This window comes from Flavobacterium frigoris PS1 (assembly GCF_000252125.1).
GTDB lineage: Bacteria > Bacteroidota > Bacteroidia > Flavobacteriales > Flavobacteriaceae > Flavobacterium > Flavobacterium frigoris_A.
The window spans coordinates 1-57,671 of the sequence record NZ_AHKF01000011.1 but is presented as its reverse complement, the minus strand read 5'-3'; the positions used below and the strand labels follow the sequence as shown (position 1 = coordinate 57,671).

Below are 57,671 nucleotides of genomic sequence, written 5' to 3'. Positions count from 1 at the left end.
TGCTGTAGCAGTGAGTGAGGAATTGATAAAAACTATAAAACAATTAGAAAAAGACTATAAAATAAATCAATTAGAATTAGAAATTGCAAAAGACAGTACCGTTTTTACTCTTGAAGCAGCGGACTCTGTGGTCCACGATTTATTGATTGCCGTTTTCTTAGTAGCTTTTGTAATGTTGTTTTTCTTACATAGTATTCGTAATTCATTGATTGTAATGGTTTCTATACCTGCTTCATTAATTGCAACTTTTATCGGAATTTATCTTTTAGGGTATACCTTAAACTTAATGAGTTTATTGGGACTATCCCTTGTGGTTGGTATTTTGGTCGATGATGCAATTGTGGTGCTAGAAAACATCTACCGTCACATGGAAATGGGAAAAAGTAGAATCCGTGCTTCCTATGATGGAACTGCCGAAATTGGGGGAACAGTTACTTCGATCACCCTAGTAATTGTGGTGGTATTTTTACCAATTGCAATGAGTTCTGGTTTAGTTTCTAATATTATTACACAGTTTTGTGTAACGGTAATCATTTCTACCTTATTCTCTTTATTAGCATCCTTCACAATAATTCCTTGGTTGTCTTCTCGTTTTGGAAAACTAGAACATATTGAAGGTAAAAATCTTTTTGGAAGAATCATTCTTGGTTTCGAAAGTTACTTAACACGATTCATTAACTGGATCTCTGGTTTATTAACATGGTGTTTAGATCACTACAAAACCACTTTAGCAATTGTCTTAGTTCTGTTTTTTAGTTCTATCTCTCTTATTCCTGCAGGATTTATAGGTGGTGAGTTTTTTGCTGCCTCAGATAGTGGTGAGTTTCTAGTTCAAATAGAAATGCCCAAAGATGCTTCATTAGAGCAAACTAACTTTATGACTCAAAGAGCAGAAGCCTTTTTAGCAACACAGGAATATGTTCACAGCCAAATTACAACGGTAGGACAAACCAGTGAAGGTATGGGTGGTTCACAAGCGACTGCTTACAAAGCGGAAATTGATGTAAAAATGATAGAACAAAAAGACCGTACCGATGGTGCTTCTGTTTATGCTGCAAAAATCAAACGTAAATTAGAGAATGTTTTAATAGGTGCCAAAGTAAAAACTGTTCCCGTAGGTATTTTGGGAACGGCAGATAATGCAACTCTAGGATTAATTGTTACCGGACCTTCGGTGGAAAGTGCTATGAAATTTGCCAAATTAGCGGAAGCCGAATTGCGCACCATACCAGGTACTACTGAAATTAAATTGACCGTTGAGGATGGAAATCCTGAAATCAATGTTCAAGTAGATCGAGATAAAATGAGCTCATTAGGATTAACCCTTCAAACTGTAGGTATGACTATGCAAACTGCATACAGCGGTAATACAGATGGTAAATTTAGAGCTGGTGAATATGAATATGACATTAACATTAAATATAATGCTTTTGACAGAAAAAACATCACCGATGTAAATAATCTGATTTTCCTTAATAATACAGGTCAACAAATTAAATTGTCACAATTCGCGACTATTACTGAAGGTTCTGGTCCTAGTCAATTAGAGCGTAGAGACAAAACAGCGTCGGTAACCGTTCAAGGACAAAATGTAGGTGTTCCTTCAGGAACAATTGTTACACAATGGCAGGAAAAAATAGATAAATTGGAAAAACCTATAGGTGTAAATTACATTTGGGGTGGAGATCAAGAGAACCAAAGTGAAGGATTCGGGACATTAGGGATTGCCTTATTGGCCGCTATTATATTAGTTTACCTAATAATGGTTGGATTGTATGATAGTTTTGCACACCCATTTGTAGTATTGTTTGCCATTCCATTGTCATTTATTGGAGCTTTATTAGCTTTAGCTCTTACAAACAACACTTTGAACATATTTACTATACTTGGTATCATTATGTTAATTGGATTAGTTTGTAAAAATGCGATTATGCTAGTCGATTATACCAACCAACGAAGAGCTGCAGGTGAAACAATACGAACAGCATTAATTCAGGCAAATCACGCGCGACTTCGTCCAATTTTAATGACTACTATTGCGATGGTTTTTGGAATGTTTCCAATTGCATTAGCATCTGGAGCTGGAGCTGAATGGAAAAACGGTTTGGCTTGGGTAATTATTGGTGGATTGATAAGTTCACTTTTCCTTACTCTAATTGTTGTTCCTGTGATTTATGAAATCATGGAGAAAATTATTGCTAAGTTCAGCAAAGGAGAAAAAGTAGATTATGAAGCAGAAATGGTTGCCGATTATGTCCATAAAGAGCTAAGTGAGGACGGATTTAATCCTGAACACACACTTTAACTATAACTATATAAATACAAAAAGCTGCCTATCCTTTATTTAGATAGGCAGCTTTTTATTTAAAAAATATTATCTGATAAGTATAAGTTTATTCCCAATAAAAAAGGCTTCCGTAAATTACGGAAGCCTTTTTTATTATAAAGTATCACTAATTAATCTGCAGTAACGATTGCGTTTTCTTTCCAGTTTTTTACTGAGGCAACTCTATTATCTGAATAATCAACCTCGCTTAGAACGGAATCATTCCAGAAAAACCACTTGCCTACTTTTTCTCCTTTATTATATTCTGCAACAGCAGTTTTATTTCCATTTACATCATAAGAAACCCATTGTCCTTGCAGCTTCCCGTTTTTATAAAAACCTTCTTGTTTCACTTGGCCATTATCATGTACATAAGTGGCCTTAACTAAATCCCCAACTGCTTCCAATTTAGGTTTTACAGCAGTATTTTGTGCAAAAATCATTCCCGAGATTAACATTGCTCCGATAACTATATATTTTTTCATCTTGTAAAGTTTTAATGGTTTGTTCTCCAAATATATAAATAATTTTACATTTAAAAAACAATTTGGTAACAATTTAATAACATTAGATAAAAGCTTAACATTGGGAATTCAAAACATATTCAATTATCACTACTAAAAAACCATTTTTCTCAATTCATTGTTCATAATAAATTCTAAATTTGCAGCCAAGCCCAAAGGAGGCAACAGACGGAATAATTTAAATTTTTTGTAATGTATAGAAGTCATAATTGTGGCGAATTAAACGCCTCACATATAAATACTGAAGTAACCTTGGCCGGTTGGGTTCAGAAGTCTCGCGATAAAGGATTTATGAATTGGGTCGATTTAAGAGACCGTTACGGAATTACACAATTGATTTTCGACGAAGGCCGTACCGAAAAAACAGTATTTGAACAAGCAAAGACACTAGGACGTGAATTTGTAATTCAAGTTAAAGGAACGGTTATTGAGCGTGAAGCAAAAAACAAAAATATTGCTACAGGAGAAATTGAAATTTTAGTTACACAACTAACCATATTAAATGCTGCTTTAACTCCCCCTTTTACTATTGAAGATGAAACGGATGGTGGTGAAGACATCAGAATGAAATACCGTTACCTAGATATAAGAAGAAATCCTGTAAAAAACAGCTTGCTTTTTCGTCATAAGGTAGCTATGGAAGTACGTAAATACCTATCTGACTTGGATTTTTGCGAGGTAGAAACACCTTATTTAATCAAATCAACTCCAGAAGGAGCGAGAGATTTTGTTGTGCCTTCTAGAATGAATGAAGGACAATTCTATGCATTGCCACAATCACCACAAACTTTCAAACAATTATTGATGGTAGGTGGAATGGATAAATATTTCCAAATTGTAAAATGTTTCCGTGATGAAGATTTACGTGCAGACAGACAACCTGAATTCACGCAAATCGATTGCGAAATGGCTTTCGTGGAACAAGAGGATATTTTAAATGTTTTTGAAGGATTGACTAGACATCTTTTGAAAGAGATCAAAGGTATCGAAGTGGATAAATTTCCGCGTATGACTTACGATCATGCAATGAAAACCTATGGAAACGACAAACCGGACATCCGCTGTGGAATGGAGTTTGGTGAATTAAACGAATTTGCAAAACACGCAGCATTTCCAGTATTCAACGCAGCCGAATTAGTAGTTGGAATCGCTGTTCCTGGCGGAGGAAACTATACAAGAAAAGAAATTGATGCATTAATCGAATGGGTAAAGCGTCCGCAAGTAGGTGCTTCCGGAATGGTGTACGTAAAATGCAACGAAGACGGAACCTATAAATCATCAGTAGATAAATTTTATAACCAAGATGATTTAACAAATTGGGCAAAAGTAACTGCTGCAAAACCAGGAGACATGATTTTTGTACTTTCAGGTCCTGCAGATAAAACAAGAGCGCAATTAAGCGCTTTAAGAATGGAATTAGCGACTCGTTTGGGATTGAGAAATCCAGCAGAATTTGCTCCATTATGGGTAGTTGATTTCCCATTATTAGAATTCGATGAGGAATCTGGTCGTTACCATGCGATGCACCACCCTTTTACTTCTCCTAAACCAGAAGATATGCATTTATTAGAAACTGACCCAGGTAAAGTTCGCGCTAATGCATATGACATGGTATTGAATGGAAATGAAATTGGTGGAGGCTCTATTCGTATACATGATAAGGCGACACAACAATTAATGTTTAAATATTTAGGATTCACTGAAGAGGAAGCTAAAGCACAATTTGGATTCTTAATGGATGCATTCCAGTTTGGTGCACCGCCACATGGCGGCCTAGCCTTTGGATTAGATAGATTAGTCGCTATTTTAGGAGGACAAGAAACCATCCGTGACTTTATCGCTTTCCCAAAAAACAATTCTGGAAGAGACGTAATGATAGATGCACCATCAGCAATTGACGAAACTCAATTAAAAGAGTTGCATATACAATTACGCTAAGTAGTTAGTCGGATATATTAACCGGAAAACGTTGAATATCAATTATTTTAATAAAAAAATTGACATTGATAGGATTCGTATTAGATTATATATTATATTTGCCCATTATAAATTATTATTACTATTACAATGCGTACAGGTACAGTTAAATTTTTCAATGAGTCAAAAGGTTACGGATTCATTACAGACGAAGAAACAGGAAAAGACATTTTTGTTCACGCTTCAGGAATCAACGCGGAAGAATTACGCGAAGGTGACAGAGTTAGCTATGAAGAAGAAGAAGGAAGAAAAGGAAAAGTTGCTGCGAAAGTAGCAGTTATCTAAGCAAAAATTTATTTTTTTGCCTACGAATGTTTAAAACGTTTCGATTTATTTCGAAACGTTTTTTTTTGGTTATACCCAAAATTACTGATAAAAAAAGTCAATTCAGATTCGTTATCTATAATCAATAAAAATTAGAAGCAAATTTAATTTTCGCTCTAACTATATTTCGATTTACACTTGTGTTTTAATTCCTTGAAACCTATCTTTGTGGCTTATTTTAGCACGAAAAACACTTTAATTATGCAATCTGATCAATTAAGTTACATTCCTATTTTATTACAGTTTTTATTGGCTGTAGGATTTGTTGTTGGAACTATTATCGTTTCAGGGAAATTAGGCCCAAAAAGAACCTCAGAAAGTAAAGGTAAAAACTTTGAGTGTGGTATCGAATCTGTAGGAAATGCACGTATTCCATTCTCTGTGAAATACTTCCTTGTGGCCATCTTATTTGTGTTGTTTGATGTTGAAGTGATCTTTCTTTATCCTTGGGCAGTTAATTTCAAGGAATTGGGAATAGAAGGAATGGTTAAAATGATCATTTTCATGCTTTTACTATTGGTGGGTTTTTTCTACATAATAAAAAAGAAAGCTTTAGTGTGGGAATAAAAAATAGTTTTAAATGCTGAATTTCAATGATTTTCATTCTAATTCAAAATTTATAATTTATAATTCAAAATAAAAAAAATGAGCAATTCAAGTATAAAAATGGTTGAGCCACCAGAAGGTGTTGTAGGAGAAGGTTTCTTCGCCACAAAACTGAATGACGTTGTAGGTATGGCTCGTGCAAACTCACTTTGGCCATTGCCTTTTGCGACATCATGTTGCGGAATTGAATTTATGGCAACTATGGCATCGCATTATGATTTGGCACGTTTTGGTTCTGAGAGAGTAAGTTTTTCTCCACGCCAGGCAGACATGTTAATGGTAATGGGAACCATTTCTAAAAAAATGGCACCTATTTTACGTCAGGTATACGAACAAATGGCTGAACCAAGATGGGTTATAGCTGTTGGAGCTTGTGCTTCTTCAGGAGGAATTTTTGACACCTATTCAGTTTTACAAGGAATAGACAAAGTTATCCCTGTTGATGTTTATGTTCCTGGATGTCCTCCAAGACCAGAACAGATAGTAGATGGTGTAATGAAATTACAAGAATTAGTTAGAACGGAATCTGTAAGAAGAAGAAGTTCTCCAGAATACCAAGAATTATTGGCTTCTTATAATATAAAATAACGAAATGGCTTTAGAAACAATAGAAATTCAGGACAAATTGACGGAAACGTTTGGCGAAAATGTTTTTCATTTTAACCAAGAAAAAGACGTGTTTTCATTTGAAGTGGCTGCTGACAAAATAACGGCGGTAATTCTTTTCCTAAAAAATGACCCTATATTGCGTTTTCACTTTTTAACTGACTTGTGCGGTGTTCACTATCCAGACAATGAAGTCGACAGACAATTTGCAATCGTTTATCATTTGCACAATTGGTACGAAAACAAACGTATAAAAATCAAGGCCTTTATTAGTGGTGAAAAACCAGAAATCAAGACGATATCAAATATTTTCTTAAGCTCCAATTGGATGGAAAGAGAAACTTACGATTTCTATGGTGTTGATTTTATTGGTCATCCACAATTGAAACGTATCTTGAATATGGATGAAATGATTTCTTTTCCAATGCGTAAAGAATTCCCATTAGAAGATGGTGGAAGAACCGATAAAGACGACCGTTTTTTCGGTAGAACAATAGACAATTGCTAAAAACAGAATATATAATTTTTCACATTCTATAAATGTCAGAACTATTATTACCACCAGAGCATCGATATGCTAAAATAATAAAAGAGAAGCTAAACGAAGATGGAAGCGAGCTTTCAATTCTAAATTTAGGTCCTACTCACCCAGCTACACACGGAATCTTTCAAAATATTTTGTTGATGGATGGGGAACGAATTTTAGAAGCGGAACCAACCATTGGTTATATTCACCGCGCTTTTGAAAAAATCGCTGAAAATCGCCCTTTTTACCAAATTACACCACTTACAGATCGAATGAATTATTGCTCCTCCCCTATCAATAATATGGGATGGTGGATGACGTTAGAAAAACTGTTGGATATTGAAGTGCCTAAGCGCGCGCAATACTTAAGAGTTATTGTAATGGAGTTAGCAAGAATTACGGATCATATTATTTGTAACTCTATTTTAGGGGTTGATACTGGTGCTTATACTGGTTTCCTTTATGTTTTCCAATTTAGAGAAAAAGTATACGAAATCTACGAAGAAATTTGTGGTGCTCGTTTGACAACTAATATGGGAAGAATTGGTGGTTTCGAAAGAGACTGGTCACCAGAAGCTTTCAGAAAACTAGACGTATTTTTAGAAGAATTTCCAGCAGCTTGGAAAGAATTTGAAAACCTATTTGAAAGAAACAGAATTTTCATTGACAGAACAGTTAATGTAGGAGCAATTTCTGCGGAACAAGCCATGGCTTATGGTTTCACAGGACCTAACCTACGTGCTGCAGGTGTTGATTATGACGTACGTGTATCACAACCATATAGTTCATACGAAGATTTTGACTTTATAGTTCCCGTTGGAAAATCAGGAGATACTTACGATCGTTTTTGCGTTCGTAACGCCGAAGTTTGGGAAAGTTTAAGCATAATTCGTCAAGCATTAGCAAAGATGCCAGAAGGAAATGATTTCCATGCAGATGTTCCAGACTACTATCTTCCACCAAAAGAAGATGTGTACACCAACATGGAGTCATTAATTTATCATTTCAAGATTGTAATGGGAGAAGTTCCTATTCCAGTAGCAGAAATATACCATCCTGTTGAAGGTGGAAACGGAGAATTAGGATTTTATTTAGTAACAGACGGAAGTCGTACTCCATATAGATTGCATTTCAGAAGACCTTGTTTTATTTATTACCAAGCCTATCCAGAAATGATAAAAGGAGCATTACTATCTGATGCGATTGTTATTTTATCAAGTTTAAATGTAATTGCAGGAGAATTAGACGCTTAAATAAAATTATAAATGATGGATTTTAAATCACGAATGCTTACAAACATTCAAAATTTATCATTCAAAATTTGAAATAATAAAAAATGGAACGTACAAATTACAAACAAGAAATAAACATGACTCAACCATTGATGAACCGTATCAATGAGTTAATGAGTCATTATCCTGCTGATAAGAAAAAATCAGCATTGTTACCCATTTTACATGAAGTACAGGATGCCCACGAAAACTGGCTGAGTGCGGAATTAATGGATAAAGTAGCTGAAATACTCGAAATCTTACCGATTGAAGTTTACGAAGTGGTTTCTTTTTACTCCATGTACAATCAAAGACCTATTGGAAAATTCATGTTTGAATTCTGTCATACTTCTCCTTGTTGTTTAAAAGGAACTGAAGATTTGATGGATTATACTTGTGGAAAACTAGGAGTCAAAGTAGGGGAGATAACGTCAGACGGACTTTTTGAGGTCAAAGGAGTAGAATGTTTAGGAGCATGCGGTTACGCACCGATGATGCAATTAGGCGATTTTTACAAAGAGAACCTTACCGAAGACAAAATTGATCAGTTAATTGCTGATTGTAGAGATGATAAAATAATATTACACGATAAATAAGATGTCAAAAAAAATATTATTAGATAAAATAAACGTTCCAGGTATCAAAACCTACGAGGTATATCGCCAAAATGGTGGTTATGCATCTGTAGAGAAAGCGATGAAAGCAATGACTCCTGACGAAGTTGTCGAAGAAGTAAAAAAATCAGGACTTCGCGGTCGTGGTGGAGCTGGTTTCCCTGCTGGATTGAAATGGAGTTTTATTGATAAAAAATCAGGAAAACCCAGACATTTAGTTTGCAACGCTGATGAATCAGAACCGGGAACATTCAAAGACCGTTATTTGATGGAATTTATTCCTCATTTATTAATCGAAGGAATGATTACTGCCAGTTTTGCATTGGGTGCAAATCTATCCTATATCTACATTCGTGGAGAATATATGTGGGTTTACAAAATCCTTGAAAGAGCCATTGCCGAAGCGAAAGCAGCTGGTTGGTTAGGAAAGAACATATTAGGAACTGGTTACGACTTAGAACTTTATGTTCACTGTGGTGCCGGTGCTTACATCTGTGGTGAAGAAACCGCTTTGATTGAATCATTGGAAGGAAAAAGAGGTAATCCTCGTATCAAGCCACCATTTCCAGCAGTTTCTGGATTGTGGGCTAACCCAACAGTGGTAAATAATGTAGAAACAATTGCTTCAGTACCATGGATTGTAAACAATTCAGGTGATGAATACGCCAAAATAGGAATTGGAAGATCAACAGGAACCAAATTAATTTCGGCTTCAGGACATGTGAAAAATCCTGGCGTTTATGAAATTGAATTGGGATTAAGTGTTTATGAATTCATGAATTCTGACGAGTATCTTGGCGGAATGAGTTCTGAAAGACCTTTGAAAGCTTTAGTACCTGGTGGTTCATCAGTGCCAATTTTACCAGCAGATTTGATTTATAAAACCGCAAATGGTGAAGATCGTTTGATGACTTATGAGTCTTTGAGTGATGGTGGATTTGCAACTGGATCGATGTTAGGTTCAGGAGGATTTATTGTTTATAATGACACTTCATGTATTGTACGTAACACTTGGAACTTTGCTCGTTTTTACCACCATGAAAGTTGTGGACAATGTTCACCTTGTCGTGAAGGAACAGGCTGGTTAGAAAAAGTATTGTGGCGTATCGAAAACGGTCAAGGACGTGAAGAAGATATCGATTTGCTTTGGAGTATTCAAAGTAAAATTGAAGGAAACACAATTTGCCCATTAGGAGATGCAGCTTCATGGCCAGTAGCAGCAGCTATTCGTCATTTTAGAGATGAATTTGAATATCATGTTCGTTTTCCAGAAAAAATTAAAAATAGAAACCATTTTGTCACTGAACCTTTTGCTCAAGTGAAGCATTTAGTAGGTAATCAAACGGTATAATTTTTAGTAATAAAAAATTTCATTTACATCTTTTTAAAAGAGGAATGAAGCCAAAAGAATAAAAAAAGTATTATCTAAATTTTCCGATTTATTAGTCAAAGTCCAACAACTTTAAACTTTAAACCTGAAACTTTAAACAAAAAGATAAATGAAAGTAACAATAGACGGTCAAGAAATTGAAGTTGAAGCAGGGACAACCATCTTGCAAGCGGCACGTATGATTGGTGGAGAATCAGTTCCCCCAGCAATGTGCTATTATTCTAAACTAAAAGGAAGCGGTGGAAAATGTCGTTGTTGTTTAGTTGAAGTAGCTAAAGGAAGTGAAGCAGATCCAAGACCAATGCCAAAACTGATGGCTTCTTGTGTAACAGGATGCATGGACGGGATGGAAGTGAACAGCAAATCTTCTGACAGAGTAAAAGAAGCAAGAGAATCTGTAACTGAGTTCTTATTGATCAATCACCCTTTAGATTGTCCAGTTTGTGACCAAGCGGGAGAATGTGATTTGCAAGATTTAAGTTTTGAACACGGAAAAGCTAAAAGCCGTTTTATTGAAGAAAAAAGAACATTTGAACCAGAAAACATAGGTCCGAATATTCAATTACACATGAACCGTTGTATTCTTTGCTACCGTTGTGTAATGGTTGCTGATCAATTGACAGACAATCGTGTACATGGTGTAATGGATAGAGGAGATCACTCTAACATTTCAACTTGCATCTCAAAAGCGATCGACAATGAATTCTCTGGAAATATGATTGATGTATGTCCAGTAGGAGCATTAACTGATAAAACTTTCCGTTTCAAATCAAGAGTTTGGTTCAACAAGCCATACGATGCTCATAGAGAGTGCACTACTCCAGGATGTTGTGGTAAAACAACTGTTTGGATGTTTGGAGACGAAATTCAAAGAGTTACAGGTCGTAAAGACATCTACCATGAAGTAGAAGAATTCATTTGTAATGAATGTCGTTTTGACCATAAAGACCCAGCTGACTGGGTTATTGAAGGACCAAGAGAATTTGATAAAGATTCGGTAATCAATCAAAACAATTATACACAAAAACTAGACACGGTGCAGATCGCTACTGAAGAAGGAATTCTTAAAGGTAGAGAACAAGACCGTAAAAAAATAAGCATGCCCGCTATCCCATTGGATAAAGAAGAAGAGGATAATTTCAAACATGGTAATCTTTAGCAGATGGATAGTAGTATAATTATAGAAAAGAGTGTCATTATTCTAGTTGTGTTTGCAATCACAATGGTTATGGCGATGTACTCAACACTTGCAGAACGTAAGGTTGCGGCATGGCTTCAAGACAGAATAGGACCTAACAGAGCGGGAAAAGGTGGGCTATTACAACCTCTTGCCGATGGTTTGAAATTATTTTCGAAAGAAGAATTTGAGCCTAACACTCCAAATAGATTTTTATTTTTCGTAGGACCAGCCATTGCCATGAGTACGGCATTGATGACTAGCGCCGTAATTCCTTGGGGAGATAGATTTCACCTTTTTGGAAGAGATATTATTTTACAAGCGACTGATATTGATGTTGCCTTACTATATGTTATTGGTGTTATGTCAGTAGGTGTTTACGGAATCATGATTGGTGGATGGGCGTCAAACAACAAATTCTCTCTTATGGGAGCTGTTCGTGCTGCATCACAAATGATTTCTTACGAAGTAGCAATGGGATTGTCAATAATTGCTTTATTGATGATGACGGGAACTTTGAGTTTGAGAGAAATCTCAGCACAACAACCCGGAATGCACTGGAATGTATTTTACCAACCTCTTTCTTTTTTCATCTTCTTAATTTGTGCTTTTGCTGAAACCAATAGAACACCTTTTGATTTAGCGGAATGTGAAACAGAACTTATTGGTGGATACCACACTGAATATTCATCGATGAAAATGGGATTCTATTTATTTGCTGAATATGCAAATATGTTTATTTCATCTACCATCTTAGCTGTTTTGTTCTTTGGAGGCTATAACTATCCGGGAATGAGTTCGGCAGTAGAAAACTGGGGAGTTAATATTGCTAACGTAATAGGAATAGCTGTTTTATTTGCCAAAATATGTGGATTCATTTTCCTTTATATGTGGGTACGATGGACTATTCCAAGATTTAGATATGATCAATTGATGCATTTAGGTTGGAGAATATTAATTCCATTATCTATCATCAATATCATTATCACTGGAATTGTGATTTTGAGAGCAGAAATAGCAATTTATTTAGGATTTTAAATAGCATAAAAATGCCTAGCCCTGATAGCAGTGAAAATCCTTTACTTTTTTTCTTTAAAAAAGTAAAGATTGAAACGAATAGCAGGAATAAGCTTTAAATAAAAATTAAAAAATGTCAATAGAAGCCATCTCCTTATCGGGAAGAAAAAAACTAGTCTCTAACAAAGAGATGACCTTTTGGGAAAGAATGTACATTGTTGCGATTGTCAAAGGTTTGATGATTACAATTCAGCATTTATTCACTAGAAAAGTTACAATTCAATATCCAGAGCAAGTTCGTGAAATGAGCCCAGTTTACCGTGGACAACATATGTTGAAACGCGATGAGCAAGGTAGAGAGAACTGTACTGCTTGTGGATTATGTGCTTTATCGTGTCCTGCGGAAGCAATTACGATGAAAGCCGAAGAACGCAAACCAGATGAAAAGCATTTGTACCGTGAGGAAAAATACGCTTCGATATATGAAATCAATATGTTGCGTTGTATTTTTTGCGGATTGTGCGAGGAAGCTTGTCCAAAAGACGCTATTTATTTGACGACTTCAAAAGTATTAGTTGCCTCAAGTTACGACAGAGAAGATTTTATTTATGGAAAAGATAAATTAGTCATGCCTTTAGATATCGCAATGCAAAATGCACAACTTAAAAACACCAACTAATGTCAACTATACTTATCATCTTTTGTGTTTTAGCTGCCGTTACTGTGTTAACCGCTTTTTTGACCATCTTTAGCAGAAACCCAATTCATAGCGCACTTTATCTTGTCATTTGTTTTTTCTCAATTGCAGGACATTATTTACTATTGAACTCACAGTTTTTAGCCGTAGTTCATATTATTGTATACTCGGGAGCGATTATGATTTTGTTTTTGTTCACCATCATGTTGATGAATTTGAATAAAGAGAATGAAGTTCACAAACCTAGAATCACCCGCTTAGGAGCAATTGTTTCCTTTTGTTTGATTTGCTTGGTATTGCTTACCGTTTTCATTAACTCTAAACCAATCGTTGGAGAATACATCAGTACAGGTGACGACTATCAATCCATAAAAGTTTTAGGAAAAGTACTATTGAATGAGTACATGGTTCCTTTCGAATTTGCATCAATATTGCTTTTAGTAGCAATGATTGGAACTGTTCTATTGTCTAAAAAAGAAAAAACAGAGAAATAACATGAACAATATTTTAAATGAAATAGGCATCGAAAACTATATCTTCCTTTCTGTGATACTTTTTAGTATCGGGGTTTTTGGAGTTTTATACAGACGAAATGCTATCATCGTATTTATGTCGATCGAAATCATGCTTAATGCAGTCAATCTTTTGTTTGTTGCTTTTTCAACGTATCACCAAGATGCACAGGGACAAATTTTCGTGTTTTTCTCAATGGCCGTAGCAGCTGCAGAGGTAGCAGTAGGATTAGCTATACTAGTTTCGATATTTAGAAATTTAGGTTCAATTGACATCAATAATTTAAAAAACTTAAAAGGATAAATTTCAATGGATACAAGTTTAACTTTACTCTTATTACTAGCTCCTTTTATAGGATTTTTATTTAATGTTTTCTTCGGGAAAAGTATCGGAAAGTCAGCTTCTGGAATTCTAGGCACACTTACTGTCGTAGTTTCGTTTGCAGCTTCTGTTTATTTTTTCATGCAGATCAATCAAACACAGCAACCAATCCGTATTTCTTTATTTGATTGGATTGAAATCAGCAATTTCAAGGTAGACTTTGGTTTTTTATTAGACCAATTATCAATCCTATGGTTACTATTTGTAACCGGAATCGGATCATTAATTCACATGTACTCGATCAGCTATATGCATGATGACGAGAATATGCATAAGTATTTTGCTTATTTGAATCTGTTTATATTCTTCATGATTACTTTGGTAATTGGAAGTAATCTATTGGTTTTATTCATCGGTTGGGAAGGCGTTGGGCTTTGTTCTTATCTTCTTATTGGATTCTGGCACAAAAACCAAGAGTTTAATGATGCTGCTAAAAAAGCATTCATCATGAATAGAATTGGAGATCTTGGATTGTTAATCGGGATATTCATAATTGGTTCTTTGTTTTCTACTTTAGATTATGACACGCTGAAAACAGCTATCGCTGGCGCAACAAATCTTAATATGTATTGGATTTCTGCTGCCGCTTTTGCTTTGTTCATTGGAGCTTGTGGAAAATCAGCACAAATACCTTTGTACACTTGGTTACCAGATGCAATGGCGGGACCTACACCAGTCTCGGCATTAATACATGCTGCAACGATGGTAACTGCAGGTATCTTTATGATTACAAGATTAAATTATTTATTTGATTTAGCTCCAGAAGTTCAAAATATCATTGCCATTGTAGGAGCTGTTACCTCTCTAGTAGCTGCAACTATTGCATTAGTTCAAACCGACATCAAAAAGGTACTAGCCTACTCTACTGTATCTCAATTGGGATTAATGTTCTTGGCATTAGGATTAGGTGCTTATGAAGTAGCGGTTTTCCACGTTATAACACATGCTTTCTTTAAAGCTTGTTTGTTCTTAGGTTCAGGTTCAGTAATTCATGCTTTACATGGTGAGCAAGACATGAGAAAAATGGGTGGACTAAAAAAAGTAATGACTATCACTTTTGTAACTTTCTTAATCTCTTCATTAGCGATTTCAGGAATCCCTCCTTTTTCAGGTTTCTTCTCTAAAGATGAAATCTTGATGGTTGCTTTTGAGCACAATAAAATACTTTGGTTCATTGCTTCATTAGCATCACTAATGACGGCATTCTATATGTTCCGTTTATTATACCTTACTTTCTTCAAAGAATTCAGAGGAACAGCAGAACAAAAAAGTCATTTACATGAAAGTCCTGCTCTAATCACTTTCCCATTAATTGTTTTGGCAATATTGGCAACATTAGGTGGATTGATCAGTTTACCAACAAATAGTTGGCTGAATGAATACTTGGCGCCTTTATTTACAAAAGTAGCTACAGAGGAACACCACTTTGGAACTTCAGAATACCTGTTGATGTTAGTTGCCGTAATTGGTGGACTGGTAGGAATTGGAATTGCTTACGCTAAATACATCAAGCAAAACCTAGTTCCTGAAGCGGATGAAAAAATCACTGGTTTTGCCAAAGTGCTTTACAATAAATACTATGTTGATGAAATTTATGATTCGATATTTGTAAAATCAATAAACGGTTTATCAACTTTCTTTAGAGATAATGTAGAAACTACTTTATCCTCTTTAGTTTTCGGATTAGGAAAAGTAACCAATGAAATAGGTTTTCAAGGAAAAAAATTACAAAGTGGAAGTGTTGGTTTTTATCTTTTTGCTTTTGTACTAGGCATTTGTGCCATCATAACCTATTTATTTTTAGCTCAATAATTTTATACTATGAATGTATCTCTAATATTAATTATACTTTTAGTTGGCGCATTTGCAACTTATATCGCTGGTGATAAACTGGCTTCAAAAGTGGCATTGTTCTTTGGAATATCAGCATTAGGATGTTCGATTGTATTGTTAAACCATTTTAACATGGGTGAAAACATTAGCTTTTTATGCCAATGGATTAACCAACCTAATGTTTCTTTTGCATTAAAGGCAGATGGATTAGCAATTGCGATGCTTCTATTGACAACGGCATTGACACCGATTATCATTTACACATCATTTGGGACTGAATACAAAAACTCAAAAGCTTTCTATTCGTTAATCCTATTTATGTCTTTTGCAATGGTTGGAACTTTCCTTGCAGCAGATGGAATTCTTTATTATATCTTCTGGGAATTATCTTTAATTCCTATTTACTTTATTGCTTTAATTTGGGGTAACGGTGATGCTGAAGAACGTAAAAAAGCAGTAGTAAAATTCTTTATCTACACTTTAGCAGGTTCGTTATTTATGCTTATTGCATTCATCTATTTATATCAACAAGCAGGAAGTTTCTTAATTGAAGACTTATACAAATTGAACTTATCAGCAACAGAACAGTTATGGATATTCCTAGCATTCTTCTTAGCTTATGCTATTAAAATTCCAATTATTCCTTTCCATACTTGGCAAGCAAATGTTTACCAAAAAGCACCAGCTGTAGGTACGATGTTGCTTTCTGGGATTATGTTGAAAATGGGTCTTTATAGTATCATTCGTTGGCAATTGCCAATTGCTCCACTTGCAGCAAAGGAATATATGTATATCTTCATCAGCCTTGGAGTCGCCGGAGTAATTTATGGCTCTATTGTAGCTTTGAGACAAAAAGATTTAAAGAAATTATTAGCCTACTCTTCATTAGCCCACGTTGGATTAATTGCAGCAGGTACTTACACCCTGACAATTGACGGATTACGCGGTGCAGTTTTACAAATGATTGCTCACGGTTTCGTAGTAGTTGGATTGTTCTTTATCTCTGAAATCATTTTTAGAAGATATGAAACACGCACTATTGCTGAAATGGGAGGTATTCGTACACAATCACCAAAATTTGCTTCGATGTTCTTGCTTTTAGTTTTAGCATCAGTAGCATTACCTACCACATTTAATTTTGTTGGAGAGTTTACCGTATTATATAGCCTTTCTCAAATTAATGTTTGGTTTGCCTTTTTAGGTGGAACAACAATTATCTTGGGTGCTTACTATATGTTAAAAATGTACCAACAAGTAATGTTAGGAGAGACAAATACGAAAGTGTTTGCTGATGTAAACTTCAAAGAAGGATTTGCTTTGGTTCTTATCATCGGAGTATTATTCTTTTTCGGGATGTATCCAAAACCAATTACAGACTTAATCACACCAAGTCTTGAAGAGATTTTAACTCAAATTAATAGAATTAACTAGTCAAATAAAAAAAATGAATACATTAATAGCTATAATAGGATTAGGTGTTTTATGCCTTTTATTTGAAATTTTCGAATTAAGGAAAGCCATTGTTCCTATAACAATTATTGGATTATTGGCCGTTCTTGGTCTGAACATATCTGAATTTAACTCTCCACAATCGTATTACAATAACATGATTATTGTAAGTAAGTTTTCAACTGCATTCTCTGGTTTGTTTATCATATTAACCGTTTTCTTGGTGGCATTGAGTCATAAAGTATATGAAAACCACCAAACAAAAATATCGGATTACATTGCCATTAAAGTATTTTTATTGGCTGGAACAGTAGCCATGGTTTCTTTTGGAAACTTAGCAATGTTCTTCTTGGGAATCGAAGTGTTGTCTATCGCCTTATATATTTTGGCAGCAAGCAACCGATTAAGTATAAAAAGTAACGAAGCCGGATTGAAATACTTTTTAATGGGGTCTTTTGCCTCAGGAATTATATTGTTTGGTATTTGTTTGATATACGGAGCTATGGGAACATTTGATGTTACCGAAATTAGCGAACTATCTAGATCAGCTGAGTTACCGGTTTGGTTCCCGATTGGGATTGTTTTAGTAACAATTGGTATGTTTTTCAAAATTGCAGCCGTGCCATTTCATTTCTGGGCACCTGATGTTTATGAAGGTTCTCCAGCTTTGACAACTGCTTTAATGAGTACTTTAGCAAAAGTAGTAGCTATTGCCACCTTATTTAAGCTATTGGCCGTGATGAATGCAGAAGTATCTTCTTCTTTCCAAATAGTTGTTGTGATCATCTCGATGGCCTCGATGACCGTAGGAAATATAATGGCGTTACGACAAGTTAATGTTAAGCGTATGTTGGCTTACTCTGGTATTTCACACGCTGGATTTATGTTAATGACTTTACTAAGTGTAACTAATGCTGCAGGAAGTTTGTTGTACTATACTTCGGCTTACGCATTAGCAGGAATCGCTGCTTTTAGTGTTATTCTATATGTTTGTAAAAACACAGAAAATGAAGACATCACGAATTTTCACGGATTAGGAAAAACGAACCCACTATTGGCTGCCATTTTAACCGCATCTTTACTATCTATGGCTGGTATCCCTATTTTTGCAGGATTTTTTGCCAAAATGGTTTTGTTCAATCAAACGATCCAAGCAGGTTATATTGCTTTAGTCATAGTTGCAGTTGTGAATTCAATTATCAGCGTTGGATACTACTTTAAATTGATTCTAGCGATGTATACAAAAGAACCTAATGAAGCTAGAACAGGAACTCCCTTTGTTATTTATGCTGTTGCTATAATTGCAATAGTTTTGAATATTGCCTTAGGTTTGTTTCCATCATTAGTTTTGGACTTGCTAGCTTAATAATTCAACACACAAATATACAGAAACCCATCAAAGTGATTTGATGGGTTTCTTGGGTTTATAGAAACTCCTAAACAAAAGAAATTTTATACCGAAAACAGCTGTGTAATCATATAAAAAAACTCATTTACATTTTTTCCAAAGCACAATCTCTTTACTTCCCCTATTGCACACGCAAATAAATTCATTTAATCGTAAGATATATGGTACTTAACGATATAAATAAGACAGTAGGCTATTATTATATAGTAAAGAAATTAATAAATGCAACTTTGTATTAGAAGCACTCAACACTGACATAACTTAAAGTTAAGAATTCAATATAATGTGAACTATAAATTTTAAGGTATCTCTTGCTCCTATTATAAAAGTTTTACTTTCTCAAACAAAAAACACCATGGAACGTAAATTAAAAATACAAATCTGGTCTGACATCATGTGTCCTTTTTGTTATATAGGTAAACGAAGAATAGAAACTGCACTAAAACAATTTGACCACGCTGATGACTTCGAAATCGAATGGAACAGCTTCCAACTATACGCTAACCCCATCTTATTAAAAAATGAACAAATGTCTGAACATCTAGCCAAAAAATATCAACAAACGATGCAATGGGCTCATGAAAAAATCGACAGTATTACACAGAACGCCAAGAAAACAGGATTGAATCTCGAACTACAAAAAGTAACCATGGAGAACTCATTCAATGCACATCGGTTATTGTTCCTCGCAAAGAAAAACCAATTATCAAATGAGCTCCAAGAACTGCTATTCAAAGCCAATTTAAGTGATGGAAAAAATATAAATGACCAATCAATTTTAACAAGCATAGGACTGCAATCAGGCCTTACTATATATGATATCGAATATGTTTTGCATACAAATGTTTATACAGAACAAGTAAATCAAGAAATTCAAATGGCGAGCAATATTGGAATAAAAACAGTACCATTCTTTGTCTTTGACAATAAATACGCCATTGCAGGAGCTCAACATGTAGCTACATTTATTAGCACATTAGAAAAGGTGTGGATGGAAGGCAAAATAAAAGCCTAACGAATTACTTGCACCATTTCGATTTTTTTAATGTAACTAACTTCTTTTAGAAACTGAATCCGCAAACCAAATACTAAATATAGCAATAGTTCAGTCCCCACATTAATCCAAAATCATCTTAAAAACCATATTAAAATAACTAAACTAAAGCGAAAAATGGGAACATCGACAAAGTTAGCCATTTGGCTAGATCACTCAGCAGCATATATTGTAGAAATTAAACCTAACCATCTTCCAATAATGACAATCGAATCAAAGTTTGTCAACTCATCTGAGCTAATAGCTTCCCAAAATCGCACCTTAAATGCTTATTATAATAAAATAATAAACAAAATAAAAGACTACGAAAAACTATTCCTTTTTGGCCCTACTACTGCCAAGCTAGAGCTATTTGATGTCTTGAGTGAAGACCACCGCTTAATGAAAATGAAAGTTCTAATTATAGAAACCCCTAATCTCCGTCCGGACCAGCAAGAGCAATATATAAACAACTACTTTGCTTAAACAAATAGAAACCTAGTTTATATGCAATTCACCATACAATTCCTTCTTTGCCAATAAAAACATAAACCACATTTCATTCCAAAAAAGAATCAGTACATTTGTATATACAAATAAATTCTAATTCAATAAATACGATAATAAGAATGGAAAATACTTTAAAAATACAAATCTGGTCAGATATAATGTGTCCTTACTGTTATATAGGAAAAAGAAGGATTGAAGGTGCTCTGGCTCAATTTGAGCATAAAGATGCGGTCGAAATCGAATGGAAAAGTTTTCAATTAGACGCTAACTTCATTGCTTCAGAAGATGATGATATGGTAGAACACTTGGCAACAAAATACCAAAAAGACAGACAATGGGCCCAAGAAATGATGGACAGCATGACTGAGAACGCTAAAAATTCAGGATTGGATTTCCATTTTGAAAAAGCAATTATGGCTAACTCATTTAATGCACATCGCCTGTTACATTTGGCTAAGAAATACAACTTATCAAATGAGCTAGAAGAACTCTTGTTTAAAGCCTACCTAACTGATGGTAGAAACGTAAATGATTTAGCTACTTTAAGTGAACTAGGACTACAAGTAGGACTGGAAATTAAAGAAATCGAAGCCGTATTGCAGTCTAATGCGTATGCAAAAGAAGTGAAAGAGGATATAACTGAAGCACAAGAAATAGGAGTGCAAGGAGTTCCATTTTTTGTTTTAGACAATAAATACGCTGTTTCAGGAGCTCAACATGTGGAAACTTTCATAAAAACTTTAGAAAAGGTATGGGAAGAAGGGAAATTTAAATCCAAAGTTACCATATTAGAAACAAAAGATGGCGACAGCTGTGGAATCGATGGATGTAATTAACCAAATATTGGTTTAAATTAAAATACATTTAAAATATGGTTAAAAACAATACAACAATCCGATGGGGAATATTAGGATGCGGTGATGTAGCGGAAATAAAAAGTGGTCCTGCTTATCAAAAAACAGAAGGGTTTGAAATAGTAGCCGTAATGAGAAGAGATGCGACTAAAGCTGCTGATTATGCCAAAAGACATGGAATAAGCCACTTTTATACTAACGCAGACGACTTAATCAATGATCCTGAAATAGATGCCATTTACATTGCTACACCTCCAGACACCCATAAATACTACGGACTAAAAGTAGCACTTGCGGGCAAAATTTGCTGTATTGAAAAACCATTATCACCAAATTATCAAGACAGTTTAGCCATTCACGAAGCTTTTAAAGAAAAAAAAACTCCTTTATTTGTGGCTTACTACAGACGCAGTTTACCACGCTTCTTACAGATAAAAACTTGGATTGATTCAAATAGTATTGGTGAACTAAGACACATAAGATGGCACCTAAGCAAACCCACTTCAAATCAGGATTTGTCTGGAAAATACAATTGCAGAACAGATGCAGCAATCGCAAACGCAGGATATTTTGATGATTTAGCCAGTCATGGACTAGATTTATTTGTATTCTTACTAGGAGATATAAAAGAAGCTTCAGGAATCAGTTTAAACCAGCAAGGATTGTATTCTGCCAAGGACGCTGTTTCGGCAAGTTGGCTTCATGAATCTGGGGTCACCGGTTCTGGAAGTTGGAATTTCGGTTCCTATCTTAGAGAAGATACTGTTGAAATTTATGGAAGTAAAGGTAAAATAACTTTTTCTGTATTCGAAAATGAACCGTTACTCCTTAAAAATGGACAAGGAGAGACTAAACTATATATCGAACACCCAGAAAACATTCAATTATACCATGTTCAACAGATGAAAGAAAGCTTACTCCATAACGCTGCGCATCCCTCTACAGGATTGACCGCAGCTCATACAAGTTGGGTAATGGATAAGATCACTGGGAATATATTAGAGTAAAAACTAGAAAAAAGGTGCAATTAAATTCGTTTAATTGCACCTTTTTTTAACTATAAATACATCTTTTACTTCCAGAAGATAGCATAAATCACCACAATTAATATCATTATCGCAAAGGAACAAATATTAAAAAGAGGACTAGTTTTGAACAACTCTTTATCTAATGAAATCCCTTTAGAATCATTATTTCCTTTATTTTGAAACAAACTAATTGTAATAATTAACAGCATGGTTAAAATAGCGGTATACCCCATTTGATCCATCCATGGCAATGTTGGAAAAACAGACTCTAAACCACTGCCTTCAGCCCAAGATTTTGGTCCTACTTTAAAGAACATTGCAATAGGAATAGAAACTAATGCTCCCCAAATAGCTGCTTTATTCGTAGTTTTTTTCCAAAACAACCCTAATATGAAGACGGCCAAGATTCCAGGACTTACCACACCCGTATATTCTTGTATAAACTGAAATGCTTGATCAATCCCGCCTAAAAGTGGCGCCATAATTACGGCAATTAATAAAGCAACTCCACCAGAAAGACGCCCTACATTTACAGTAGTCTTGTCATTGGCATTTTTATTGATGTATTGCTTATAAATATCCATTGTAAAAATAGTTGAAGTCGAATTTAACATCGAAGCCAAAGAAGATACAATAGCAGCAGCCAAGGCAGCAAATGCTAACCCTTTTAAACCTGCAGGCAAGAAATGCAACAACCAAGGATAGGCTCTATCAGCAGTACCAAGACCTGGTAAATTGTCTGCAGCTGCAGCACCTAATCGAGCCATAATAGCTGGATCATTTACCATCACATAAGCTGCAATACCCGGTATTACGACAATGAAAGGAATAAGCATCTTTAAAAATGCAGCTAATAATATTCCTTTTTGTGCTTCGCGCAAGGATTTTGCAGCCAAAGTTCTTTGAATAATATATTGATTGAAACCCCAGTAGTAAATATTTGCAACCCAAAGTCCACCAACTAATACTCCTATTCCAGGCAGATTCATATATTCTGGATTAGATTCATCCAGAATCATAACAAAACGGTCTGGTGCCGCGTCATATATAGTTTTTAGACCCTGCCAAACACCTGCTCCGTCAGAAACGGTATTTAATGCCAAGTATGTAGTAACTAATCCCCCGAGTACTAAGAATATTACTTGAATAACATCTGTCCAAGCTACAGCAGAAAGTCCTCCGTACAAAGAATAAGCAGCTGCAAAAAGTGCTAATCCGATTACGGCATAAATCATATCAACTCCTAATATTGTCTGAATCGCTAAACCTCCCAGATACAACACAGTAGTAAGGTTAACAAAAACATATAAAGCAATCCAAAAAACAGCCAAAATTGTTTTAAGGTTAGTTGAAAATCGTTTTTCTACAAATTCAGGAATAGTATAAATGCCCTTTTCGATAAAGATGGGTAAAAAATATTTCCCTACAATAATAAGTGTAAAAGCAGCCATCCACTCATAAGAGGCAATAGCTAACCCTAACGCAAAACCAGAACCAGACATTCCGATGAACTGCTCAGCAGAAATGTTGGCGGCAATTAATGAAGAACCAATTGCCCACCAAGGCAATGATTTACTAGCAAGAAAATAGTCCTCAGCATTTTTTTGATGACCGTCTTTATCGCGCGAAACCCATAATCCAACACCTAAAATAAGCACTGCATAGGCAGTGAAAACTAAATAATCTACAAACCCAAATTCTGTTGTCATACTATTGTATTAATGTTAATGAAGTATTTCAAATAAATAATTATGTTAACCCCTACTCTTTTGTTCCCATTCCCATGCACTTGCTATCCCTTCTTCAAGTGTAGATTTTGTTTTCCACCCAAGAATGGTATTCGCTTTATCCGTATTGGCATAAGCCGAAACAACATCACCTTCTCTTCTACCAACAATGGTATAAGGCAATTTTTGTCCGCTTACTTTTTCAAAAGCTTCAATAACCTCCAACACGGAGCTTCCTGTACCAGTACCCAGATTAAACGTTTCTATTTTATCCAAATTATTATTGTTTACCAATCGTTGTAAAGCAATAACATGCGCTTTCGCCAAATCAACAACATGTATATAATCCCGAACGCAAGTTCCGTCAATTGTTGGGTAATCAGCCCCGTAAACCGAAAGTTCTTTTCTCAAACCCATTCCAGTTTGGGTGATAAAAGGAACTAAATTTTGAGGTACTCCAATAGGTAATTCACCAATTTCAATCGATGGATGTGCACCAATAGGATTAAAATAACGCAGTAAAACAGCAGTAATGCCACTTACTTTTGTAACATCAGTAATGATTTCTTCCCCAATTTGTTTGGTATTCCCATAAGGAGACATGGCTGGTTTAATAGATGCACTTTCATTAATGGGCATTTCATCAGCTTGTCCATAAACAGTACAAGAAGAACTAAAGATAAAATGTGACTCTTCCTTTTGTTGCAATTCCTGAAGCAAATATATTAAAGTACTGATATTATTTTCATAATACAATAAGGGATTCGCTACGCTTTCTCCAACTGCTTTTGATGCAGCAAAATGAATTACATCGCTAATATCAGTATATTTCTTAAAGAAATCCTGAACAGCAGCCTTGTCTCTTAAATCCAACTTTTCAAAAATAGGCGTTTTACCCGTTATAGCAACAATACCTTTTAAAACATCCTCGGTCGAGTTAGAAAGATTATCAATAATGACAACTTCAAAACCTTCATTTTGTAATTCAACCACAGTATGGGAACCAATAAACCCTAATCCGCCAGTAACTAGTATTTTCATTTTTATAATTTTATTTCACTTCCGTTATTTCGAGAACTACACTTGTTCTTTTCAAATTAACATTCGGATTAACTCCTACCTTCATAAGAAAATCACCCGAAAAAACAGCATTAGAATCAATTGACGAGCTCGTACCTGGATACAAATTCAGTTCCTTAACTGCATATTTTTTATTTGGGTCCAATCCTTTCAAAACTACTGGAAGTGCGGTTGCAGTTAACATATAACGATTATTAACTAAATAATTAAAAACAACTGCTTTACTTTTGTCTTTATCAACATACATTACAGCTGATATATCATTTTCATGCGGATTTACTAAACGATACATATCACCATGCCACACTGTATCTTTGAATCCATTATAATTTTTTATCGCTTCTTTACAAAACAACTTATCAGTATCACTTAAATGACTCACCACAATATCAAATCCTAATTTACCCATACTGGCAACGTCAACTCTAAATTTTAAAGGTTGTTTTCCCCAATCAGTCACATGATTGTCAGTCGTAATAGAAGGAAAGAAATAAGAATAATCATATTGCATAAATATTCTTTCAATTGGTTCGGTATCATCACTAGGCCAGAATTCTGTGAAATATTTCAATAATTCATAATCGCCTCGGCCTCCTCCACCTGAACATAACATCATAGGAACTTTCGGGTATTTGGCTCGGATTCTTTCTAGCACTTTATACAAACCTCTAGTATAATCCACATATAAATTTGACTGTGGAATGCCTTTTTTATTTAGATAAGCTGAATACGCATTGTAAATAACTGCGTTACAATCCCATTTTATAAATGCCAATTCCGGGTTTTTTACAAAAAGATCATCAACAACCCCAAAGACGAAATCCTGTACTTCTGGATTCGCTAAATCAAGCACTAATTGGTTTCTATAATACACTTCGGGCCTTTCTGGCTGACGAATTACCCAATCTAAGTGTTTTTCATATAACTCACTTTTAGGATTTACCATTTCGGGTTCAATCCAAATTCCAAATTTAATCCCTTCTTTTTTAGCTTCTTTCACTAAATAACCTAAACCATGAGGTAATTTCTTTGCGTTTTCTTTCCAATCTCCAAGACCTGCTTTATCGTCATTTCTTGGATATTTATTTCCAAACCAACCGTCATCCAACAAAAACATATCTACTCCAATATCTTTGGCCCCTTTAAACAAATCAGCAATTTTATTTTCATCAAAATCAAAATAAGTGGCTTCCCAATTGTTTAACAAGGTCAGACGTTCTCCTTCACCGTCTAAAACTCTATACTTTCTTGCCCAATCATGGAGATTTCTGCTAGCTTCACCAGTGCCATTATTAGACAATGCATAAATCAAAGAAGGCGTTTTAAAAACTTGATTGGCAGGCAAAAGATACTCAGATGCATACGGATTAACTCCTGCGATAAGACGAAGATTTTTATACGAATCAATCTCAAAATCTAATTTAAAACTACTGCTCCAAGCTAACTGCCCTAGCATAACTGTACCTTCTGTTTCTGAAGCGGGTTTTCCAAAAGACAAAATAAAATTAGGATTTTGAAGCAACATTGCTCTTGTTCCTAATTTAGAATCTACGGTTCTAATTCCTTGCTCCAACTTTGACTCGATAGGTTGCATTTCCCTTAAATACTGTCCTTGAAAACTAGTCAAATAAAAGTCTTTATTGGTAAAATACAAATTGGCCGAGGCAAATTTCTGTAACAGCACTGGTTTTTTTTCATTGTGTTTTATTTCTGACCATTGTTCGATTACATTTTCTTTTGGCCAAACTTTATAAAACAAAGTCACCTCAAATGGATAGACTGGATCTTTTAAAACAATACTAGTAATAGAGCTATTAGCATCAACTTTTTCTGTTTTATGACTTACATATTTAAGTTCCAAAGATGGATTCCCGTCAGCATGTTTCACTTGAATAGCTGGTTCAGAAAGGTTCCAAGTTCCCGCAGGCGTATAGGCTCCATTATAAATTCCCGCATTATCATCCTTGAAATTGTAAGCCTCAGATATAGCGGAATATTCACTGACATTAGCCAATGGTTTTCCAAAATAAACCGTCATCAAACGGTTTTCATTATCTGTTTGTAACAACATCATATTGCTATTAGTCGCAATAGGTATTGTCACTTTCTGTGCCCATAAACTAATTGCCCCAAACATAAAAAATAATGTAAAAACACCCTTTATATGGATACACAATTTTAATTTTTCTTTCATAATAATTATTTTAAAAACATCTTTTTGCAACAATTTCAATTATATAACAGTCCTCTTTTATAATATATAGAACAGGACTGCTAATCTATTTATTTTCTTATTGGCTTAATAATAAAACCATAACTATATTCTTTGTTTTTCAATTGATACTGTTCGTGTGGCATAGCGCCCCAACTATTATCTCCTCCGAGACCTCTTTGAGCTAAGTCAACACAAATTACAACTTCATTTCGTGGAGTTATATCATTAGTATGTTGCTGTTTCTTAGTTAAACCCGGATCAAAATCTTCAGGGTAATTATTCAAAGCACTAACTCCTAGTGGTTGCAAGCCTTGTATTTCGATTCCGTTTCCAGAGCTATTTGTTAATGTGATCCAACGAATATCTGTTTTATATCCATTTTCTTGAGGTCGAGTATAAGCAACATATTGATCTGCAACTTTACTTTCGTAAATTCCTTTCAATGATGATGTATTTCTATCTTGATAGTTTTCCCAAGGTCCTCTTCCATAATAACTAAAGTTATCCAACTCCTTTTTGAGTGAGAATAGTATTCCAAAACGAGGCATTTCAGACAATGTTATTTCTCCCGCTTTGAATGAATTTTGAACTGTTAAACTTCCATCAGCATCCATCGAGTAAGTAATAGTATAAGTCGATGCAATATCTTTCAAGAAAAGATGTGCTACAACAGTTGTCTGACCAGACACTTCTTTCACTTCAATGGTGTCTAAACTACTAAATCTTCCCACAGTTCTCCACACATTACTGCTTATCTGCATATAATTACCAAAATCATTATCCGTTGGTGCTCGCCAGAAATTAGGAACTGGCATTTGATTGAAATAATTATTTTCTCCAGATGTATATTTTTGCATTAAACCTGTTTTCTTATTTATGGTTACTTCAACACCATTTGCACTTAAAGTAATCGCATCCTTAGTATCTTTAACAAGAGGATTTGTACCAGCCTTTGTAGCTTTAGTAAAATACTTGCTATCTCCTATAGAAAACTGTTCGCGCGCTATTTCAAAATTCTGAGGCAATAGTTCTGTTCCTTCTTTTGTGTAAGCGAAAATATTTAAAAGATACTCCACTCCATCTTCTGCAGTTAGTTTTGGCAATTCAATTTGAACTTGTTTTTTAGATTGAGGCGCAAGGCGAATATTGATTGTCCCTGATTTTATAACCAACCCGTTTTTCAAAACTTCATACTTGAAAAGGTATTTATCAAGATTGGTATAACCAAATCCATTTTCGACTTCGATAATTCCCTTATCCGGATTTACCCCTTTGAAAAGAATGTCTTGATACACTTTTTTTACTTCAAAAGCAGCTGGATGAGGCGTACGATCTGGCCATACTAATCCATTATGACAGAAATTTTCGTCATTGGTGTAGTTTTGACCTCCCATATCTCCGCCATAAGCCCAGTATTTTCTGCCAGCTTCATCAGTTTCTTCAAATCCTTGATCTACCCAATCCCAGATGAATCCACCTTGCATATTGGCACTACTGTGAATAATGTCCCAATATTCTTGAAAGTTACCGTTACTGTTACCCATTGCATGTGAATACTCACACATGATGAAAGGACGTTTTACATCTTTGCGTTTTGCATATTCCTTCATATATTCCATACTTGGATACATTGGACAAACGACATCGGTATTTTCTTGTTCCCCTGCTTGCTCAAATTGAACCAATCTCGTTTTGTCTCTATTTTTTATCCAATTGTAAGCCTCGTGAAAAACAGGTCCGTTTCCACATTCATTCCCCAAAGACCATAGAATAACCGAAGGTTGATTTTTATCACGCTCCACCAAGCTATAAATACGATCCATATGAGCTGCTTTCCATTCTGGTAGATACGCTGGATGTTTTGTTTTATCAAATGAACCTTGCAATTCAGCTCCCATTCCATGCGTTTCAATGTTGGCCTCGTCGACTAAGAACAAACCATATTTATTACATAGTTTTACCCACAATAAATTGTTTGGATAATGACTGCAACGCACCGCATTAATGTTCAATTGCTTCATCAACTTAATGTCCTTCATCATGGTTTCCTCATCTTGATAGTGGCCTGTTTTGGGGTTATGCTCATGAATATTCACACCATGAACCATGATTCGGATACCATTAACCAATAACTGTCCGTTCTTCAATTCTACTTTTCTAAAACCGATAGAAGTTGCTACAGTTTCTACAAATTTCCCGTTTTCATCCTTTAATGTAAGTACTAAAGTATAAAGGTTTGGCGTTTCATTATTCCATAATTTAGGTGACTTAACCTTTTGTTCAAATGTGGTTGACGAAACGGAATTAGCTCCTAAATTTACTTTTATTGTTTTTACAAAAACTTCTTTTCCAGCCGCATCCACTAATTTAGCTTCTACAATTTGATTGTTTTTTGCAACCGAATTGGCATTTTTAAGTTTAACATCAACTGATAAGCTTCCGTTTTTATAGGATGCATCAAGATCAGGACGTGCAAAGAAATCAGCAATACGGGTATTAGCCGTACTATAAAGATAAACGTTTCTATCAATTCCAGATAGGCGCCAAAAATCTTGATCCTCTAAATACGAACCATCACTCCAGCGGTACACCTCAACAGCAACCTGATTTTTACCTCCTTTTACATACTTAGTAATATCAAATTCCGTTGGGCTTTTAGTATTTTGACTGTATCCCACTTTTTCTCCATTTATCCAAATATACATCGCAGATGTTCCCGCTTCAAAATGAAGGTAAACACGACGTCCGTCCCAGTTTTCTGGCAACTCGAAAGTACGGCGGTAAGACCCAACAGGATTGTCTGCATGATTAATGAATGGTGGATTTTTGACAAATGGATATGTAATATTAGTATAAATAGGAATTCCATATCCCACTAATTCCCAGTTGGAAGGCACTCCAATTTCTTTCCAGTTGGTTGTATTAAAATCAGTTTTAAAGAAATCTTTTGGCCTTTCGTCAGGAGTAGGAGACCAATTAAACTTCCATTTTCCGTCTAAACTCATATACCATGGTGAACGAGTATAGTCATCTGCAATTGCCGATGCTTCATCTGCAAAAGGTAAAAATGCAGCTCTAGCTGGCTCACGATTAATCTGGAATACTTCAGGATTTTCCCAGTCATTGCGACTTGGTTTTTCTTGGGCGAAGACAATTAAAGATATAAAAGCAAAAATGCTGGTTAAAATTGTTCTTTTTTTCATGTTCATTATTTTTTTAGGTAACTATTTTTGCATTTAGTCTCTTTAATCTATAATGAATCAGCTTGCATTATATAAGTAAAGGAACCCTATTTTGTTTTTAAAATAGCACAAATGATTAATTGCTGTTATTATACAAATAACCATCTGTCACTATTTAATTATATTCTTATTAGTTAGTGGGTGTAATTATTTCGACACTGATTTTATAGGCTTTATTTTGTTTTTAAAAACAGTATCAGCCCAATGTCTACAACCAATTAATTGATTGAAAAACGTTTTTTTGACAACATCCCAAATTTCATTTAGTATCAAAATTTGCTACATCATTAAACCATTAAACTTCTGTAGCCGTTTTTTATAAAATAATAACACCCGAGAACTAATTATTAAACTCTATTACCAATTAGCATTTTGAGTCATCTTAGGATTATTGTTTAATTCACTTTCTGGAATAGGAAAGTAATTGTATTTGGCTGAGTAGTTATTGTAACCTTCTCTTAAACTTCCTTTGATTACTTTTTCTAATGTACCCCATCTTCTCAAATCATACCAATGAATACCTTCACGAGCAAATTCAACATTTCTTTGATGCATAATTTCGTCCATCATTTGGGTTTGACTCCATCCTGTCATTACAATACTGCTTAGCTTTGCTCTGTCTCTAATTCTTTTAACCAAAGGAATAGCGCTAGCAACTTTTCCTTGCATAGTTTGCGCTTCTGCAAGCATTAAAAGTACATCAGCATAACGCATTGCATACTCATTCAATTCTGATTTCCATTCTCCTTCATCGTTATTCCACCAGTTTTGATTTTTTCTTATCCAAATAGCATTTGCTCCAAATTTTGTTGCAAAATCAGCATTATAATACCTGCTTCCTGGGTAGTTCCATGCTAAAGTAGTAGTAGCTCTTGGGTCAAAATCTCCATCTACTGTTTTTTCTTTGGTCAATGCATTTAATAATGTTTTGGTAGGTAATAACTCAAACCATCCACCTACTTCTCCAGGAGCACATTCTTGAGCCATTGTTGTGGCTCTAGTTCTTTGTGAAGGTTCTCCTCCCCAAATAGTAGCTCCACCCACTCTACTGAACTGAATTTCAAATACTGATTCTTTGCTGTTCTCATGTTTACCATCAAATAATTGAGCGTAATCATCCAGAAGACCAAATCCATTCGTCCCTTCATTGTTTACTAATTTAGCAAATTGCTCTTCGGCTTTTGCCCACTCTTTCCTATATAAATAGGCCTTTCCAAGATATGCAATAGCAGTGTTTTTAGTTACTCGTCCTTTTAAAGCAGCTGGATATATTTCTGGCAACGGACTAGTAGCCGCTAATTCAAAATCTGCAATTACTTGACTCCAAACTTCTTCTTCAGTTGATTTTTCTTTAAAATAATCCGATTGATCTTTTACTAGATCAGTAAATATTGGCACACTTCCAAATTCATTTACTAAATTAAAATAATTCAATCCTCTTAAAAAACTAGCTTCGGCAACTAATTGCGCTCTTTTTGCTTCATCAATATTTTTAATTTGCGGAGCGTAGTTTATAACCTGATTGGCACGAAATATCCCTATGTACATTGCTTTGAACATCCCAGTAGTTTCTGCCGTACTAGGACTATTTTTATAGGTAGCAACTGCAAAACGTCCAGGGACGTCATTTCTAGCAATAAAATTTTCTGTTCTATTCTCTTTTAACTGCATGGCTTGGATTTCCCAATACCCTGCATTATTATTATCTACTAAAGTATTATATACCGTAGCCAGACCAGACTCTAGATCAGCTGGCGTTTGCCAGAAAGATTCTGTGGTTAGTTTATTTGGGTTACCAAATTCAAGGTTGTCTGAACAAGAACTTAGCGTTACAAGTCCACCCATAAAAAATACTATGATTAATTTCTTTTTCATTTTTGTCGATTTAAAAGTTAAGTTGAATTCCAAAAGTGATTGTCTTGCTTAACGGATATGATTTATAATCTATCCCTCTACCTCCAAGTCCAGTACTTGAAACATCTGGGTTATAACCTGTATACTTAGTAAAAGTGTGCAAGTTGTCACCAGCAACATACAATCGGCATCTATCAATCGCTAATTTTTGAGTTAAGCTATTTGGGATTGTATATCCAACTTGAATCGTTTTAATTCTAAAGTAAGAACCATTTTCAAGAAAACGATCAGAATAATCTGCTCCATTATCATTTAAATCATCAATATCCAATCTTGGAAAATTAGAATTTGGATTAAAAGTATAGGAATCTAATGTTGCACTAGAATAATTTATATTAGACCTTACTGTTGCTAAATCAGTATTATTACCATTATATATCATATTCCCTTGAGTTCCTTGGCCAGCTATAGTCACATCAATCCCTTTCCAATCAGCTTGAAGGCGCAAACCATATTCAAAATCAGGAAAAGCACTTCCTCTATACTGTCTATCAGCACCATCGATTTGTCCATCACCATTTAAGTCAACATATCTAATGTCTCCTACTTGTGCTCTAGGTTGGATTGGATTTCCATTTAAATTATGCGCATCCACTTCTTCTTGTGTTCTGAATAAACCATCTGTCTTAACAAGAAAAAAAGAATAAATAGGATATCCTACTTTACTATACGTAACTGCTGCACCGTGGAATGATCCACTAGAACCTGCAAGAATTTGACTTCCTGTACTTAAATCTTCTACACGGTTTTTAATACTGGAGATATTAGACGTAACTGAGAAATTAACTTCTCCTACTTTTTTATTATACGTCAATCCCAATTCAAAGCCTTTGTTTGAAACTTCCCCCGCATTAGTGTACGGGTCATTACTTGAACCAACAGACAAAGGAATTGGCACACGTAAAAGTAAATCAGTTGTGTTTTTTTGAAAATAATCAGCTGTCAAATCTAATTGACCATTCCACATTGACAAATCAATACCAACGTTAGCCGTTGCAGTCGATTCCCATTTTAAACCAATTGCAGGATATTCTTGTTGAATGTTTCCAATCCATAATGAATTTGGCTCACCCATTGCGTAACTAATCCCCGGAGAAATCAAACCAAGATACTGGTAATCTCCTATTTCTTGATTCCCTAATACACCATAACTAGCACGTAATTTTAACTCAGATATAGGTAAGTCTAACTTGGTAAAAAAATCTTCTCTCCCAATTCCCCATGCTGCAGAAATAGACGGGAAATTTCCCCATTTATTTTCTGGACTAAAACGAGAAGAACCATCACGTCTAAATGTTGCTGTAACAATGTATTTGTTGTCATAAGAGTAAATGGCACGACCAAGAAAAGATAGTAATTTACTTTCACTAGCCAAACCAACAATCGACGGATCTTCTGCTCCAGCTAGAACAAAGATACCATCAGGTAATCCTGAAACGGAACCTGAAATTGAACGGAATTTATTTTCATAAACCGTATGCCCTACTAATAGATTTACAGAATGTTTTCCAAAAGTTTTTGAATAATTCAACGTATTCTCTATTTGATAATACTGATTCATATCACTTCCTTCTGCCAAAGTATTCTTTAAATTCTTAAAGAAACCGCCCACTTCATAACGTGGAGTATAAGTATAAGCCTTATGTTCAGAAATGGTAGCTCCTACATTTAACTTATATTTAAAACCATCAAAAAAGCTTGCCTCAGCAAAGGTGTTTATTAATGCTTGATAGTAATCATTTTTTACATCAAAAAGATTTAGAGCTGCAACCGGATTGAATATATCTGTAACAGAACCTGAAGCTCCTCCATAACCTCCAACAGCGTTTTCATCATATATTGCAAAACCGGGAATCATTGATATTGCAGACCCCACAACATTACTTCCTTGTCCCGGGACACCTGGCAAATCTTTTCTTTTTTCTTTGGTCAACATTACTGTTTCACCAATTTTAAAAATCCCTTTCTTATATTCAGATTTAACTCTTAGATTAACTCGGTCATAATTTGTTTCTTTTATAACTCCTTCTTGATTAAAGTAGCTTAATGACATATTATATTTTACATTATCAGATCCTCCTGAAAGTCCCAACGAGTAATTTTTAATGGGAGCCGTTCTATATATTTCATTTTGCCAGTTTATTCCCGTAACCTCTGGATTTAGAGCAATATCCAATGGTTGTTTTCCCGCTGCGGTATAGGCCGCAGTACTTACTTTTGCCCATTCCTCTTGATTTAATAAATCTAATTTTTTAGCTACGCTAGCATATCCAAAAGAAGAATCAAAAGATACTTTCATATCTCCTTTTTTACCACTCTTTGTTGTAATTAAAATCACACCATTTGCAGCTCTAGATCCATAAATAGCTGCTGCTGAAGCATCTTTTAATACTTGAATAGATTCGATATCATTTGGATTCAAATTATTCATTGATGCAACTGCAATATCATCAACCAAAATCAACGGATTATTATTGTTTAATGATCCAGCACCTCTAATCTGGATTTTAGTTCCAGAACCTGGAGCACCCCCAGCTGATTCTACTGTTACACCTGCAATTTTTCCCTGTATTGCACTACCTAAATTTGTATTACTTTGAGAGTCTAATTGTGATGCTTTTAAGCCTGCAACAGCTCCAGTCATATCACTTTTTTTGATGGTACCGTATCCAATAATAACAACTTCATCTAATGTGTTATTTTCTTCCTTTAGTATTACATTAAGGATTTTTCTACTATTAACAGCCTCTTCTACTTTAAGATATCCAATGTATGAGAACACTAATATTGCATTAGGGTCACTTACATTCAATACATAATTTCCATCAGCATCAGTCATGGTGCTATTTGTAGTTCCTTTGACGAGTACCGAGGCCCCAATAATCGTCTGGGATGTCTTTTGATCAATAACTGATCCCTTAACCGTGTTTTGAGCTTGCAAACTAACACAAGAAATCAAAATAAAAAGGGACAAAGTTAGTCTAGACATCAGGAAAGATTTAATCCTCAAAATCTGATTTACGTTCTTCATGGTTTTCATAAATTCATGTTTTTAATAATTGGTTGGTTAATATTTTTTTTGCTTAATTTTTCCTTTAAAAAAACACAAAAATTTTGCAGCCCTCCTTAAAAAAAGAGGGAATTTAAATTGAGCTTTAATTCAATTTTTAAGTGTGTATTTTAAAAGATTTTTTTCTATAGACGCGTTTTATAATGAAGTTCTGATTGGTTTTTCAGAAATTCCGCACTTTTCTCAGGGGTAATGTCTCTTTGTGATTCTCCCATCATCTCATACCCTACCATGAATTTTTTTACGGTTGCAGAACGTAATAACGGTGGGTAAAAATGCATATGAAACTGCCATTCCAAATGTTCCTCACCATCAGTTGGAGCTTGATGAATTCCAGATGAATAAGGAAATGACGTTTCAAAAAGGTTGTCGTATTTAATTGTTAATTGCTTTAAAATAGTTGCAAAACCGGATACCTCATCTTCAGTAAAATCAGTGATTTTAGTCAAATGACGCTTACTAATTATCATCGTTTCATAAGGCCAAATAGCCCAAAAAGGAACCAATGCTACAAAATGATCATTTTCAATTACAATACGCTCTTTTAATTTTAGCTCTTCTTTTAAATAATCCTGTAATAAGTTACTTCCGTTTTTGTCTAAATATGCTTTTAAATTATTTTGTGTTTTCGCTACTTCGGTTGGTAAAGAGGATTGTGCCCATATTTGCCCGTGAGGATGCGGGTTACTGCAACCCATTACACTTCCTTTATTTTCAAAGATCTGAACGTGATTTATATAATCAACACTGCCTAAATCCGTATATTCTTTTTGCCAAGTATAAATAATATTTTCAATACCTTCAACTGGCATTTCAGGCAAAGTCAAGTTGTGTTTTGGCGAAAAACAAACTACTCGAGAAATGCCTCTTTCCGGTTTTGCTTTAAAAAAAGTGTCCTTTTTATTTTCTTCAAAAGCAATTTCCTCTTGCTTTAAAGCCGCAAAATCATTTTCGAAAACAAAAGCATTTTCGTATGATGGATTTACTTCTCCATTGGCACGTACATTGCCTGGACATAAGTAACATTTTGGGTCATATTCCGGCAAAGAACCTGAGGTCACTTTTTCATTTTGACCTTGCCAAGGACGTTTCGCACGATGTGGAGATACTAAAACCCATTCATTGATTAATGGATTATAGCGTCTGTGCGGATCTTCATTGATATCAAAATTTCTCATCCTAATTATTTTTATAAAGTGATGTCCCGTTTCCGATTTTGACATCATAAATTTTTAATTCTATTCCAAAAGTCTCTAGATAAAGTCCCGAAAGTTGTTTTTTGATTCGGTTTTCATGTCCTTTTTTAATTAAGTTAATGGTACAGCCGCCAAAACCACCTCCCATTAATCGGGAGCCTACAACTGCGTCTTCACTTTTAAGCGTATTGACAATCATGTCAAGTTCGGCGCAACTTACTTCATAATCGGTAGACAATCCTTCATGTGTTTCAAACATTAATTTTCCTAGCGCTTCAATATTTCCGCTATCCAATGCTTCACATGCTTCGATAACACGATTGATTTCTTTTACCACGAAAAGACTCCTTTTATAAACATTAGGACTCATTACATTTTGCAATCCTAAAATATGTTGCTCTGTACAATCTCTAAAACTAGTAATCTCCGGAAAATTATTTTTAATGATGGCAATACCCTCTTCGCACTGTTCTCTTCTTTCATTATAGGCCGATGTCATTAAGGAATGTTTCACATTCGAATCAAATAAAATCAAAGAATAATCAATAAAATCAGCATTATGATATTCATATTCCAATGTTCTACAATCAATTTTTATGACTTTATTTTCTATGCCCATCACACTAGAAAATTGATCCATAATTCCACAATTGATTCCTACCCAATGTTCAGCACTCTGACCCATTAAAGCGATGTCAACCGGTTTAATATTCAAATTAAATAGCTCATTTAATCCAAATAAAAAGCCACATTCTAAAGCTGCAGATGATGATAAACCAGAACCAACTGGGATATTACTACTAAAAACACAGTTGAAACCTTCCAATTCAAACCCTTTTAATTTCAATTGATTGATAACTCCTCTTACATAGTTTGTCCACACATTATCTGTTAACTCGATTGGATCTTTAAGGTTAATTTGAAATTCATCATTTAGATCAATTGCAATTATTCTTGATTGATTTGAATTATTTTTTTCGAAAGCAAAACAAATAATTCTATCAATTGCCGCAGGTAAAACATAGCCATCATTATAATCAATGTGCTCTCCAATTATATTAATCCTTCCAGGAGAAAGGACAATTTTTTCTGCAGTAGTACCGAAGGTTTTCTGAAAAAAAGCGGTCGTTTTGTTGATTAATAATTCGTTCATTTTATTTAAATTACTATTATTTTTAAATTTTTAAAATATGTGGTTTCTAAGCCACACTTGACGCTTGAAAAGCAATTATATTTTTTAAAACCTTTCTTTTTTCAAAAACCTAGTTGAGCTATCCTATTCAGCTTTATTTTTATTTCGTCGATACTAAATTCAATTTACCAGTCTTAAGACCGGCTCCGTTTACTTCAAGTTTCACATCACCAGCAGTAGTTGTAGATTTTACAAGCACTACTAACTTTCCACTAAAAAGTTTCATGGTCTCTTTGTGAAACATTTCAAGCGAAGTGGCATCACCATTACATGCTGCCCTATAAGTACCTGCTCCTTTAACCTTAAATTTTAATTGGTTAGTTGCCGTAGGGCAGGGAATTCCATTTTTATCAACCACAGATACGGTGACAAAGGATATATCGTCGCCATTAGCAGTAATTGCTTTTCTGTCCGCATCTAAAACTATTTGGTAAGGCTTGCCAGCAGTATGTACTTCTTGTTCAGCGACAGCTTTGCCATTGTCATCAAAAGCCACCACTTTTACCGTTCCTGGCTCATATTTCACATCCATCCACATTAAGCGGTAGCGATTTTGGGGCGTGCTCCTATTTTTTTTCTGCACTCCCATGCTTTTGCCATTTATAAAAAGTTCAGCACTGTTGTAGTTCGTATATACAAAAACAGGCGTAACCTCTCCTTCACGGCCTTCCCAGTTCCAATGTGGCAAGATATGAAGGGTTGATTCCTTGGTATTCCAACGGCTTCGATATAAGTAAAAGCGGTCCTTAGGCAAACCCGCTAAATCGTTAATTCCAAAATAAGAACTTCGGGACGGCCAGCTTTCATCATAAGGAGTCGGTTCACCTAAATAATCAAAACCTGTCCAGACAAACTCACCAATTACCCAAGGTTTGTCATCTTGAAGCACAAAATCTTCATCTGGTACATTAGACCAGCTACAGGCTTCCAAATCATAAGAAGACGACTGAAAATCAGGATATTGCTTCATTTTTTCTTGAACAACAGGAAATTTGTAAATCCCTCTAGAACTAACCGTTGAAGCTGTTTCTGAACCTAAAATAAATCCCTGCGGAAATTTTGCAAAGGCCTCATCATATAAATGCACACGATAATTCAATCCTGGAACATCCAGCACAGCTCCAAAACCAGATTCCATTGTCGCTTTTACTTGATCCATACCCACAGTTACTGGACGTGTTGGGTCTTCTCTATGAAATATTTCTTGCAACCATTTAGCTCGTTTTACACCCGTTTCTCCCCATTGATCAGGTACTTCATTTCCAGAACTCCACATCACAATAGAAGGATGATTTCTTGTTGCCTGTACTAAATTCACGATGTCTTTTTCGGCGTATTCGTCAAAAAATCGATGATAACCATTCTCCACTTTTGGTTTTGCCCATTCATCAAAACTCTCCGCTAAAAACATAAAGCCCATTTCATCTGCCAGCTCGAGTTGCTCAAAAGAAGGCATATTATGCGAACTGCGTATTGCATTACACCCCATATCTTTTAATATCTTCATTTGCCTGCGTAGTGCCGATTTATTGACCGCAACTCCTAAGGGACCCAAATCGTGGTGAAGACAAACCCCTTTAAACTTGGTTACCTTTCCATTAAGACTAAAACCTTTATTGGGCTCGTATTTTATCTCTCGAATTCCAAAAGAGGTTGAAAGGACATCTTTCAATTCTTTTCCTACATACAATTGAGAAACCGCTTTATACAAATAAGGAGTTTCGGGACTCCACAATTTTGGCTTTTCTACTTTTATATTTTGATCGAACTCATTTCCGAACCGTATTGCCGATTCCTCTGAATTTAGTTTATGTCCTTCGGCATCAAAAATAGTGGTGACTAAACGACTATTTTCTCCAGAAGTTTTTGTCTTAATATTAACTTTAGCAACTGCTGAACTGATAAAAGGTGTAGTTATAAACTGCCCCCATTGGTCAATGCTTTCGTTATTTTTTATAATAACACTTACATTTCGATATAAACCAGCACCAGGATACCAACGTGAAGCAAATTCTTTATTGGTTAACTTTACTGACAAAGTATTCTCACCTCCTTGTATAAATTGGGAAACATCAAAATAGAAGTAACTATAACCATATGCCCATTCTCCCACTTTTTTACCGTTCAAATACACTTGAGGTTCGCTCATTGCTCCTTCAAAAAGTAAAATTATTTTTTTCCCTTTTAAATCTTTAGGCAAGCTGAATTTATTGCGATACCATGCTGTTCCTATATGAGGCAGCGCCCCTGTGCGTCCTGTTTTTTCGGTAGCTATATTTTCTCCGTTTTGAACAATGGCAACACTCTGCTTATCTATATTTTTATCAAAGGGTCCGTAAATTGCCCAGTCATGCGGAACGGTTACGGTTTCCCATTTCGAATCATTAAAATTTACTTTATATGCCTCTTCAAAAGCACCTTTTTGAAATTTCCAATTTGCATCTAATTTTATTTTTGATCTTGACTGTGCTTGAATTTCTCCAGAAAAAACCCCCAGTACAATTAACAATAGAAAAAGTATGTTGTTTATAATTTTCATCATATTAAAAAGATTGAAATTTATAAATTGTTTTGTGTTGATAAGTCTCTCCATTTTTCAATATTGAATTTGGAAAATTTTCGTGATTAGGTGCGTCTGGAAAATTTTGAGTTTCAAAACATATTCCACTTACATTATGATAATCACAATTTTCTTTGCCTTTCACTTCATTAAAACAATTCCCCCCAACATAAATATGAACTCCAGGTTGATCAGTATAAACAGTCATTTTTAGCATATTCCTTTTGTTAAAAAGTGAAGCTGCAAACTCCTCTCTACTATCTAAAACAAAGGTGGTATCAATTTCAGAAGGACATTTTTTTGGACTACTAAAGTCAAATGAAGATTCTATGTTGTTTAAAAATTTTCCTGTTGGAATGTTATCATTTGTAGTTTCCAGTCTCTTTTTAGAATTAACAATTAACTCTTGCTCTAATACATCTGACTTGTGACCGTCAAGATTGAAATAACTGTGATGTGTCAAATTGACAATGGTATCTTCACTGCCATTTGCTTGGTATTCTATAATTAATTCATTTTCCTCAGACAAAGTGTAGGTCAATTGCACCGCTAACTCTCCAGGATAATTTTCGTCGCCGTCAGGACTTAAGCAACTTAATGTAATTGATGGGTTTTTGCCTTCAGATATATTTTCAACTTTCCAAACTTTTTGACTGAAGTTATCAATCCCACCATGAAGAGAATGGCTATTGTTGTTTTTATTTAATAAAAATACTTTTCCATTCAAATTAAACAAACTGTTATTTATTCTTCCGGCAAATCTCCCCACTATTGCTCCAAAATATGGAGGACTTTTCAATTGAAAAGATTTAAGATACGCCTCTAAATTATCGAACCCTAAAACAACATCAATGACTTCGCCCGTTTTTAATGGTATTTTTAATGAAACTACAGTAGCGCCATAGTTTATAACAGTTAATTTCATACCGTTATCGTTACTTAAATCAAAAGACTCCACAAGCTCGTCGCTAGCCATTAAACCAAACAATTTCATTATATAATTACTCATAAAATACGATATGTGTTTTATTTCTATTCTTTTTTTATTAATATCAAAAATCAAAATTAGAATAATAATTCACTTTTACATACCAGTACCTACCGGTTTTTGTATATTGCAAAAAAAATCAGTCTCATGAAAACAATTTCCATTAAAAACAATCTTGGGATACCCAAATACAAACAGATCATCTTATCAATAGAAAAGACTATTGAAGATGGCAAACTAAAAAAAGATGAAAAATTACCTTCTATAAACAAGGTATGCTTAGAATTTTCATTGTCTCGCGATACTGTTCTACAAGCTTATGAAGAATTAAAAAAAAGAGGAATAATCTACGCTATTCTTGGAAAAGGATACTATATAAAAAGCACCGAAGTATCTACCAAGCAAAGGATTTTCTTGTTATTTGAAGAGTTAAACATTTTCAAAGAAGACATCTACAATTCATTTCTGGAAAACATTGGAAAAGAGGCACAAGTTGATATCTTTTTTCACCATTTTAATATCAAAGTTTTTAAAAAACTAATAAATGACAGTAATGGAAACTACACTAAATACATTATAATGCCCACCAATTTAGTTGAGGCCGCAGCCGTTATAAAAACCCTACCGGTTAACGATGTGTATATATTAGACCAAACGAATCCCGACTTAAAATCCTATCCTGCGATATACCAAAATCACCTTAAAGACATTTATAGTGGTTTACTAAAGGGAAAGACCAAATTAAACAAATATGAAAAGCTCATTTTAATATTCCCAGGGTTTCGCGAGCCACTAGGCATGAAAATAGGATTTGAAAATTTTTGTGCAGACCACAATTTCAACTATGAAATTATTTCAGATTTTAAAAATAGAGAACTAAAAAAGGGGGAAGTGTATATTATTCCGACTGATCGTGATTTAGTAAGCGTGATTGAAAAATCAAAGCTTCAAAACCTAAAGTTAGGTAGTGATTACGGGATTATTTCATATAACGAAACTCCATTGAAAAAAATTGTAGAAAATGGAATCACTACTATTTCTACAAACTTTGAAGCTATGGGAAAAATTCTTGCAGAAATGATTCTCAAAGGAACAAAAGACCAGATTGAGAATAAAAGTGCTTTGATACTTAGGAACTCTTTATAATATAAAACCAAAAAAACCGCTTCTTTCGAAGCGGTTTTTGTACCCGGAGCCGGAGTCGAACCGGCACGGTTTCCCACAGGTGTTTGAGACCAGCGCGTCTACCAATTCCGCCATCCGGGCTTAGCAGACAGAAATAACAACAGTTATTTCACGCAATAAAGAGATATCTAGTGGTAGCCAAACATCTTTTTCCTTTAACACGGTGCAAATGTAAAAAATAATATTAAAAGTTCTACTAAAAAATCTTAATTTTTTCCTTTCACAGTTGAATTAATTTCATAAATTTGCACCTCGTTAAAAACGAAACACACAACTAACTACAAAACAACAAATTAAATGTCACACCTAGAACCAGAAGCTAAAATTTTCGCTTGTTCACAAAGTGTATATCTAGCGGAGCAGATTGCCGAGAAATACGGGATTCCATTAGGTAAGGTTACCATGTCAAAATACAGTGATGGTGAGTTCCAACCTTCTTACGAAGAGTCTATCAGAGGATTACGTGTGTTTATTGTTTGTTCTACTTTTCCAAATTCAGACAATCTGATGGAATTGTTACTTATGATAGATGCCGCAAAACGTGCCTCAGCAAGACATATAACTGCAGTAATTCCTTACTTTGGCTGGGCAAGACAAGACAGAAAAGACAAGCCAAGAGTGCCGATAGGAGCAAAACTAACAGCTAAATTGTTAGAAACTGCTGGAGCGACAAGAATAATGACCATGGATTTGCACGCTGATCAAATTCAAGGATTTTTTGAAAAACCAGTTGATCACCTTTTCGCATCTACTATCTTTTTACCTTATGTAGAAAGCTTGGGATTAGAAAATTTGACTATAGCCTCACCAGATATGGGAGGTTCAAAAAGAGCTTATGCTTATTCTAAATTTTTAGAATCTAGCGTAGTGATCTGTTACAAACAAAGAAAAGAAGCTAACATTATCGACACCATGGAATTGATTGGTGAGGTAAAAGGCCGAAACGTAATTTTGGTAGATGACATGATCGATACCGGAGGAACTTTGGCGAAAGCCGCTGATTTAATGATAGAAAAAGGAGCATTGAGCGTAAGAGCCATTTGTACCCATGCTATATTATCAGGGGACGCTTACGAAAAAATAGAGAATTCTAAATTATTAGAATTAATAGTTACCGATTCTATTCCTTTAAAGAAAAAATCGAACAAAATAAGAGTAGTGAGTTGTGCGCCTCTTTTTGCTGAAGTTATGCACATGGTGCACCACAACAATTCCATCAGTGGAAAATTTTTAATGTAATACGAAGACTTTATGTCGAAAGACAAAAGACTTTATGTACACTAAAAGCTTAAAGCATTGCGCTTAAAGCATCAAACAAGTATTTTTTTATTATTAACTATATATTTTTTACAATGAAATCGATTACAATTAAAGGATCAGAAAGAGAAAGCGTGGGAAAAGTTGCGACTAAAGCCTTACGTAATGCTGGAGCGGTTCCTTGCGTTATATACGGAGGAGATCAACCAGTACATTTTTCAGCAGAAGAAAAAGCATTCAAAAGCTTGGTTTACACTCCAAACGCTCACACAGTTGTGATCGAACTTGAAGGAAAATCATTCAATGCAATTCTACAAGACATTCAGGTTCACCCGGTGTCTGACAGAATTTTACATATTGACTTCTTTCAAATTTTTGACGAAAAAGAAATCACTATTGAAGTTCCAGTAAAAATCATTGGTAACTCTAAAGGAGTTATGGCCGGTGGAGATTTACGTTTAAACAACCGTAAACTTAAAGTAAGAGCTTTGCCTAAAAATCTTCCTGATTTTATCGAAGCTGACATTACTGGACTTGACATGGGTAACAAATTATACGTTACTAAAGTGCCTACTGAAAACTTCAAAATCATGCACCCTGACAATACTGTTATTTGTCAAGTGAAGATTTCTCGTGCTGCTATGAAAGCGGCTCAAGAAGCTGCAAAAGCTGCGAAAGCAGGACCTGCAAAAGGAAAGAAAAAATAATATTTTCTCTACAAATACTAAAAGCATCAGTTTCACAACTGGTGCTTTTTTTTTGATGTAGCTTTTTTATTTTTAGGAGCGCAACTATTTATTTCCTCATACCATTTGTCCCGCTATTCACTTCAATCTTTTTGCCCGCCAAAAAAGGCAACAAAAAGGATTTTCATTACTATCGGGGCTATTTTACAATTTTATCTATCCTTAGAAAACTCCTTCAACATACTCTACCAAATTATCTAATTATCTAATTGACAATTTATCTAATTAAGATTACTTTTGCAGCATGATAAAATGGATCAGAACTATATTTTCATCAAAACAAACAGAAGACAATACCAATCCCATGAAACCGGAGGTTCACGAACACCAAAAAGCTAATATAAAAAGCATGAGTAATAAATTTTTAATTGTTGGACTTGGCAACATTGGCGCTGAGTACGTGAACACCCGTCACAACATTGGATTCAAAATACTAGATCATTTTGCAAAAAAAGAGGCGCTGTCATTTCAGACAGTAAAACTAGGCGCGCTAGCCGAATACAAATTCAAGGGAAGAACATTTTTCCTCCTGAAACCCAATACCTATATGAACCTAAGCGGAAAAGCGGTTCAATATTGGATGGAAAAAGAAAACATTCCATTGGAAAATCTATTCGTTATCACAGATGACCTGAATTTATCTTTTGGAACCATCCGTATTAAACCAAAAGGTAGTGACGGAGGACACAATGGATTAAAAAACATCAACTTAATTCTGAACACTAATCAATACACCCGCTTTAGATTTGGTATCAGTGATGAATTCAAAAAAGGAAAACAAATTGATTACGTCCTTGGAGACTGGGACGATGAAGAAAAAGTCGCTCTTCCTGAAAGACTAGAAATAGCATCTGAAATCATAAAATCGTTTGGAACTGCAGGACTGGAAAACACCATGACCGCATTTAACGGAAAATAAAAAAGGGAAGCATACTGATATGCTTCCCTCTTTATTTTATACTCTGATTATTGAATCAAAATTTTTCTAATTTCTTTCCTATCCCCATCAATAACAGTCAACAAATAAAGTCCGGCCTGTATACTTTTTAATTGAATACTTTCATTGAAATTACCATTGTTTTGATATTGCTTTTCAAATAATTTCCTGCCCAATAAATCATGAACCAACACTTTTACTTCGTCTGTTGATTGACTACTAAATTGAATATTAAAAATCCCTTTGTTCGGATTCGGATACATCACAAAATCATTAATTTCAAAATCAGCTGTACCTAATGTAAATGTCTGAGTACAAATAGTCATTGAAGCCGAATTTAAAGTGCCTAAATCCCCTAAAAACGCATCCCTAATTCTGAATGTCCAGTCTCCTTGAGGGTTCTCTCCATTAAATGCCGCCAACGGCTGAAATGGCGCTACAGTTTGCACAGTGGTGACTCCACAAGCAAGCTCATCCCCTAAATCATCATAGTTTATAACTAAAGTACCATTTCTATTTCCACAACTCTTATCAAACAGTTTCACGGTTGTCCCTTGAGGACTTACGATCTCCATTTCAACATCAGCAAGATAGGCATGAGTGAAATCTACATTAAAATTAACATCGGATATCGTACCGGTCGAGGCCGGAAAACTTATTGTCCTTGCAGTATATGCAGCCTGTTCTGGTATAGAAAATGGCGCAGCAAAAGAAAAGGAACCGCATGACGATTTAACCGAATATCCAATTGAAAAGGCTTTGCTATTAATAGCATAAAAAATATTAGCAGTAGGCTCAATTAAAAGCCTACAGTTTTTTGCTTCAATATTAGGAACTGTAACGATTTCCGAACCATCATTTGGCGTGTTAGCCCTTAACGTTGTTGGAAAAGTCAAACCACCATCCGTAGAGAGTTTAATATTCACATTTGTAGACCCTCCCAAAGTATTAGAATTGTTAACACTCCAAGTTATCGTTTGATTTGTCCCTTGAAACCAACTAAGATTTTCTACATTCTGTGAGGTTACAATAAATGGTCCAGCTGTTCCACTTACAGTAATTAGTGTCTCATCTGAATTTGTTTGCGCAGTTCCCAGTGCCGCATTATCCCTGCCCGTCAATACAAAGCGAAGCGTTCTAGCCACAGTAGAAACTGACTCCCACTTGCTTGTTAATTTATTAGACAAGACATTACTAAAAGCCGGCATATATCGTATAGGACTAACTCCCGGATACAAAGACCTAAATAAAGGCCCGTCTGTTTTAGTAGGAATAGCCAAACTGTTTGCACCGCTTGAACTTGTAGCCGAATCATTTTGTTCCCAAGTATAACTCAAGACATCCCCGGCAGAATCTGAACCAGTTCCCCTTAACACAAAAGCAGTCCCTTTAGGAATCGAATAATCAAAGCCCGCATTTATAACTGGTGGAATGTTAGTTAAAGCAGTGCTAACGGGACAGGTTTTTTGACTCAGATTGTCCTGAATTTGCTTAATACTGGCATACGCAAAATAATCATCTGAATTAGACTGAACATCGTAATCCGTAGTTATTCCCGCATATCCCATAATGGTTGATCCACTACCGGGTTCCACATTTACTCCAGTTCCCTCAAGTTCATAGGAAAAAGTATGATTTGCACCAAGTTGATGCCCCATCTCATGAGCAACAAAATCAATATCAAAAGTATCTCCTTCAGGCTTGTTGTCTGCTGGTGAAGTATAAGCCCTTCCTTTTCCTGTATCGCACACACAGCCAATGCAATCTGCATTCCCTCCTCCTCCGGAAGCTCCAAATAAATGACCAATGTCATAATTAGCATTCCCTATTTTACTGGTTAAATCAGCCTGTAACTCATTAGACCATTCTCCGGCAACTCCAGCAGTTGCGTCAGAATATGGGTCTGTGGCGGTATTTGTATATGTTATCAAACTATTATTAGCAATAATCACCAACTTTAACGCCAAGTCCTTATTAAAAATACCGTTGACGCGAGCCATTGTAGCATTCATTGCCGCAAGCGCTTTTGCCACTGTTCCACCATGATAAACAGCATATTCCCCGGTGCATGACAACGCCAAACGCAACGTCTTAAAAACTTTGTTATTAGCAGCAATTTTAGCCGTTTTGCTTAGTAATTCCTTACTAATAGCCACATCTTCGGTTTGACACACAAACGGCAAGCCCCCTTTAACCCTGTTTTCAGAAGAAAAAACAACATAAAGAGAAGGGTCTTCCTGCGAAATTTCTATAAACTCGGATCCGCTATCAGCTCTTAAAACCATAGATTGAACCCCCTTTGGAGACAAACTAAAATTTAGTGACGCTTTTTTATCAGTAAGTCCAATTCCGGCATAAGCCCTGATGTCAGGATATTTAGCCTGTAATTCCGGTTCAAAATTAGAAGATTCCCATACCAGAAATTGCTCCATCACTCCGCTTGAATTAGGCATACTAATTTCAACACTTCTCTTTTTATCGGTACTACTACTAATTGTAGCCAATGACTGTAATAAAGCATGCTGATCTAGACGAAATAACGACTGTTTATTGGAACCGGATTTATTACTATTTTTATCAAAAGCAGCTGTAGCACTTTGGTTTATTTTTTTCCAAGCCGACTGATGTTGGGCTTGAAGCGACGAGCACCAAATCAAGATGAGTATATATAGAATGTGATTTTTCATATCTCAACAGTATTTAGGCATCAAAATTAAAGCATTTAATCTAATCCATAAATGTAAAACCTCGATAATAAATAAATTTAACCTTTGATTTTCAAGTATTAGGTTGCTTTTGTCCTTAATTTCATGAAAATCGACTCACTATACTTAAGATTTAAAATAGATAGTATAAATTTGCGCCACTATAAAACACATATTTTGAAGATTTTCCATTCCATACAAGATTTCAGTACCACAAAAAAAACTATCCTCACTCTAGGCACTTTTGACGGAGTACACTTTGGACATAAAAAAATCCTGGAAAGAGTATTGCAAAATACCGAAATTGACAAATATGAAAGTTTGGTTCTTACTTTTTTTCCTCACCCAAGAATGGTCTTAGAAGAACAATCAAACATAAAACTACTGAACACTATTTCGGAAAAAACAGATCTATTGGAAAAAACAGGAATTCAAAACCTCGTCATTCATCCATTCGACGAAAGCTTTTCAAGATTAACTGCTGAGGAATTTGTCACATCAGTTCTTGTCAATCAATTCCGTATCCATAAAATCATCATTGGCCATGACCATCGTTTTGGAAGAAACCGAACAGCAAATATTGACGACTTAATTGGTTTCGGGAAGCAATATGGGTTTGAAGTAGAACAAATATCCGTTCAGGAAATAAATGAAATGTCAGTAAGTTCCACTAAAATCAGAAAAGCGATATCAGAGGGAAACATGATTTTGGCAAATAAATATTTGGGATACGACTATTTTCTAACTGGCACCGTTTTTAAAGGAAAGCAGCTGGGAAGAACCATAGGATTCCCCACTGCCAACATAAAAATACAAGAAGACTACAAATTGATTCCTAAAAACGGCGTTTATATTGTAAAAAGTACGATAAACCAAGAAACTGTTTTTGGAATAATGAATATCGGCTTTAACCCAACAGTCGCGGGAGATAGTTTATCGATCGAAATTCATTACTTTAATTTCAATTCCGACTTGTACAATCAAGAGATAGTGGTTTCTATACTTCACTATATTCGTCCTGAGCAAAAATTCAAGTCCGTTGACTTATTGAAAGTACAATTAGAAAAAGATAAAAATTTTGCACTAGCTTACCTGAACTAATTCCCCTAAATTTAAAAAATTTCTTAGTTCTTTTCGTAAAATATCTTTATATTTTATGTAAATTTGATAGGTATTATCCTGTTTTTCAACAGAATGATTTTTTAACTTTAAAAACCCAAACGTATGAAACTACCAAAAGAATTATACAACGGAGTCATTATCTTCATTGGAATCGGTCTTTATTTCATGTTGATGGAGTTACTGGGACTTGCAAATTTATATTATTTACGTCTATTTAACGTACTATTTGTCTTCTATGGCACCAACAGGACACTGAAAATGAACTACGAAGAAGGGAAGACCGTATTTGCCGGCAATGCTACCTCCGCTCTGCTTACTTCACTCATAGGTGTATTTTTAAGTGTTATCGGATTGATTACGTATAGCTATATACAAGGCGGCGATGCATACTTAGCGTCACTATCAAAAACCTTTTTATTTGGTGGTTCCCCATCAATTATGACTTATAGCATCAGTTTGCTTTTTGAAGGTATCGTGTCCGCGGTAATCATTTCATTTATGCTAATGCTCTATTGGGATACTCACTTTGTTTCTGACAAACATGGAGCCAGATAAGGAGGTTTACGCTCTAAAAAACAGCTCCTATTCGTTTCAAATAAAACAAAGAACATGAAAGTACCAAAAGAATTACTCAACGGATCTATTATTTTCATTGGAATCACAGCCTATTTTCTATTGATGAATGTTTTAGGATATGGCAATTCATTCTACTTGCGTCTCGTCAACATATTTTTTGTCTTTTATGGCGTTAATAGAACGATCAAAATGAATGTTGAAGAAGGGCAAAAAGACTTTGTTTCGAATGCGGTTTCGGCGATGGTCACCTCTCTTGTTGGTGTGTTTTTAAGCATCGTTGGATTAATTATTTATAGCTATATGCAAGGAGGCGACGATTATGTCCAATCATTATCAAAAACCTTTCTATTTGGAGGAAACCCATCGATATTCAGCTATTCTATCAGTTTACTTTTTGAAGGAATTGCCTCTTCAGTAATTGTTGCCATGTTATTGATGCTATATTGGAACAACCGTCTCACAACTGATTAACAATGTGCATTTAAAGACCGTTTATTGCTATTCTACAACATTACATTGCTTCTTTAGAACAATTTGAATACTTTTGGCGCATCACAAAATCGCATCAATGAGCATCACAAAACACAATTGGACAAAAGAAGAAGTTATTGAAATATATAATAAGCCTATAATGGATTTGCTTTATGAGGCAGCTTCCATTCATAGAGAGCATCACGATCCAAACGTGGTTCAAGTTTCAACATTATTGTCCATCAAAACGGGTGGTTGCCCAGAAGATTGCGGCTATTGCCCGCAAGCTGCACGATACCACACTTCTGTAGAAGGAAACGATTTAATGTCCGTTAGTCAAGTAAAGGCCCAAGCTTTACGAGCAAAATCAAGTGGATCTTCTAGAGTATGCATGGGAGCAGCATGGCGAAACGTAAAAGATGGCCCTGAATTTGACCAAGTATTAGAGATGGTACGTACCATCAACAAACTGGAAATGGAAGTATGCTGTACTCTTGGGATGATTACTGAAAATCAAGCGCACCGCCTAGCCGAAGCAGGTTTATATGCCTACAACCATAACTTAGACACTTCTGAAGAGTACTATAAAGAAGTGATATCTACGCGTGGATTTGGAGACCGTTTACAAACCATAGAAAACGTACGTAAAACAAACGTTACTGTTTGTAGTGGTGGAATTATAGGAATGGGAGAAAGTATTGAAGACAGAGCAGGAATGCTTGTTGCACTTTCCACATTAAATCCTCAACCAGAATCTGTGCCTATAAATGCTTTAGTAGCTGTAGAGGGAACACCTATGGAGGAAGAAAAACCAGTTGAAATTTGGGAAATGATACGCATGGTTGCCACAACACGTATTATTATGCCAGAAACTCAAGTTCGTTTATCTGCAGGAAGAATGAATATGAGCCGTGAAGGTCAAGCCATGTGCTTTTTTGCTGGAGCCAATTCAATTTTTGCAGGTGACAAATTACTGACTACTCCAAATCCAGATGTCAATGAAGACATGAAAATGTTTGAAACGTTAGGTTTGAAACCTCAGAAACCATTTATTAAAGTTTCTCAACCCACAACTGTAGAGGCTGAAAACTCTCAGTTTGCACCACTTGATGAAAAACCAAAATGGTCAAGACCGGGACACGTTATCGAAAAAAATCTTGAAGCTTCAGGAAAAGGAAAACAGAGCTTTAACGCTTTTTAAAAAACCATTCAGCTTAAACTGGATGGCTTTTTTTTTACGAAATTAATAGCACCAACCTTAATAAATTATCTTTTTCATAATTGATTTGCCATCTACTAGCACTACTTCAACAAACAATACTTGCTGGCCTGCAAGCAAATTCGAAATTTTTAATTCCAGATTACCTAAATTTATTTTCTGATAAATTTTTCTCCCTGCTGCATCAAATAACATTACTTTATCTATTGCTGCTGCAAATGAAGTAATCCCTATCTCTTTATTTTTATTTGTAACTATAACTCCCTTTGTTGTCTCAAAATCAGTCACTCCTAAAGTTTTATCAGTATATCGCATTACAAAACGGTCATTAAAAGTTCCTTTTTCTGTAAAAAAGCTATAAGGGGAGTTTTTCAAATTATGCGACGTATTATTTAATTTATCAATAATGTAAATTTCTTGTTCCTTTATAACCCCATCAGCCTCATCAATTTCAATAGTATAAATCCCACTGATAGTTGATTTATAACCTAAAACTATTTCATCTTGATTATTAAAAGGCAAACCCCTGGCCTGTATCACTAAATTTTTTTCTTCACAAATACTGTAAAAGTCTAAATATTTATTTGCATTAAAAGTAGTTCCATCTAAAAAAGCATCATACGCATCAGTTGCACCCTCCATATATCCTACTAACAATTGTTTAAATGCGCCTTCAGTATTATATATATTTAACCATAGTCGATGCTTTTCAATAGCGCTCAACTCTTTAGACTTTTGTGAACTGTACATTTTGTAGAAATTACTGTTTTGCCCTACGATCCGCATTTTATCATTAAATTTTGCAACCCCTCCTCCACTAGCAGCAGCTATAAAAAAAGACTGCCCTGAAGCAACTTTCCCGTCTGGCTTAGAGTTGTTAACACCTGTATTTTTTGAAGAACTTGTGCCAACACCTCCTAATAAATTATAAACTGCATAATCATCTGAAGTATAAACATTATTTGTAATAGGCGTATTATGTGACCATAGGTATATTGTGCCTTTTAATAAAGTGGCATTTTCCTTTAAAAAAAGATCTATATCAATGGCAGATGGATACGGATTCCCTAGCAAATTAAAACTTGATGCAGGTCCCAGAACAACCGTTTTTTCACCGTTATTAGGAATCCCCGTAAAACTTGCTTCATAAATAGCTCTGACTGTTGTAGAGAAAGTTTGTGGCCCTCTAATTATATATCCTTTTGCAGTTTCCATCATTGTACTGGAAACCTCAGCTAACCAAGAATTTCTAGTAGAATTAAACGAAAAGAAATAGCCGGAACTAGTTTCAGGAGAAGTTGTATACAGCGACTGATTCATCACGGGAGAAGACCAATACGTATAATCAGATCTAAAAATAGGTGTCGTTTTTCTTCTCAACTGAATAGTACCCGTATTAACTATGTCATCATCTAACTGGTAAAGTGATGCGTTATTCTCTAGCAGCAGTGTCCCTAAACCGGAATAATCAAAAATCAAAGATAAGGAATTCCCAACTGGCACCATAACGGTCTTTCCTGCTGCAATTTGACAGGAACAAGCATTTACAGTTGTAAAGTTGGGGAAGTTCTCAGCAAAAATAATGGTTTTATCGCTTGAAGGAAGTCCATTTTTCCATACTGTACCATCCCAAACAGAACTATTAATGCACAACTTTATTCTAGCAACCCGATGCTTTGCAACACCAGAAACTGAGTTAAAGTTCCCAGCAATCATCACTTTACTATCTGGAGTAAAACAGATACTATACAAGGTGCTATTTAAGTTTACTTTAAAAGTAGTATCATGTACTCCCGTAGACAACAATCTAAGCATACGCTGAACAGGAACACCATTATAAGTTCCCGAAAAAGTTCCTCCCACCAGAAGTCTATTGTCCTGTTGTGCCAAAATCGTCCTAACTTCACCGTTACTAAAACTGGTTCCAGTAGCAAAAGAAAGATCTAAACTCCCGTTAACATTTATCCTAGCGATTCTTTTTACAGAAGTATTTCCATAATTCAGAAACGTACCTCCTACAATAATTTTATTATCAGATTGCATAGCCAATGCATATACATTTTTATCAAAACCGCTACCAATTACAAAACTTAGATCTGTACTCCCATCCACATTCAGTCGAACAATTCTATTATATGGATTGCCGTTAAAAACTGAAAACCTTCCCCCTACAACTATTTTTCCGTCTGGCTGTATTAGAACCGTCTCTACAATACCGTCCGCACCTGCGCCTATGTTGAATGCAGGGTCAATTGAACCGTTTGCCAACAAGCGTATTATTCTATTAGCACTAACTCCATTAAAATTAGTAAAATTGCCGCCTACAATCATTCGTCCGTCTGCCTGAATCGCTACTGCATATATTTGGTTATTCGCTCCCGTGCCCGATGCAAATGAAGGATCAATGGTCCCGCCCTCAGTAATTCGCGCTATTCTGTTCGCCAGGACACCATTATAGCTTGTGAAATTTCCTGCGATAACTATTTTATTATCCGATTGCACGATAGCCGTCTTTACTATGTTATTTGCCCCGGTCGCCCCAGAATTAAAAGTAGCATCGAACGCTCCATCAGACAATAAACGGGCAATCCTGCCTGAACTCCTCCCGTTATATCGTGTAAAACTCCCGCAAGCAATCGTTTTACTATCTGCCAATGTAAGCACATGATAAACTGAATTATCAAACCCCACCCCAGGAGTGAGATAGCCAATATCTAGCGTACCATCTGCATCAACTTTAGCAAGCCTTCCCTGATTTTGCGAATCAAAAACAGAAAAAGAACCACCTACAAACCACGAGCCATCTGCTTCATTTTCTAAGGTATAAACTGTTGCTGTTGCTGGCCCTGAGCCAATGTCAAAAAAGGGAGCTAAAACCCCATTCGGGCTTAACAAGACCAATCTATTTACCGCCGTTCCATTATAAAACCGACTAAACGAACCACCAATCATAATAGCGCCGTTGATACCAACTTTAATGGCTGTAACCCCATCATCACTAAAGCCAGATCCGGACAAAAAAGCTGAGTCTATTGTACCATTACTATTTATGCGCACTATCCGATTTGACACCGTTCCATTATAGCTGGTAAAAATGCCACCAACTAGAATTTTCCCATCCACTTGTAGCGCTAATGCGGTAACATTTCCATTAAACCCGATTCCTTGGACAAAAGAACTGTCAATACTTCCATCCGTATTTAAACGTACAATTCGATTACAAGAAACTCCATTAAATGTATCAAATGATCCTGCCACAATAATTTTACCATCCATTTGAATTTTGACCTCCCCAACCAGTCCATTTGGACCTGATCCAATAGCAAACGTTGGATCTAGACTCCCATCTGCTAAGATTCGGGCAACCCTGTTTGTATTCAAGGTATTGTACTTGGTAAAACTTCCAACAATTATCACTTTGCCATCAGTTTGTAGCGCGGCGGAATAAACTATATAAGTATTCACTCCGCTTGTTGTGTTAAATGAAACATCCCGTGTCCCACTCTTATTGAGTCGAATGATCCTACCAACTGGAGTACTGTTAAAAGAAGTAAACGACCCTGCAAGAACTATCTTCCCATCCGGCTGTAGTATTGAGGTATATACTTTACCGTTTAAACCACTTCCTAAATTAAACGAAGAGTCTGCAGTACCATCCGGTTTCAACCTACATAAATAGGGAGCTGAAGCACCGTTGAAATTTAAAAAATCACCTCCTACAATAAGATCCCCATCAGATTGTAGTACTGTAGTCCTAACCACACCATCAAAACCATCTCCTTGAAGTCCATCATCAACCGTGTTAAATGTAGTATCTAACACGCCTTGCTGGGCCATAATGCTTCCCGTAAACAGAAAACACATTAAAAGCAAATAACAGCGTCGTTTTGCATTCATAATGAAAAGGCATTAAAGATTAATAATGAGAAAAGACATTTTATATATTAACAAAACTGCTTTTAATTTTTTTAACTCAGTATTTACTGAACCAGCCGTTAACACACAATCTCTTATAAAAGTATATTTATTATTCTCTCTCCACAATACCCACTTTTAGTGATTTTTCAATTATAAAACATTGACTTTAAACACATACCAAAAAAATCATTAGCTATTTTAGAAAAAAATATAGGTAAAAGCACACGCTTTATTTACAAATCCATAAACTCAATAAGAAAAATTATTTTACTAAAAACCTTCTTTTTTTAAAAAGCAACACCCCATTACACAATTGTATAATGGGGTGTTCTTAAAAGGGATAACTGTATGTTTAAAATATAATCTTCTTAGTAATTATGGTATTATCTTGCAATAAAACCTTCACAATTAAAACTTGATCAGTATTTCCTATGTTACTAATGGTCAATTCATTTTTATCTATTTTTGATTTTAAGAAAATTTGCTTCCCTGTTACATCATAAACAAATACTTTGTCTATATAATTTGTCAAAGCATTAATATTGATTTCCTTATTTTTACTTGTAATTACAACTCCATTTTCTAAAATTTCAAAATCATCTGTAGCTAGGGTTGCTTTATCAACATAACTTAATACAAACCTATCATTGAAGGTACCTTTTTCAGTAGTAAAAGTATAAGCACCCTTTTTTAGATTATGAGTAGTATTAGTTAATTTATCCTCTAAGAAAACAGCCATAGTAGATAAGGCTCCATCGGTTTTATCAATTGAGATACTAAAATCCCCTACGATGGTTGAACTATACCCAAGAGGTACAAGATCAGTTTCTTGAATAGGAAGTGCTCTACCTTGAATAGTTAAAAGGCTAGTATTGTTAATGCTGTAAAAATTGATAAAACTGTTTCCGTTAAAACTCAATGCATCATAACCTCTATCATAATTATTGGTTGCCCCGGTCATATAGCCTAATAGCATTTGCTTGAAAGCGCCTTGAGTATTGGTCAAATTTAACCAAATTCTGCTTTTCTCTATTTTATTAGTTGTAGTTGTTTTTTGCGTTTTCGAAGCAGAGCCAGGTTTTAAAAAACTGCTGTTATCAAGGATTTTATCACCATCCAGTCTCATGCTGTTAAAAAACTTAGCTTGCCCTCCAGTAGTAGAGCCCCTAGCAAAAAAACTTTGGCCTGCTGCAATATTACCTGTCACTGAATTAGTTCCTCCTACTTTAGTAAAGGGTGAATAATCATCTGATGTATAAGCATATGCTCCAGATCCAGCAGTACCATTCTTAATTCCTGATGCTAACTGTATAGCTGATTTATGTGTCCAAAAATACAATGCCCCTTCAAGAATATCTGTCGCCCCACCAGGTACTACATCTGTATTTGCTGCTAAAAAAGCGTACCCATCTATAGCCGATGGATAAGGATTCCCTATCAGATTATTTTTCCCAGCTCCTACTATTGTTACTGGGATAACACCATTGTGTGGCTCTCCTTTAAAACTAGCGGTTACTACAACATCACCTGCGTCAAACCATGTACCTGCACCTCTAACAATATATCCTTTACTAATATCCATTATTGTATTAGCATTAGCATTTAGCCATGAGTTTCCTGAAGCATTAAACGAATAATACAAAGTAGCTGTTTGTATAGCCTTCAAAGCAGCTCCGTTAACTGGTGATGACCAATAAACATAATCTGTTTTTAAGATTTTAGGAGTGGTTCTATTGTATATTATTTTTCCTGAATTTACAATCGATGGTGTATCATTTATCTGAACTAAACTGGCATTATTTTCAAAAGTTAAGGTCCCGTTTACGGTAACATTATTTCTAATTATCAAGCTATGTCCAGGATTAAACAAAACAGCTTTCGTTGAATTTACGAGACAAGAACAGCCTTCAACAACTCCATCTGCATCATCAGTTTTAGAATCAAAATTTTCCTCAAATACTAAATCTTGTTCGAGGGATGGACCACCACTAATGCTCCAACTACCACCGCTCCATCTATTAGTAGGGATATTTTTTGTAACAGTAACCGTTTTTGAATCAGAACACCCGGTATCCGTTTTAGTTACTGTTAAAGTATAAGTTCCTACAGAAGTTGCTGTAGCGTTAATAGCATCAGTTGCACCAGAGAAAGTTCCGTCTAGTGTTGACCAAGCATAGATTACATCAGAAATAGCCGAACCCGTTCCGCTTAAAGCAACTGTAGTATTAGTACAGGTAATTTCAAGAGGGCTATTGACAGCAACTATTGGCACTGTGGTTTCAACAGT

43 protein-coding genes and 1 tRNA gene (1 of these 44 running past the window's edge) are annotated in these 57,671 nt (G+C 35.2%); 29 read left to right on the top strand and 15 right to left on the bottom strand.

Translation table 11 applies throughout. The annotated features are described in order from the left end of the window. A protein-coding gene (locus HJ01_RS04250) for an efflux RND transporter permease subunit (protein WP_007137071.1) crosses the window boundary here: on the top strand, positions 1-2,305 show its 3' portion. Its footprint begins 869 nt before the window's first position; only the last 2,305 of its 3,174 coding nucleotides appear in the window; its start codon lies off the left edge, out of view; it ends in the stop codon at positions 2,303-2,305. A 152-nt stretch (positions 2,306-2,457) separates the two neighbouring features. Here HJ01_RS04250 and HJ01_RS04245 read toward each other — a convergent pair whose 3' ends face one another. Beyond that, entirely contained in the window at positions 2,458-2,811 is a 354-nt protein-coding gene (locus HJ01_RS04245) for a toxin-antitoxin system YwqK family antitoxin (RefSeq protein ID WP_007137070.1), read from the bottom strand. A 231-nt stretch (positions 2,812-3,042) separates the two neighbouring features. On the opposite strand from HJ01_RS04245, the gene aspS reads away from it, so the two are divergent. From aspS to HJ01_RS04145, 20 genes are all read left to right on the top strand, one after another. Continuing rightward, positions 3,043-4,788, top strand: coding sequence for an aspartate--tRNA ligase (aspS, locus tag HJ01_RS04240; RefSeq protein ID WP_007137068.1), 1,746 nt, complete (start codon positions 3,043-3,045; stop codon positions 4,786-4,788). Between the two features lie 129 nt (positions 4,789-4,917). Beyond that, positions 4,918-5,112 carry a cold-shock protein gene (locus HJ01_RS04235; RefSeq protein ID WP_007137066.1) on the top strand — a complete coding sequence of 65 codons (195 nt, stop codon included), beginning with the start codon at positions 4,918-4,920 and terminating at the stop codon, positions 5,110-5,112. 240 nt (positions 5,113-5,352) lie between these two features. Further along, positions 5,353-5,718, top strand: coding sequence for an NADH-quinone oxidoreductase subunit A (locus tag HJ01_RS04230; protein ID WP_007137065.1), 366 nt, complete (start codon positions 5,353-5,355; stop codon positions 5,716-5,718). A gap of 78 nt (positions 5,719-5,796) precedes the next feature. Then, positions 5,797-6,345 (top strand): NADH-quinone oxidoreductase subunit B, encoded by a 549-nt coding sequence (locus HJ01_RS04225; RefSeq protein WP_007137064.1) that lies wholly within the window; start codon positions 5,797-5,799, stop codon positions 6,343-6,345. A gap of 4 nt (positions 6,346-6,349) precedes the next feature. Then, positions 6,350-6,871 (top strand): NADH-quinone oxidoreductase subunit C, encoded by a 522-nt coding sequence (locus HJ01_RS04220; protein WP_007137063.1) that lies wholly within the window; start codon positions 6,350-6,352, stop codon positions 6,869-6,871. Between the two features lie 32 nt (positions 6,872-6,903). Next, positions 6,904-8,142 carry an NADH-quinone oxidoreductase subunit D gene (locus HJ01_RS04215; RefSeq protein WP_007137062.1) on the top strand — a complete coding sequence of 413 codons (1,239 nt, stop codon included), beginning with the start codon at positions 6,904-6,906 and terminating at the stop codon, positions 8,140-8,142. An 83-nt stretch (positions 8,143-8,225) separates the two neighbouring features. Continuing rightward, positions 8,226-8,756, top strand: coding sequence for a complex I 24 kDa subunit family protein (gene nuoE, locus HJ01_RS04210; protein ID WP_007137061.1), 531 nt, complete (start codon positions 8,226-8,228; stop codon positions 8,754-8,756). A 1-nt stretch (position 8,757) separates the two neighbouring features. Further along, a complete protein-coding gene (nuoF, locus tag HJ01_RS04205) occupies positions 8,758-10,125 on the top strand; it encodes an NADH-quinone oxidoreductase subunit NuoF (protein WP_007137060.1) in 1,368 nt (455 codons plus the stop codon). A 148-nt stretch (positions 10,126-10,273) separates the two neighbouring features. After that, complete coding sequence (locus HJ01_RS04200; protein ID WP_007137059.1) at positions 10,274-11,323, top strand: 2Fe-2S iron-sulfur cluster-binding protein; 1,050 nt, start codon at positions 10,274-10,276, stop codon at positions 11,321-11,323. Positions 11,324-11,326: 3 nt separating this feature from the next. After that, the gene (gene nuoH / locus HJ01_RS04195; protein WP_007137058.1) at positions 11,327-12,379 is read left to right on the top strand and encodes an NADH-quinone oxidoreductase subunit NuoH; all 1,053 of its coding nucleotides are present in this window, start codon (positions 11,327-11,329) and stop codon (positions 12,377-12,379) included. A 112-nt stretch (positions 12,380-12,491) separates the two neighbouring features. Continuing rightward, positions 12,492-13,037: a NuoI/complex I 23 kDa subunit family protein gene (locus HJ01_RS04190; RefSeq protein ID WP_007137057.1), complete on the top strand. Its 546-nt coding sequence runs from the start codon at positions 12,492-12,494 to the stop codon at positions 13,035-13,037. Then, positions 13,037-13,549 carry an NADH-quinone oxidoreductase subunit J gene (locus HJ01_RS04185; RefSeq protein WP_007137056.1) on the top strand — a complete coding sequence of 171 codons (513 nt, stop codon included), beginning with the start codon at positions 13,037-13,039 and terminating at the stop codon, positions 13,547-13,549. Before HJ01_RS04190 ends, HJ01_RS04185 begins: the two co-directional genes overlap by 1 nt. Position 13,550: 1 nt before the next feature. Next, positions 13,551-13,871: an NADH-quinone oxidoreductase subunit NuoK gene (gene nuoK / locus HJ01_RS04180; protein WP_007137055.1), complete on the top strand. Its 321-nt coding sequence runs from the start codon at positions 13,551-13,553 to the stop codon at positions 13,869-13,871. 6 nt (positions 13,872-13,877) lie between these two features. Then, complete coding sequence (nuoL, locus tag HJ01_RS04175; protein ID WP_007137054.1) at positions 13,878-15,761, top strand: NADH-quinone oxidoreductase subunit L; 1,884 nt, start codon at positions 13,878-13,880, stop codon at positions 15,759-15,761. Between the two features lie 9 nt (positions 15,762-15,770). Continuing rightward, positions 15,771-17,213 (top strand): NuoM family protein, encoded by a 1,443-nt coding sequence (locus HJ01_RS04170; RefSeq protein WP_007137053.1) that lies wholly within the window; start codon positions 15,771-15,773, stop codon positions 17,211-17,213. A 13-nt stretch (positions 17,214-17,226) separates the two neighbouring features. Further along, on the top strand, positions 17,227-18,597 hold the full coding sequence (locus tag HJ01_RS04165; protein ID WP_007137052.1) for an NADH-quinone oxidoreductase subunit N: 1,371 nt from the start codon (positions 17,227-17,229) through the stop codon (positions 18,595-18,597). Positions 18,598-18,994: 397 nt separating this feature from the next. Next, positions 18,995-19,654, top strand: coding sequence for a DsbA family oxidoreductase (locus HJ01_RS04160; RefSeq protein WP_007137051.1), 660 nt, complete (start codon positions 18,995-18,997; stop codon positions 19,652-19,654). A gap of 156 nt (positions 19,655-19,810) precedes the next feature. Further along, positions 19,811-20,158, top strand: a complete 348-nt coding sequence (locus HJ01_RS04155) for a hypothetical protein (RefSeq protein WP_007137050.1) — start codon at positions 19,811-19,813, stop codon at positions 20,156-20,158. Positions 20,159-20,301: 143 nt separating this feature from the next. Continuing rightward, positions 20,302-21,018 carry a DsbA family protein gene (locus HJ01_RS04150; RefSeq protein ID WP_007137049.1) on the top strand — a complete coding sequence of 239 codons (717 nt, stop codon included), beginning with the start codon at positions 20,302-20,304 and terminating at the stop codon, positions 21,016-21,018. Positions 21,019-21,053: 35 nt separating this feature from the next. Beyond that, a complete protein-coding gene (locus HJ01_RS04145) occupies positions 21,054-22,043 on the top strand; it encodes a Gfo/Idh/MocA family protein (RefSeq protein ID WP_007137048.1) in 990 nt (329 codons plus the stop codon). Positions 22,044-22,108: 65 nt separating this feature from the next. On the opposite strand, the gene HJ01_RS04140 is transcribed toward HJ01_RS04145, so the two are convergent. The 10 genes from HJ01_RS04140 to HJ01_RS04095 all read right to left on the bottom strand — a co-directional run bounded on the left by HJ01_RS04140 (position 22,109) and on the right by HJ01_RS04095 (position 41,269). Beyond that, positions 22,109-23,773 (bottom strand): sodium/sugar symporter, encoded by a 1,665-nt coding sequence (locus HJ01_RS04140; protein ID WP_007137047.1) that lies wholly within the window; start codon positions 23,771-23,773, stop codon positions 22,109-22,111. A gap of 45 nt (positions 23,774-23,818) precedes the next feature. Further along, the gene (galE, locus tag HJ01_RS04135; protein WP_007137046.1) at positions 23,819-24,832 is read right to left on the bottom strand and encodes a UDP-glucose 4-epimerase GalE; all 1,014 of its coding nucleotides are present in this window, start codon (positions 24,830-24,832) and stop codon (positions 23,819-23,821) included. Positions 24,833-24,842: 10 nt separating this feature from the next. Beyond that, the gene (locus HJ01_RS04130) at positions 24,843-27,065 is read right to left on the bottom strand and encodes an alpha-galactosidase (protein WP_007137045.1); all 2,223 of its coding nucleotides are present in this window, start codon (positions 27,063-27,065) and stop codon (positions 24,843-24,845) included. An 89-nt stretch (positions 27,066-27,154) separates the two neighbouring features. Next, entirely contained in the window at positions 27,155-30,289 is a 3,135-nt protein-coding gene (locus HJ01_RS04125; protein WP_050855211.1) for a glycoside hydrolase family 2 TIM barrel-domain containing protein, read from the bottom strand. Between the two features lie 396 nt (positions 30,290-30,685). After that, positions 30,686-32,203: a RagB/SusD family nutrient uptake outer membrane protein gene (locus HJ01_RS04120; protein WP_007137042.1), complete on the bottom strand. Its 1,518-nt coding sequence runs from the start codon at positions 32,201-32,203 to the stop codon at positions 30,686-30,688. A 10-nt stretch (positions 32,204-32,213) separates the two neighbouring features. Continuing rightward, positions 32,214-35,231: a SusC/RagA family TonB-linked outer membrane protein gene (locus HJ01_RS04115; RefSeq protein ID WP_007137041.1), complete on the bottom strand. Its 3,018-nt coding sequence runs from the start codon at positions 35,229-35,231 to the stop codon at positions 32,214-32,216. A gap of 206 nt (positions 35,232-35,437) precedes the next feature. Then, a complete protein-coding gene (gene galT, locus HJ01_RS04110; RefSeq protein ID WP_007137040.1) occupies positions 35,438-36,490 on the bottom strand; it encodes a galactose-1-phosphate uridylyltransferase in 1,053 nt (350 codons plus the stop codon). A 1-nt stretch (position 36,491) separates the two neighbouring features. Further along, positions 36,492-37,661 carry a galactokinase gene (galK, locus tag HJ01_RS04105; RefSeq protein WP_007137039.1) on the bottom strand — a complete coding sequence of 390 codons (1,170 nt, stop codon included), beginning with the start codon at positions 37,659-37,661 and terminating at the stop codon, positions 36,492-36,494. Positions 37,662-37,800: 139 nt separating this feature from the next. After that, entirely contained in the window at positions 37,801-40,242 is a 2,442-nt protein-coding gene (locus HJ01_RS04100) for a DUF4982 domain-containing protein (RefSeq protein WP_040473690.1), read from the bottom strand. A gap of 1 nt (position 40,243) precedes the next feature. Continuing rightward, complete coding sequence (locus HJ01_RS04095) at positions 40,244-41,269, bottom strand: aldose epimerase family protein (RefSeq protein ID WP_100208524.1); 1,026 nt, start codon at positions 41,267-41,269, stop codon at positions 40,244-40,246. Between the two features lie 126 nt (positions 41,270-41,395). Here HJ01_RS04095 and HJ01_RS04090 point away from each other — a divergent pair, with 126 nt between their 5' ends. Next, positions 41,396-42,394, top strand: a complete 999-nt coding sequence (locus HJ01_RS04090; protein WP_007137036.1) for a GntR family transcriptional regulator — start codon at positions 41,396-41,398, stop codon at positions 42,392-42,394. Between the two features lie 40 nt (positions 42,395-42,434). Here the strand turns inward: HJ01_RS04090 and HJ01_RS04085 are convergent. Beyond that, positions 42,435-42,514, bottom strand: a tRNA-Leu gene (locus HJ01_RS04085). A 216-nt stretch (positions 42,515-42,730) separates the two neighbouring features. Here HJ01_RS04085 and HJ01_RS04080 point away from each other — a divergent pair. The 3 genes from HJ01_RS04080 to pth all read left to right on the top strand — a co-directional run bounded on the left by HJ01_RS04080 (position 42,731) and on the right by pth (position 45,355). After that, the gene (locus HJ01_RS04080) at positions 42,731-43,672 is read left to right on the top strand and encodes a ribose-phosphate pyrophosphokinase (protein WP_007137035.1); all 942 of its coding nucleotides are present in this window, start codon (positions 42,731-42,733) and stop codon (positions 43,670-43,672) included. Between the two features lie 113 nt (positions 43,673-43,785). Then, on the top strand, positions 43,786-44,397 hold the full coding sequence (locus HJ01_RS04075) for a 50S ribosomal protein L25/general stress protein Ctc (RefSeq protein ID WP_007137034.1): 612 nt from the start codon (positions 43,786-43,788) through the stop codon (positions 44,395-44,397). A 283-nt stretch (positions 44,398-44,680) separates the two neighbouring features. Further along, on the top strand, positions 44,681-45,355 hold the full coding sequence (gene pth / locus HJ01_RS04070; protein WP_007137033.1) for an aminoacyl-tRNA hydrolase: 675 nt from the start codon (positions 44,681-44,683) through the stop codon (positions 45,353-45,355). A gap of 47 nt (positions 45,356-45,402) precedes the next feature. Here the strand turns inward: pth and HJ01_RS04065 are convergent, their stop codons facing one another. Next, positions 45,403-48,060: a reprolysin-like metallopeptidase gene (locus HJ01_RS04065; protein WP_007137032.1), complete on the bottom strand. Its 2,658-nt coding sequence runs from the start codon at positions 48,058-48,060 to the stop codon at positions 45,403-45,405. 195 nt (positions 48,061-48,255) lie between these two features. On the opposite strand from HJ01_RS04065, the gene HJ01_RS04060 reads away from it, so the two are divergent. The 4 genes from HJ01_RS04060 (at position 48,256) to bioB (ending at position 51,448) form a co-directional block, all read left to right on the top strand. Further along, complete coding sequence (locus tag HJ01_RS04060) at positions 48,256-49,179, top strand: bifunctional riboflavin kinase/FAD synthetase (RefSeq protein WP_007137031.1); 924 nt, start codon at positions 48,256-48,258, stop codon at positions 49,177-49,179. A gap of 123 nt (positions 49,180-49,302) precedes the next feature. Continuing rightward, entirely contained in the window at positions 49,303-49,755 is a 453-nt protein-coding gene (locus HJ01_RS04055) for a hypothetical protein (protein ID WP_007137030.1), read from the top strand. A 54-nt stretch (positions 49,756-49,809) separates the two neighbouring features. Then, positions 49,810-50,247: a hypothetical protein gene (locus HJ01_RS04050; RefSeq protein ID WP_007137029.1), complete on the top strand. Its 438-nt coding sequence runs from the start codon at positions 49,810-49,812 to the stop codon at positions 50,245-50,247. Positions 50,248-50,344: 97 nt separating this feature from the next. Next, entirely contained in the window at positions 50,345-51,448 is a 1,104-nt protein-coding gene (bioB, locus tag HJ01_RS04045; RefSeq protein ID WP_007137028.1) for a biotin synthase BioB, read from the top strand. Positions 51,449-51,505: 57 nt separating this feature from the next. On the opposite strand, the gene HJ01_RS04040 is transcribed toward bioB, so the two are convergent. Both HJ01_RS04040 and HJ01_RS04035 read right to left on the bottom strand, forming a co-directional pair. Next, positions 51,506-55,363 (bottom strand): T9SS sorting signal type C domain-containing protein, encoded by a 3,858-nt coding sequence (locus tag HJ01_RS04040; protein ID WP_007137027.1) that lies wholly within the window; start codon positions 55,361-55,363, stop codon positions 51,506-51,508. Positions 55,364-55,736: 373 nt separating this feature from the next. After that, positions 55,737-57,671: T9SS sorting signal type C domain-containing protein (locus HJ01_RS04035; RefSeq protein ID WP_100208522.1), on the bottom strand; the 1,935-nt coding region annotated here is incomplete at its 5' end.

Bases quoted from the DNA above. Each gene is read 5' to 3' on its own strand.
- HJ01_RS04245 (WP_007137070.1), bottom strand. From the start codon at position 2,811: ATGAAAAAATATATAGTTATCGGAGCAATGTTAATCTCGGGAATGATT.
- aspS (WP_007137068.1), top strand. From the start codon at position 3,043: ATGTATAGAAGTCATAATTGTGGCGAATTAAACGCCTCACATATAAAT.
- HJ01_RS04235 (WP_007137066.1), top strand. From the start codon at position 4,918: ATGCGTACAGGTACAGTTAAATTTTTCAATGAGTCAAAAGGTTACGGA.
- HJ01_RS04230 (WP_007137065.1), top strand. From the start codon at position 5,353: ATGCAATCTGATCAATTAAGTTACATTCCTATTTTATTACAGTTTTTA.
- HJ01_RS04225 (WP_007137064.1), top strand. From the start codon at position 5,797: ATGAGCAATTCAAGTATAAAAATGGTTGAGCCACCAGAAGGTGTTGTA.
- HJ01_RS04220 (WP_007137063.1), top strand. From the start codon at position 6,350: ATGGCTTTAGAAACAATAGAAATTCAGGACAAATTGACGGAAACGTTT.
- HJ01_RS04215 (WP_007137062.1), top strand. From the start codon at position 6,904: ATGTCAGAACTATTATTACCACCAGAGCATCGATATGCTAAAATAATA.
- nuoE (WP_007137061.1), top strand. From the start codon at position 8,226: ATGGAACGTACAAATTACAAACAAGAAATAAACATGACTCAACCATTG.
- nuoF (WP_007137060.1), top strand. From the start codon at position 8,758: ATGTCAAAAAAAATATTATTAGATAAAATAAACGTTCCAGGTATCAAA.
- HJ01_RS04200 (WP_007137059.1), top strand. From the start codon at position 10,274: ATGAAAGTAACAATAGACGGTCAAGAAATTGAAGTTGAAGCAGGGACA.
- nuoH (WP_007137058.1), top strand. From the start codon at position 11,327: ATGGATAGTAGTATAATTATAGAAAAGAGTGTCATTATTCTAGTTGTG.
- HJ01_RS04190 (WP_007137057.1), top strand. From the start codon at position 12,492: ATGTCAATAGAAGCCATCTCCTTATCGGGAAGAAAAAAACTAGTCTCT.
- HJ01_RS04185 (WP_007137056.1), top strand. From the start codon at position 13,037: ATGTCAACTATACTTATCATCTTTTGTGTTTTAGCTGCCGTTACTGTG.
- nuoK (WP_007137055.1), top strand. From the start codon at position 13,551: ATGAACAATATTTTAAATGAAATAGGCATCGAAAACTATATCTTCCTT.
- nuoL (WP_007137054.1), top strand. From the start codon at position 13,878: ATGGATACAAGTTTAACTTTACTCTTATTACTAGCTCCTTTTATAGGA.
- HJ01_RS04170 (WP_007137053.1), top strand. From the start codon at position 15,771: ATGAATGTATCTCTAATATTAATTATACTTTTAGTTGGCGCATTTGCA.
- HJ01_RS04165 (WP_007137052.1), top strand. From the start codon at position 17,227: ATGAATACATTAATAGCTATAATAGGATTAGGTGTTTTATGCCTTTTA.
- HJ01_RS04160 (WP_007137051.1), top strand. From the start codon at position 18,995: ATGGAACGTAAATTAAAAATACAAATCTGGTCTGACATCATGTGTCCT.
- HJ01_RS04155 (WP_007137050.1), top strand. From the start codon at position 19,811: ATGGGAACATCGACAAAGTTAGCCATTTGGCTAGATCACTCAGCAGCA.
- HJ01_RS04150 (WP_007137049.1), top strand. From the start codon at position 20,302: ATGGAAAATACTTTAAAAATACAAATCTGGTCAGATATAATGTGTCCT.
- HJ01_RS04145 (WP_007137048.1), top strand. From the start codon at position 21,054: ATGGTTAAAAACAATACAACAATCCGATGGGGAATATTAGGATGCGGT.
- HJ01_RS04140 (WP_007137047.1), bottom strand. From the start codon at position 23,773: ATGACAACAGAATTTGGGTTTGTAGATTATTTAGTTTTCACTGCCTAT.
- galE (WP_007137046.1), bottom strand. From the start codon at position 24,832: ATGAAAATACTAGTTACTGGCGGATTAGGGTTTATTGGTTCCCATACT.
- HJ01_RS04130 (WP_007137045.1), bottom strand. From the start codon at position 27,065: ATGAAAGAAAAATTAAAATTGTGTATCCATATAAAGGGTGTTTTTACA.
- HJ01_RS04125 (WP_050855211.1), bottom strand. From the start codon at position 30,289: ATGAAAAAAAGAACAATTTTAACCAGCATTTTTGCTTTTATATCTTTA.
- HJ01_RS04120 (WP_007137042.1), bottom strand. From the start codon at position 32,203: ATGAAAAAGAAATTAATCATAGTATTTTTTATGGGTGGACTTGTAACG.
- HJ01_RS04115 (WP_007137041.1), bottom strand. From the start codon at position 35,231: ATGTCTAGACTAACTTTGTCCCTTTTTATTTTGATTTCTTGTGTTAGT.
- galT (WP_007137040.1), bottom strand. From the start codon at position 36,490: ATGAGAAATTTTGATATCAATGAAGATCCGCACAGACGCTATAATCCA.
- galK (WP_007137039.1), bottom strand. From the start codon at position 37,661: ATGAACGAATTATTAATCAACAAAACGACCGCTTTTTTTCAGAAAACC.
- HJ01_RS04100 (WP_040473690.1), bottom strand. From the start codon at position 40,242: ATGATGAAAATTATAAACAACATACTTTTTCTATTGTTAATTGTACTG.
- HJ01_RS04095 (WP_100208524.1), bottom strand. From the start codon at position 41,269: ATGAGTAATTATATAATGAAATTGTTTGGTTTAATGGCTAGCGACGAG.
- HJ01_RS04090 (WP_007137036.1), top strand. From the start codon at position 41,396: ATGAAAACAATTTCCATTAAAAACAATCTTGGGATACCCAAATACAAA.
- HJ01_RS04080 (WP_007137035.1), top strand. From the start codon at position 42,731: ATGTCACACCTAGAACCAGAAGCTAAAATTTTCGCTTGTTCACAAAGT.
- HJ01_RS04075 (WP_007137034.1), top strand. From the start codon at position 43,786: ATGAAATCGATTACAATTAAAGGATCAGAAAGAGAAAGCGTGGGAAAA.
- pth (WP_007137033.1), top strand. From the start codon at position 44,681: ATGATAAAATGGATCAGAACTATATTTTCATCAAAACAAACAGAAGAC.
- HJ01_RS04065 (WP_007137032.1), bottom strand. From the start codon at position 48,060: ATGAAAAATCACATTCTATATATACTCATCTTGATTTGGTGCTCGTCG.
- HJ01_RS04055 (WP_007137030.1), top strand. From the start codon at position 49,303: ATGAAACTACCAAAAGAATTATACAACGGAGTCATTATCTTCATTGGA.
- HJ01_RS04050 (WP_007137029.1), top strand. From the start codon at position 49,810: ATGAAAGTACCAAAAGAATTACTCAACGGATCTATTATTTTCATTGGA.
- bioB (WP_007137028.1), top strand. From the start codon at position 50,345: ATGAGCATCACAAAACACAATTGGACAAAAGAAGAAGTTATTGAAATA.
- HJ01_RS04040 (WP_007137027.1), bottom strand. From the start codon at position 55,363: ATGAATGCAAAACGACGCTGTTATTTGCTTTTAATGTGTTTTCTGTTT.